Annotated in this window: 30 protein-coding genes and 2 pseudogenes (1 of these 32 running past the window's edge); 13 read left to right on the forward strand and 19 right to left on the reverse strand. The window is 42.7% G+C overall.

Annotated elements, in window-relative coordinates; translation table 11 throughout:
• Window positions 1-130: 130 nt before the first annotated feature.
• Window positions 131-406, reverse strand: a pseudogene (locus K4039_RS12680) (transposase); the annotation flags it as partial.
• Window positions 407-526: 120 nt separating this feature from the next.
• Between K4039_RS12680 and K4039_RS12685 the strand changes: the two are divergent.
• Window positions 527-1,669, forward strand: a complete 1,143-nt coding sequence (locus K4039_RS12685; RefSeq protein WP_375339801.1) for an IS4 family transposase — start codon at window positions 527-529, stop codon at window positions 1,667-1,669.
• Window positions 1,670-1,778: 109 nt separating this feature from the next.
• On the opposite strand, the gene K4039_RS12690 is transcribed toward K4039_RS12685, so the two are convergent.
• The 17 genes from K4039_RS12690 to K4039_RS12770 all read right to left on the reverse strand — a co-directional run bounded on the left by K4039_RS12690 (window position 1,779) and on the right by K4039_RS12770 (window position 40,662).
• Complete coding sequence (locus K4039_RS12690; RefSeq protein ID WP_265235545.1) at window positions 1,779-2,426, reverse strand: transposase; 648 nt, start codon at window positions 2,424-2,426, stop codon at window positions 1,779-1,781.
• 699 nt (window positions 2,427-3,125) lie between these two features.
• A complete protein-coding gene (locus tag K4039_RS12695) occupies window positions 3,126-7,190 on the reverse strand; it encodes a non-ribosomal peptide synthetase (protein ID WP_265235546.1) in 4,065 nt (1,354 codons plus the stop codon).
• 61 nt (window positions 7,191-7,251) lie between these two features.
• Window positions 7,252-10,527 (reverse strand): type I polyketide synthase, encoded by a 3,276-nt coding sequence (locus K4039_RS12700; RefSeq protein WP_265235547.1) that lies wholly within the window; start codon window positions 10,525-10,527, stop codon window positions 7,252-7,254.
• Window positions 10,528-10,624: 97 nt separating this feature from the next.
• On the reverse strand, window positions 10,625-12,298 hold the full coding sequence (gene panP / locus K4039_RS12705) for a pyridoxal-dependent aspartate 1-decarboxylase PanP (protein WP_265235548.1): 1,674 nt from the start codon (window positions 12,296-12,298) through the stop codon (window positions 10,625-10,627).
• 57 nt (window positions 12,299-12,355) lie between these two features.
• Complete coding sequence (locus K4039_RS12710; protein ID WP_265235549.1) at window positions 12,356-17,623, reverse strand: non-ribosomal peptide synthetase; 5,268 nt, start codon at window positions 17,621-17,623, stop codon at window positions 12,356-12,358.
• An 88-nt stretch (window positions 17,624-17,711) separates the two neighbouring features.
• Complete coding sequence (locus K4039_RS12715; RefSeq protein WP_265235582.1) at window positions 17,712-20,552, reverse strand: type I polyketide synthase; 2,841 nt, start codon at window positions 20,550-20,552, stop codon at window positions 17,712-17,714.
• A gap of 71 nt (window positions 20,553-20,623) precedes the next feature.
• Window positions 20,624-24,010, reverse strand: coding sequence for an amino acid adenylation domain-containing protein (locus tag K4039_RS12720; RefSeq protein WP_265235550.1), 3,387 nt, complete (start codon window positions 24,008-24,010; stop codon window positions 20,624-20,626).
• A gap of 73 nt (window positions 24,011-24,083) precedes the next feature.
• On the reverse strand, window positions 24,084-25,154 hold the full coding sequence (locus K4039_RS12725; protein WP_265235551.1) for an HAD family hydrolase: 1,071 nt from the start codon (window positions 25,152-25,154) through the stop codon (window positions 24,084-24,086).
• Between the two features lie 4 nt (window positions 25,155-25,158).
• The gene (locus K4039_RS12730) at window positions 25,159-26,343 is read right to left on the reverse strand and encodes an acyl-CoA dehydrogenase family protein (RefSeq protein WP_265235552.1); all 1,185 of its coding nucleotides are present in this window, start codon (window positions 26,341-26,343) and stop codon (window positions 25,159-25,161) included.
• Between the two features lie 44 nt (window positions 26,344-26,387).
• Entirely contained in the window at window positions 26,388-26,639 is a 252-nt protein-coding gene (locus K4039_RS12735; RefSeq protein WP_265235553.1) for an acyl carrier protein, read from the reverse strand.
• A 19-nt stretch (window positions 26,640-26,658) separates the two neighbouring features.
• Window positions 26,659-27,516: a 3-hydroxyacyl-CoA dehydrogenase family protein gene (locus K4039_RS12740; RefSeq protein ID WP_265235554.1), complete on the reverse strand. Its 858-nt coding sequence runs from the start codon at window positions 27,514-27,516 to the stop codon at window positions 26,659-26,661.
• Window positions 27,517-27,588: 72 nt separating this feature from the next.
• Window positions 27,589-32,301, reverse strand: coding sequence for a type I polyketide synthase (locus K4039_RS12745; protein ID WP_265235555.1), 4,713 nt, complete (start codon window positions 32,299-32,301; stop codon window positions 27,589-27,591).
• Between the two features lie 49 nt (window positions 32,302-32,350).
• A complete protein-coding gene (locus K4039_RS12750; protein WP_265235556.1) occupies window positions 32,351-35,824 on the reverse strand; it encodes an amino acid adenylation domain-containing protein in 3,474 nt (1,157 codons plus the stop codon).
• A 57-nt stretch (window positions 35,825-35,881) separates the two neighbouring features.
• Window positions 35,882-37,390, reverse strand: a complete 1,509-nt coding sequence (locus K4039_RS12755) for a 3-oxoacyl-[acyl-carrier-protein] synthase III C-terminal domain-containing protein (protein ID WP_265235557.1) — start codon at window positions 37,388-37,390, stop codon at window positions 35,882-35,884.
• Window positions 37,391-37,538: 148 nt separating this feature from the next.
• Window positions 37,539-38,897, reverse strand: a complete 1,359-nt coding sequence (locus K4039_RS12760; protein WP_265235558.1) for a salicylate synthase — start codon at window positions 38,895-38,897, stop codon at window positions 37,539-37,541.
• Entirely contained in the window at window positions 38,897-40,435 is a 1,539-nt protein-coding gene (locus K4039_RS12765; RefSeq protein ID WP_265235559.1) for a benzoate-CoA ligase family protein, read from the reverse strand. The genes K4039_RS12760 and K4039_RS12765 overlap by 1 nt, the downstream gene beginning before the upstream one ends.
• Window positions 40,432-40,662, reverse strand: coding sequence for an acyl carrier protein (locus K4039_RS12770; protein WP_265235560.1), 231 nt, complete (start codon window positions 40,660-40,662; stop codon window positions 40,432-40,434). Before K4039_RS12770 ends, K4039_RS12765 begins: the two co-directional genes overlap by 4 nt.
• A gap of 746 nt (window positions 40,663-41,408) precedes the next feature.
• Between K4039_RS12770 and K4039_RS12775 the strand changes: the two genes are divergently transcribed.
• On the forward strand, window positions 41,409-42,185 hold the full coding sequence (locus K4039_RS12775) for a thioesterase II family protein (RefSeq protein WP_265235561.1): 777 nt from the start codon (window positions 41,409-41,411) through the stop codon (window positions 42,183-42,185).
• Between the two features lie 46 nt (window positions 42,186-42,231).
• Here K4039_RS12775 and K4039_RS12780 read toward each other — a convergent pair whose 3' ends face one another.
• On the reverse strand, window positions 42,232-43,200 hold the full coding sequence (locus K4039_RS12780; protein WP_265235562.1) for a DUF3102 domain-containing protein: 969 nt from the start codon (window positions 43,198-43,200) through the stop codon (window positions 42,232-42,234).
• 569 nt (window positions 43,201-43,769) lie between these two features.
• Here K4039_RS12780 and K4039_RS12785 point away from each other — a divergent pair.
• The 11 genes and pseudogenes from K4039_RS12785 to glgP all read left to right on the forward strand — a co-directional run.
• Window positions 43,770-44,495, forward strand: coding sequence for a VOC family protein (locus K4039_RS12785; RefSeq protein ID WP_265235563.1), 726 nt, complete (start codon window positions 43,770-43,772; stop codon window positions 44,493-44,495).
• A 255-nt stretch (window positions 44,496-44,750) separates the two neighbouring features.
• On the forward strand, window positions 44,751-45,971 hold the full coding sequence (locus K4039_RS12790; protein ID WP_265235564.1) for an MFS transporter: 1,221 nt from the start codon (window positions 44,751-44,753) through the stop codon (window positions 45,969-45,971).
• A 118-nt stretch (window positions 45,972-46,089) separates the two neighbouring features.
• Complete coding sequence (locus tag K4039_RS12795) at window positions 46,090-47,469, forward strand: cytochrome P450 (RefSeq protein ID WP_265235565.1); 1,380 nt, start codon at window positions 46,090-46,092, stop codon at window positions 47,467-47,469.
• A 151-nt stretch (window positions 47,470-47,620) separates the two neighbouring features.
• Complete coding sequence (locus K4039_RS12800; protein ID WP_265235566.1) at window positions 47,621-48,988, forward strand: MATE family efflux transporter; 1,368 nt, start codon at window positions 47,621-47,623, stop codon at window positions 48,986-48,988.
• A gap of 1,113 nt (window positions 48,989-50,101) precedes the next feature.
• Window positions 50,102-52,945 (forward strand): TonB-dependent receptor, encoded by a 2,844-nt coding sequence (locus K4039_RS12805; RefSeq protein ID WP_265235567.1) that lies wholly within the window; start codon window positions 50,102-50,104, stop codon window positions 52,943-52,945.
• 62 nt (window positions 52,946-53,007) lie between these two features.
• Window positions 53,008-53,697, forward strand: coding sequence for a hypothetical protein (locus K4039_RS12810; protein ID WP_265235568.1), 690 nt, complete (start codon window positions 53,008-53,010; stop codon window positions 53,695-53,697).
• A gap of 356 nt (window positions 53,698-54,053) precedes the next feature.
• Window positions 54,054-55,154 (forward strand): PepSY domain-containing protein, encoded by a 1,101-nt coding sequence (locus K4039_RS12815; protein ID WP_265235569.1) that lies wholly within the window; start codon window positions 54,054-54,056, stop codon window positions 55,152-55,154.
• Window positions 55,155-55,238: 84 nt separating this feature from the next.
• Entirely contained in the window at window positions 55,239-55,493 is a 255-nt protein-coding gene (locus K4039_RS12820; protein WP_265235570.1) for a hypothetical protein, read from the forward strand.
• A 183-nt stretch (window positions 55,494-55,676) separates the two neighbouring features.
• A pseudogene (locus K4039_RS12825) lies at window positions 55,677-56,402 on the forward strand (IS1 family transposase).
• Window positions 56,403-56,465: 63 nt separating this feature from the next.
• Window positions 56,466-56,969, forward strand: coding sequence for an EAL domain-containing protein (locus tag K4039_RS12830; protein ID WP_265235583.1), 504 nt, complete (start codon window positions 56,466-56,468; stop codon window positions 56,967-56,969).
• A 184-nt stretch (window positions 56,970-57,153) separates the two neighbouring features.
• Window positions 57,154-57,671, forward strand: partial view of an alpha-glucan family phosphorylase gene (glgP, locus tag K4039_RS12835; protein WP_265235584.1) — the 5' portion only. It continues 2,041 nt past the right edge of the window; 518 of the gene's 2,559 nt are visible here — the first part of the coding sequence; its start codon is at window positions 57,154-57,156; the stop codon falls past the right edge of the window.

Raw genomic sequence — 57,671 nt, forward strand, 5'->3', positions numbered from 1 at the left:
AAATCACAAAACTTGATTGTGTGAGTTATAAAATTATCCTATGTATTCAATTACTGTAATTAAATTTCACTACATATTTATTACTACCGGATTCTGAAAATAGACATACGAATCCTATAAAATGCTGATTTCAGCAATTGAAAACAAGTTCCTTAAACCAGTTAATATAGCTAATTTTCTCACACATAAAAGCCTGTAAATATCGTAATTTCTCTAAAAGTTTATTTCCAATTTCATCAGGAACTTCAACTAACTGAAACAACAAATAACAAATCAAACAGGCATAGATTTGTATCTTGATTCCATTAGTATTTTTAGTAATTATACGAGCCAATTTTAAATGCATTTTTAAGAATTTCCACAGCTATTCAATCTGCCATCGTCTGCGATAAATTCCTCCAATTTCGACCTTAGTGTATGCTCTGACGGGGCGACAAGTCGCCTGAAAAATAGACAGTCCGGCAATCCTAGACAAATCACCTGAAAAAAGATAGGGTAAGAAAGCTTCTTACCCAAAAACAATTAAATGATACCAGAATTATATCATGCCCATTTGTCAGAAAAGCTTACACGTTCTAATTACTTATTGACAATTTTATTGATTCAAGTAGTGCAATCGATTAAAGAAGTCACATTAGAAAGCATAGCGACAAAACTAGCGATGCCCATTAAATTTGAAAGTAGAAGGAAAAAAGTTCAGAGATTTTTATCGGACGATGAATGGGCTCTAGATGATATTTGGCTGTCACTGGTGATTGCTTGGATTAAAGGTAGTGTCAAACAGAATAAGGTTGTATATTTAGCAATAGACAGAACCAAATGGCAAACAAATAATATTTTGATGGTCAGCATGATTTGGCGAAAAAGAGCTATTCCTATTTATTGGAAAGTCCTTGACAAACAAGGGAACAGCACATTGGAAAATCAACAATTCGTATTAACGCCAATATTCGCCGCCTTATCAGATTATAAATTGCTTGTGTTAGGAGATCGTGAATTTTGTAGTGTTACCCTGGCAAATTGGCTGAGGGAGAAGAAAGTAGATTTCTGTTTACGACTAAAAAAGAATGTTTGTATCAAGATGGAATCGGAGTTATGGACTGAAATAAAAATGCTAGGATTAGAGCCAGGAAATAGCTTTTTCAATCAAGAAGTAACAATCCGAAAAACTGCACCAATTACGGGGTTTAATTTGGCAGGTAAGTGGCTGGGTAAATATCGAAATATTACTACAAAAGAACCTTGGTATATTCTGACAAGTTTGGCAAATATACAAGCAGCAGTTGATGCTTATGCAAAAAGATTTGGAATTGAAGAAATGTTTAGAGACTTTAAAGGCGGAGGCTATAACTTAGAGAAGACTAATTTAACGGGCGACCGATTGAGTAAGTTATTAATTTTGCTATCGCTATCATACTTAAAGAGTATCATTCAAGGGATAGACATTAAATCCAAGCAAGTTCAAAAATATCTAGGCAGAAAAACAGAAAGCCACAGAAAATATGCTAGGCATAGCACTTTTTATATTGGACTCTGGGGTGAATCATGGGTTGATTCAATGTCTAGTAATTGGCAGGTTGTTGTTGAATTAATGTCTTTGTCTCCGCACAAACTACCTAATTATCAACAAGGCTTAAGAGCTATGAGACTTATTCTATCAGCCTTATAGGCGACTTGTCGCCCCGACAGGTGTATGCTAATTCTCCGGATTCAGGTAAATTAGTGACAAACCTAAATTCAGTTCGTGTTTCTAAATCTGAAAAAGTCACTAATCTTACTTAAACTTTTCGTTTGTCACTGCACACTTCATAAGTTCCATTCTCCTTCATGTTGATAGTAGAATTATTCTTAATTCGTAGTACAAAATATTGATTTTTTTGTTTCATTAATGCTTGAACGCGTTCAGAGCTAGAAAAACCTCTATCCATTACAGCGACTCCATTTTGAGGTGTGGCTGCTATAGTTTCATTTCCATGCTCACTGTCATGACCTTGGCCAAAATGAATGTGTACTCCATCAATTATTCCCCGTTCATTGTCCGTTCCAGCAAATAATTTTACTTGATGGTATTCCTGTTGCCATAGTAATTTACTTGTCAAAGTAACTATCGTTGAATCTAAAGGGAATAAGCTGAGACAATCTTTATTACTTGTTTGACGTTTTATATCGGCTTGTAATCTTTCAAAGATTTTTATAAAAACATCAATATCTCTATGCTTACTAGCCTTGGAAAAAGTTGATATATCTAGGGAAATATCTCGACTGTTTAAACGGGAAAATAGGGAACGCATAGTATCCAGACTTTGGTCAAAACTAAACCCTAGCCAGCAGGAGACAAATGTGAAGCTATCTAAAACTGGATAATCATCTTTGGGTAAATGGGCGAGATACCGTTTGACAATTTTGGGGAAGTTAGAAAATAGCATTTCAGTTGATTATTAATATTTTATAACTCTGCAATTATACATTTTTTGGCCAATTTTAGCAATCTTTTTCTATCATTCAACACTTCTGCGGTAAAGGTTTAGTTTCAGTGAAACTCCGTCAGGGTTGGCAAATACAATAGTGCGATCGCGTTCGGGAACCAATGAATAAATCGCGAGACTAAAAACCCTGTCAGTAATCGTAACTTTTTGCCGTTATTCTTGGGGAGCGTCTGATTTTCGTATCACTCAATCTTTTGAATCAAGAAAAAACCTCAAAAAATGGAGCCAAAAATAAGCGACTTAGAGCGGGTCAGATGATGACTATTTGACTAATCTCCTCGCTAATTCAGTCAACTAAATTCTCACAAACAACTCATTTCTAACTATTATACAACTTGTAAACAGTAGTTGTAAGCTTTTTATTTTATCAAAAATTGCCATAATTAAAAATTACCATTAATCAGTTCCTCTTTTCTCTTAAAACTCATTACAAAGCGTGTCTATAGCTTCTAAGAATGGTGAATTTATATTAAAATATACTCACCACTGGTGAACAGTGTTCAATAAGATGCGTTCCCCCTGGGCTAATTGCCGCCATTAATTCCGGCACTGTCTTCTCCATGTGCGTCACCTTATCAGATTTTTGGGCTTTTTGCTACCCCCGTGAACTTCTACGGTTAATTTTTCAATCCGTAAGTCCTACATTTGATCGAGATAACATTTCAAATGTTGGGCTAATTTTTGCACATGAGGTTCAGCGAACATCGAGAAATGATTTCCCGGAACTTCAATAACTTCGATCGCTTGCTGGGAACATTTGCCCCAACCTAACAATAAGTCATCGCTATGGAACTCAGAACTATCAAAATCATGCTCAATTTTATCGTGAGCTCGAAACAACGTAATTTTGTCAGGATAAACCTGGGGAACGTAATCTCGCATGGCTTGAACGTGAGATTTAAAAACCTTGTAATCGCGAATATACTGCGACATCTCCGTGTCGCTAACGATGAAATTCGCCTTTCTATTCAATAACTGAAATTGCTCATCCAACGGTAGATCTCGCATTTCATCGTAGGAGACAGAAAAATCGATGCCGAACCAGTTTTTAATTGACTCAGCTAACCGGAGTAAAAATTTAGCATCATCATCCTTTGTTGGTTGAATAACTGTTTCTGACAATATCGCGTCAATTACCACTAGCAAGTCTACTTTTTGACCTTGTTTTTGTAGTTGTTGCGCCATCTCAAAAGCAACCACACCACCAAAACACCAACCTCCTAAAAGATAGGGCCCTTCCGGTTGCACTGTGCGAATTTCTTGGAGGTAATAAGCTGCTGTTTCTTCTACTGACTTAGCTTCAATTTCTACGGTACTGGGAGACTGTTCCAAGGCATAAAATGGTTGTTCTCCACCGATTTTGTTTGCCAAGTTTATGTAAGCGAGAATGTCTCCTCCGGCGGCGTGTACGCAAAACAAAGGAGTCCTTGAACCTGAAGAATTAAGGGCTACCAGCGGGGAACCAGAACTCAAATTTGTTGGCTGGCTGACAATTTTAGCGAGTTTTTCAATGGTCGGGTTTTCAAACAAAATAGATAGGGGAAGGTTGTGTCCGAACAGTTCGTAAATTTGAGCCATTAAGCGTACAGCTAAAAAGGAGTGACCTCCTAACTCGAAGAAGTTATCTGTTACTCCAATTGAGTTAATAGCTAGAAGACTTTCCCAAATTTTTACCAAACCTAATTCGGAAATATTTCTGGGCGCAACGAAGGATGTTGTGGAGTTCGATCGGATCAGATTATCAGTTGGAAGCGATCGCTTATCTACTTTGCCATTTGGTGTTAGCGGTATCGCATCTAACACCACAAAAGCAGACGGTATCATGTAATCCGGTAGTTTATCTTGCAAGTAACCGTGCAGTTGTGAAACTAAGTTTGGTTCATCTGTTACTATGTAAGCGATCGGATGCTTATCGCCTTGTGTATCGTCGCGGATAATGACAACAGATTCTCGAATATCTGGATGTTGCAATATCGCACTTTCAATTTCTGCTAATTCAACTCGGAAACCTCTGATTTTTACTTGTTCGTCACGGCGACCTAAATATTCGAGATTGCCATCGTGCAAGTAACGTGCTAAATCGCCAGTTTTATATAGTTTTGAGTTGGGAGTTAAAATAAACCGTTCCTCGGTTAGTTCAGGACGATTCAAATAACCTTTCGCCAATCCATCGCCACTGATGTACAATTCACCGCAGACTCCGACGGTCGTTGGTTGTAAATGGCGATCGAATATGTAAACTTGAGTGTTATCAATTGGATGACCGATCGGAACGCTAGTTGCTTTTTCTGGTAATAAACTCGTATCGTAGTAAGTAGCGTTGGCAGAAATTTCAGATGAACCGTAAAGGTTAATCAGTTTGGCAGATGGGAGCAATTTTTGGAACGATCGCGCTAAGTCGAGAGGTAGTGCTTCTCCACTGGTTATCCAAAGTTTCAAGTTCGATAATTTCTTAGTTAAATTACCGTAAGTATCTATAATTAACCGCAGCAATGAAGGAACAAGTATGACTCGCGTAACGTGATGGCGATCGAGCGTTTCTAGGAATAGTTTAGTGTCTTTGACAATTGGATCGGGAATGATAACGGTGGGAATTCCTTGGAGTAAGGGAGCAAAAATTTCCCACACTGAATCTACGAAACTAATAGCTGTTTTCTGACAGCAAATGTCTTCACTTTCAAAGGGATAAGTTTTCCACAACCAGTGTAACCCATTAACTGTACCTCGGTGAGTGCCGAGAACGCCTTTGGGAGTTCCAGTCGAACCCGAAGTGTAGATTACATAAGCAAGATTGTCACTTCTCGATGCGGCGGTCGGATTTTCTTGACTTTCTAGATCGATAATTTCCCTGTCATCATCTAGACAGATAACTTGTATTTGTTGAAAGCGATCGCGTAATGATGAATGACTGATGACTAATGAAACTTGAGAATCAGAAACCATGAAAGAAAGACGATCGGTTGGATAATTTGGAGCGAGAGGAATGTAAGCACCGCCAGCTTTCAGAATCGCCAGAATTCCAACTATCATTTCCACCGATCGATCCAGACAAATTCCCACGAAACTTTCGGTTGTTACTCCCAATTTTTGTAAATAATGGGCAAGTTGATTGACCTTGTGGTTGAGTTGTCGATAGGTTATTTTTTCTGACCGATCGATTAACGCTAAACTATCGGGAAAATGCTCTACTTGCCGTTCAAATAATTGATGGAGAGATGCATTTTGCGGATAAGTCGTTTGAGTATTATTCCACTCCAATAACAGTTGTTCTCGCTGTTTTGCAGTTAGGATTGGTAATTCGGAAATTTGGCGATCGGGATTAGCAACAATGCTTTCCAGTAAAGTTTGAAAATTATCGATGAGTCCTGTAATTGTTGCCGCATCAAATAAGTCTGTACTATACTCTAAAAATCCAGTTAATCCTTCTTTGGATTCGCCGATAGACAGAAAAATGTCGAACTGAGATGTGCCACTATCGAACTCCAAACTACGCAAAGTTAACCCAGCAATCTCTCGCTCTGACTTCGGCGTATTTTGCAGCACAAACATGACCTGAAACAAAGGATTTCGGCTTAAATCTCGATCGGGTTGCAATTCCTCTACTAGCTTCTCGAAAGGCAAATCCTGATGTGCGTAAGCGTCGAGAGTCACCTCGCGTACCCGACTCAAAAGCGTCCGAAAACTTGGGTCGCCGCTGAGGTCATTTCGCATCACCAATGTATTGACAAATAAGCCAAGTATTCCTTCTAATTCGGCTTGATTTCGATTAGCAATTGAAGAACCTATGAGGATGTCTTCTTGCTCTGTATAGCGGTAAAGTAAAGTATTAAAAGCCGCCAGTAAAGTCATAAATAAAGTGACTTCTTCTTGCTGACCTAATTTACTTAGTGCCTCTGTTAGAGTTTTGGAAAAAGTAAAGTGTTGCTTTGCGCCATTAAATGTGGTAATAGTCGGTCTGGAACGATCGACAGGCAATTGCAATACAGGTAAATCACCACCTAGTTGTTGCTTCCAGTAATTGAGTTGGGTAGCGAGTAATTCACCTTGCAAGCGATCGCGCTGCCAAATTGCAAAATCTGCATACTGGATGGGAAGTTCGGGTAATGACGGAGATTGACCTGTTGAGAACGCCGTGTACAGCGCTGCAAATTCCCCTGCGAACACTGAGATAGACCATCCATCGGAGACGATGTGGTGCATAGTCAAAAGGAAAATATGTTCTGTTTCGCCTAGACGCAGCAAAGTTGCCCGTACCAGAGGCGCTTGGGATAAATCAAAGGGTTTTTTAGCTTCCTCGCTCGCTATTTTTTGAACTTCAAGATCCCAATTTTTTCCCGATAAACGTTCGAGGTTAATGATAGGTAAATCCCAGCTTGATTCCGATGCGATCGCCTGGAATGGTTGCCGATCTATTATTACAAAACTGGTCCGCCAAGCCTCGTGACGACTGATAATTTCGTTGAGACTTTGCTTGAGCGCCGTCACATCAAGGATTCCCTTTAAATGAAGGGCTGTCGGAATATTATAGAAAGAACTTCCTTGATAAAGTCGATCGATAAACCAGAGTCTTTGCTGGGAAAAAGATAAAGGAATAGGATTAGAGTCTGGCCGCTTAGGAATAGCAGAACTTCTAAGTTTTCCTGTCTTCCATTTTTCCAGAAGCGCTTTTTTGGTCGGGGATAGATTAGAGATTTGGTTGTCCATAACAGATGTTGTTGGTGATGAGTAATTAGGTCAGATGGGATCGGTTGTGTAAAATAAACTTTTATCGATTAGCCAATAAAGCTTCAACTTCTTCATCAGATAATTCGGCAATTTTTTCTAGAAGAAGTTGGTCGATCGTTTCGGCTTGTTTGGCGACAGTGGATGCTTGAAGCAAAAGGTCGCGCAGTGGTAGTTCGACTGGGAAGTTCGATCGCAATCGCGAAACTAATTGGGTGGCGATGAGTGAATCTCCTCCTAACTCGAAGAAATTATCGTGAATACCGACTTGTTTAATACCGAGAACTTCTTGCCACATTTCGACAATTTGTTGTTCTAACTCATTAGTAGGAGGAACATACGAATTATCGAGGCTGGGTCTTAAATAGCGTGGGGAGGGGTCTGTTTGCTGGGATGGTTTTGTATCCGGTATTAGTTCTGCAAGTAAAGCATCAAGATCGTCTTGGTTTTGGGGATTAATGGTATAAATTCCACCGCTGAGTTTAGCAAATTTTTCTCCTAACTTTATCCTAATTACATTTTGCTCTTTTTGTTCCAATTGATTAACCAATTGGGAACCTGCACCCGATTCATCAACAAACACTAGCCATCGATCTTTTTGGTCTGATGTTATTGAGTTGTTAGTCGCAGATAAGGATGGAACTTTGGCATCTATCCAGTAACGTTGGCGCTCAAAAGGATACGTCGGTAGGGGGAGACGATGACGCAATTCGTGGGTGGAAAAGCCCGACCATTCTATCTTTACACCTGCCATCCAAAGCCTACCTAATGCGTTTAATAATAAGTCAACATCGGATTGTTGTTCTTGAGGATGGCGTAAGGAATTTAGCACGAGATGTTTGGCATCCGGTTCTAAATGCCGCTTAGTTAACGTGCTTAATGTCCGTCCAGGCCCAACTTCCAAAAATATTGCTTCCGGCTGTTTCAATAACTCGGAAATTCCGGCAGAAAATCTCACTGTTTGGCGCAGATGTTTGCTCCAATAGCTGGGATTTGTGGCTTCATTTTCTGTAATCCAGGTACCAGTGACGTTGGAAATAAACGGAATTTGGGGCGGATTCAGCTTCACTTTTTTAATAGCAAGTGCAAACTGTTCCAAAATCGGTTGCATCATCTCAGAATGAAAGGCATGAGATGTATGTAAGGGGCGACAGTCTATAGCTTCGGAATTTAACTGATTTTGCAATATTTCGATCGCTGCTGTCGAGCCTGAAACGACGCATGAGGATGGCGCGTTAATTGCTGCTAAAGAAAGTTCTTCACCCAAAAATGGCTGAATCTTTTGTTCTGAAAGTGGCACGGCGAGCATACTTCCAGAAGGCAATTGCTGCATCAGTTTACCTCGGCTTGCTACTAAAAACAAGGCATCTTCTAGGGAGAAAATACCTGCTAAAGTAGCAGCTACATATTCACCAATACTGTGTCCAATTAGCGCTACGGGATGCAGTCCCCATTCTATCCATAACTTCGCGATCGCATATTCAACAACAAATATAGCTGGTTGGGTAATTGCAGTTTGTTGCAATTGCTGAGAAGCTTCTGCGGTTTCTGCTTCGCTGGGATAGAGAATTGAACGCAGATCGATACCTAAATGAGGTTTGAGAATTTCCGAACAGATATCTATTTGTTCTCTAAATGTTGGCTCAACTTCGTAGAGTTCTCGCCCCATATTTACATATTGTGCGCCTTGTCCAGAAAACATGAATACGATCGGACGGTGAGAAGGCTTTTGGTAGTGCGTGAAAACTCGTTGCGTATCTAGATTAGTTAGCGCATTCATGGCATCTTCAATATCATGACAAACTACCATTTGGCGATGTTCAAAAGCCCTACGACCGACTTGCAATGTGTAAGCAACATCAGCGATATTTAAATCGGGATGCTGTTGTAAATGTTTGGCTAAATTCGCAGTTGCAGTCTCTAATGCTGTATCGGTTTTTGCTGAGAGTAGCAATAACTGCCAAGGACGTGAAGAACTAGAGACTTCAAGATCGGGAGTTTCTTCTAGAATTACATGAGCATTCGTTCCACCAATTCCGAAAGAACTGACTCCAGCACGACGCGGATTGCCGTTAGTTTTCCATTCCGACAACGTACTATTAACGTAGAATGGACTATTGGCAAAATCTATTTGGGTATTGGGTTTGTGGAAATGCAAACTGGGAGGTATTTGTTTGTGTTTAAGTGCTTGGATAGTTTTGATTAAACCTGTTATCCCAGCGGCTGTATTCAAATGTCCGACATTAGTTTTAACTGAAGCGATCGCACAAAAACCATTCCGATTAGTTGTGGTACGAAAAGCTTGGGTGAGAGCTGCAATTTCGATCGGATCTCCCAATGAAGTTCCCGTTCCATGCGCCTCAATATAACTAATAGTTTTGGACTCCACTCCTGCTAACGCAAGTGCTTCTAAAATCACCTCCCTTTGACCTTCTACGCTGGGGGCTGTATAACCAACTTTTAAAGAACCGTCATTATTAATTGCGGAACCTTTAATGACCGCATGAATACAATCCCCGTCGGCTACAGCATCTTCTAAGCGTTTCAATACGACAATACCCAAACCGCTACCAAAAATAGTTCCTTGAGCATTTACATCGAAAGCTCGGCAATGTCCGTCAGGAGAATTTATTCCTCCTTCTTGATAGCGATAACCGGTTTTTTGTGGCACTTGAATTGAAACACCACCAGCCAACGCGATATCGCTTTCGCCATTCAGCAAACTTTGGCAAGCTAAGTGAACTGCAACTAATGAGGTGGAACAGGTGGTTTGAACGTTAATGCTTGGCCCTTTGAGGTTTAATTTGTAAGAAGTTTGCGTACAAAGGTGGTCTTTATCATTGCCAATTAAAACTTGGAATGGATCGACTGATTCTATTAAATGGCGATTAGGATACAGGTTATAAAATAAATAACTGCTCAGAGTTACACCTGCAAACACACCGATTTGACCGGGGTAAGTGTCTGAATTGTAGCCAGAATTTTCTAGTGCTTCCCAAGCACATTCTAGAAAAAGACGCTGTTGGGGATCTGCGATTTCAGCTTCTCTGGGTGTAAAGCCGAAAAATGCTGCGTCAAATAGTTCTATGTCTTCCAGTACGGTGCCTGCTTTGACATATTTGGGGTCATTGAATACGGCTGGGTCTATACCTGTAGATATGAGTTCTTCATCTGTGAAAAAAGATATTGATTCTACGCCATCTCGCAAGTTTTGCCAAAAATCATCAACATTTTTAGCACCAGGGAAACGCCCCGCCATGCCGACGATAGCGATTTCATCTTTGCCATCAAAACGATTTAATTCACTTAAATTATTCATCAGAATACTCAACCATTTACTTTTAACTTTATTCTCGTTCCCAGGTAGAACCTGGAAACGAGGTGGGGGAGGTTCAACCTCCAAGGCGTGCTGCGAGTTATGCTACATTCTCAGCAACTTCTAAAGAATTAGAGTTCAAAATCTCTAAAGCAATCTCCATCTGGTCGTTTAAAACTGCATCGATATCATCTTCAGTGGTAAGTGGATTAGCAATCACCGCCCTCAATGCGATCATCGGGATTTCTTTTCCAGAACAAATTGTGCTTTTAGTTGTCCGCGAAATAAAAGTACGACCTGCTTGGCGCTGGGCTTTTTGAAGTCGTTCGTTAAATCGATCGATCAGTTGATTTTCACTTTCAGTTAACTGATTTTTAGCCACACTCTCTCTCAATGACTCCGGTATATAACGGTAAATTAACAGGTTAATATCCGGTTCTGCTAACAACTCAAATTCAGCTAGACTGCGGATGCGATCGGCCATATATTGAGTTTTCCGAATTCCTTCATCAATCAAAAATTCATATCCTTTCACTCCAATTAAGTTGAGCCCAGCATGAAGGAATAATGCCATTCCCGGTCGAGAACCTTCCAAAGCGCGTTTACCTAAATCGAAAGAACCTTTACGCATGGTATAACTGGCATTTTTTTCGATCGCTTGTGCCATGATCGGATCGCGCAAAAACACCATCCCAATACCCATTGGCAAGTACATTTGTTTATGTCCATCAATCGTCACCGAATCAGCACGTTCGATCCCAACAATTTTAGGTCGATGCTGTTGGGAAAAGATCAGTGGCCCACCCCAAGCGGCATCGACATGCAAGTGAACGTTCGCTTCTCGCGCAATGTCCGCCATATCGGAAAGAGAATCGACTCCACCTGAGTCTGTAGTACCAGCAATGCCCACGATCGCGATAATATGTTTGTTTTGGTTGCGACAATCTGCGACGGCTTGACGAAGCGCACAAATGTCAATCCGATTGTTGCGATCGCTCTTAATTTTAATCAAACCTCGCGTACCGATACCCAACAAATCGGCGGCTTTTTCAAACGAGTAGTGCATTAAGTCCGAACCGATTACTACCGCACCTTTGTAGCCATAATAATCTAAGGCGGCTGTTAAACCTTCCTTTTCTATACCGAGAAAGTCGTCTTTTGGCCCTAAAGAAGTATTTCTGGCGCACCAAAGTGCGGTGATATTCGCTGTAGTACCTCCAGAAACCAAAATTCCTAATGTACTCTCGCTGTTTTGAATATGCTGGGCGTAAAAGCGATCGCTAAAGTTGTAAATCAGTCGATGAATCATTGCCAAAGCTTGACGTTCATAAGGACTAAAAGCTTTAGCAGTTTCTATTTTTACGGCGTTTTGATTCATCGCCGTCATCAGTTTAGCTAGAGGCTGCACGAAATGGGGAAGTGCGGCGGTCATGTGACCGATAAATCGCGGCGATGATGTGTGGATTGAATGGTTAATTACGTTGCTGGATAAATATTCCAGGTAGCTTTCAAAATTAGCGGGTTCAATGGGAATTTGAGGATCGCAAAAGTTTTGCGTTAACGCTTGAAAATCAATGTCGCTGTTGGTTTTGATGTTGGCTAAAAACTCGCGAGTTACAGCGTTAATTTGCATCTCGATCGTTTTTTCTAGAGAGGCAGTGTGAGTGGATGGAGCAAAAAGTTCGATTGTTTTTTGTTCAATAGTATATTGGCTCGTATTGTCGGGGTTAAAGGAGGTTTTGATTTTCAGCATTTCTTGTTGGTTTAACATCATTTTTTCCTACTTAATTGGGTTGAAAGATATTGGAAATCCGCCATCTAAAATTAGCTGTTAAGGCTGCTCTCTTCTTTGTCTTGCCGCTCGATGTTCTTGTCTGACTTGTCGGCGGCGGTTGATGGAATCTGTCGGGGTTATTGATGGTTGAGAATGATTTGCATACGATCGCTGCTTGTTTTCCTCCTGAATTAAATATTCAGCTAAGTAGCCGATGGTTGGATATTGAAACATTCCAACTAAAGAAAACTCTCGCTGAAATATTTTTTGCAGTTGGCTGTGAACGCGAACTAAGAGCAATGAATCACCACCCAAATCGAAGAAGTTATCGTGAATACCTACTCCCTCTAAATGGAGATATTCTTGCCAAATACCAGCAATGCTTTGTTCTATTTCCGTTCGGGGTGATTGATAGGCTGCTTCCAATTTGGGACGCGCTTGTTCTGGTGCTGGTAGCGATTGACGATCTACTTTACCATTGGGTAGCAATGGCAGAGTTTCTAACATCACAAAGGCGGATGGTATCATATAGTTAGGCAGCTTTTCTTGCAGCAGGCGATGAAGTTCGCTGGCTGCGATCGGCTGTTCTGAATCGGATACGATATAAGCCACCAATTGCTGATTATCGGGTTCATTTTCCCTAGCTAAAACTATTACTTGTCGTACAGATGGATGTTGAGCTAGTACCGCTTCAATTTCTCCTAATTCGATTCGGAAACCGCGAATTTTCACTTGGTTATCGATCCGTCCGAGAAATTCCAAATTGCCATCTGGTAAATAGCGAACCAAATCGCCAGTTTTGTATAGTTTGGTCGATAGTTCAGTATGAATGCTTGCTAATGGATTAGGAATGAATTTCTCAGATGTTAATTCGGGACGATTGAGATAACCTCGCGCCAATCCTGCGCCACCGACGTACAGTTCACCAGGTACGCCAATGGGAACAGGTTGTAAGTTGCGATCGAGGACGTAGATTTGGGTGTTAGCGATCGCACGACCGATCAAAACTTGCGAATTAGCTCGATCTTGCGGACTGCTACTGTAGCAAGTGACATCAGCAGAAACTTCGGAGGAACCGTAAAGATTTAACAGCATACTCTCAGGTAAAATCTGCCGAAACTGTTGCAATAAATCTACCGAAAGTGTTTCTCCACTCGTTACCCAAAAATTCAAGTTTGGTAGCCGTTTTTGCAAGTCAGCAAACGTATCTAAAAGTAATCGCAGCAAAGAAGGAACCAAGACAAGTCGCGTCACTTTATTGTTAGCAAGAGTTTCTACGAACTGGTGAGGGTCTTTGAGAATGCGATCGCTGATAATAATCGTCCGTATTCCTTGCAGTAAGGGCCCGAAAATCTCCCACACAGAATCTACAAAGTTTAACGATGTTTTCTGACAGCAAACATCTTCTCCTTTAAAAGGATAAGTTTGCCACATCCAATGAAAACGATTGATAGCGCCTCTATGCAAACCTAAAACTCCTTTAGGTTTCCCCGTCGAACCAGAGGTATAAATGACATAAGCCACATTATCAATTGTAGAATGACTGACAGGATTTTCTCGGTTTTCTTGCTGAATAATTTCCCAATCAGTATCCAAGCAGATGACAGTCATTTTGGCAAAGTTTTTAACTAATGACGAATGAGTAATCACCACCGACAAGTGAGTATCCGACAACATGAAATCCAGTCGTTCTTGGGGATAATTTGGATCGAGGGGAAGATAAGCACCGCCTGCTTTGAGGATACCCAAAATTGCGACGATCGGATCGAGCGATCGCTCTAAACAAATCCCCACCATTACTTCTGACTTTACCCCCAACTTTTGCAGGTGATGCGCTAGTTGATTAGCCTTAGTATTGAGTTCCCGATAAGTTAAATTATGGTCTCCAAACATCACCGCTACAGCATCCGGCGTGCGTTCCACTTGTGCTTCAAAAAGTTCGTGAATGCAGTGATGCTGATAGTCAGTTTGAGTATCATTCCATTCCACCAACAACTGTTTTAGTTCGCCTGATTTCAGTAAAGGTAAATCCCAAACTCGCTGTTCTGGATTAGCAATAATGCTTTCTAGCAAAGTTTGCCAATGTTTCATCCACCGTTCAATAGTTTGCGAGTCAAATAAGTCGGTGTTGTATTCACAATCGACTACAAATTCGTCATTTTGTTGGTGAATATCCAGAAAAATATCCGAGATGGAAGAATTGGTGGGATTTCTGACAAACTCGAATTTCCGGCTAAAAGACTCTGAGGTAGCCAGAGGTCTGTCCAAATTAAACAGTATTGTTACTAAAGGTGGACGACTGGTATCTCTTGGCAGGTTTAATTTCTTAACCAACCTAATAAACGGATAAATTTGATGATCATAAGCATCGGATAACACCTGTTTTATTGAACTTAAATATTCTGTGAATGTTGGGTTTTCTACAAGTTGGCTGCGGATTGGCAATAAGTTCACATAGTGACCGACAAGAGATTCACCTTCAACAGATAATTGTCCGGCTGAAGGGATACCAATAACGATATCGTCCTGACCTGTTAATCGGTGAAGTAACGCAAAAAAACCAGCCAAAACTGTTGTAAATAAGGTGCTTTTAAACTTGATGCTTTCGTGTTTCAAAGCGCCATAAACAGTTTTATCCAGCGTGAAAGTTTGTCGAGTACCGACGTAGCGATTAACTGATGGTCGAGGACGATCGCTTGGCAATTCTAACACCGGAACGGAACTGGAAAATTGCTGCAACCAATAAGCCTCAGCTTTTGCCATTTCTGGACTTTCCTGCTGGCTTGCTTCCCACTGAACGTATTCGCTTAACTGCATTGGTTGTGGGAGTTGATGCGCGATCGCTTGACATTCGGCTGTGTAAATTGCCGTTAGTTCTTGTTGCAAAACTCCCAAAGACCAACCATCAGCAATAATGTGATGAACTGTAAGAACTAAAAGATGATGTTGTTCTTCTAATTTGACGATTTTGGTTCGGAATAAATTCCCAGTTTCAAGATTGAAAGTTTGTCGTGCTTCTGTTGCTAAGTATTCCTCTAAATGTGTGGCGCGATCGCTATTATCTAAAGTCGAGAAATCCACTACCGGAATGTTGATAGTCAGAGTCGAATTAATTTGTTGATAATCTCCTGACGGACTAAACGTCGATCGCAATGCTTCGTGGCGATCGACTACTTCTTGAATGGCCTTACGTGCTGCTGTCAAATTGAACAAGCCGCGCAGATGAATTGTCGTTGATTGGTTATAGGCGCGGGAGACGTTTTCTCCCATTTGTGCCATTACCCACAGTTCTTTCTGCGCTTCTGTCAGGGGGATTAAAGACTGGCGATTGGCGATCGGCGATCGGGAAGATTTTTCCCCATTACCCACTCCCGACTCCCCTGGTAAAAATCCACCTTCTTGCATTTCGCTGATACTTTCCTTGACTGCTTGAATCATGCGCTCGATATCTTCATCGGTATGAGCGGTAGATAAGAAAAGTCTGCGATTTTCTAAAGCAAAGATTCCCTTTTCTAGCAGGTGATAGAAAAACAAATCCATCCAATTGAGAGTGGGAGAATAAGCAAATCGGAAGAGAGAACCAAAATGAACTACCTGAATTGGTAACTGTTTTTGCTCGAAGTAAGTATTGAGCGTGTTGGCTAATTTTATGGTTTTGGCAGTTAACTCTTCTTGCAGTTTTGCGCCGCTATTCTTAATGTGGGTGAGTGCAGCCAAAGTAGTAGCCATCACGAGAGGATGCTTGAAAAAAGTACCTGCAAAGTGAGTAATTTCGACTTCAGGATAAGACGCATCTCCATAACTCCAAAATCCACCATCTAATACGTCCATAAAAGCAGCCTTACCAGCAATTACTCCGATCGGCAAACCACCACCAATTGCTTTACCGTAAGTTGTGATATCGGCTCGAATATTCCACAATGCTTGCATCCCGCCGGGGTGCATCCGAAATCCGGTAATCACTTCATCGAAAATTAAAGTAATTCCCGTTTCTTGAGTTAATTTTCTCAATTCTTGCAAGAATTCTTTAGGTTGCAAATCTGGTTTGGCGCTTTGGATTGGCTCCACTAAAACAGCCGCTAATTCACTGGCGTGAGCTCTGATAATATCTAGCGATTTGGGATTTCCGTAATCGAGAACTATAACTTGTTCTACTTTATGCTGCGGAATACCAGCAGCGATCGCGATCGAACGTAACTTTCCCTCTTCACTCGGTACTCCGGCTACCAAAACTTCATCCAAAGTTCCGTGATAGGAACCTGCAAAAAAAGCAATCTTTTCGCGCCCTGTAATGGCGCGAGCGATGCGAATTGCTCCCATTACCGCTTCGCTGCCATCATTACAAAAAGAAGCCCTTTCTTGACCTGTCAATTCGCAAACTAACTGAGCAGCTTTACCTGCCAAAGCTGATTGTGGGCCATGTTGTATTCCTTGGTGAACCTGGTCTTGAATTGCATCAATAATAAAAGATGGAGAATGACCGAATAAAAGTGCGCCAAATCCCATTGACATATCTATATATTCATTACCATCAATATCCCAAATTCTCGCACCAGAACTTCTTTGGGGATAGATGGGATATACCATTTCTTTGATTGAAGGACGAAATCCCATTACCGATCTGGGATTAGCATGATGAACGCGATCGTTTTGCGTCAAGTTTTTCGATGCTTGAGTGCGTTCGATCACCCGTGCGATTAATGCGTCTAAATGTTCTTGTTGGCGTGGAGTTAAATTGGCGGAACTGGGGAATTTTTGGATTTTGGATTTTGGATTTTGGATGGGAATTTCTCCCTGGCGTTCCTGTGCGATCGTTGCGGTAGGTATGCGTGTAGATTGTTTCTGCTTTGGTGAAATATTTTCGCGCAGAAATTCCAGTTGTTTGGACATCACCTCAAGCTGCTGCGCCATCAAACGTTTGATCGCTGTATTATCGGTTTGTCGATCGAGATGATTTTCTAACAATAGCGATGCTTTTTTCTTTGGTTTTGAGTTATTTGTTTCGGACCGATCGGGCGTTAATGTTGGCTCGATCGGCGGGATTTGCTGAGATATGTAAACGGCTAATTCGTTAATTGTAGAGCTATTTTCAATTAATAATTTTAAAGAAATATTGAGACCAAATGCTTTTTTAATTGCGCCATTTATTTGGAGTAATTGCACGGACTCAAAACCGAGTTCAAGAAAATTAGTCTTATCGTCTATTTCAGAGGAGCTTACTCCCATTGCTTTACCGACAATTTCTTTTAATACTGACAGGATTTTGTCAGTCTGCGAGGGATGTATTGATGAATTCAGTTTTTGGTTTAGTTGGGAGTCAGACATTGTAATTTCCTTAATTATTAGTCATTAGTCAGCCGTCATTAGTCATTAGTTATTGGTCATTAGTCATTGGTCAGATGAACGATAAAAGCTAGCCAGACATTCTTAGCAGGTCTAGTTGTTGAGACATAATCTCCATTTGTTGAGCCATGAGCTCTTCAATCTCGCGATCGCCTACATTTTCCTCCTCGATTGTATTGTCTACTTGTGTAATTTTTTTGTCAGGCACTGCTGGATGAGAAGGTTCAATCCAATATCTTTTTCGCTCAAAAGGATAAGTGGGTAAAGGAATACGATCGCGTCGCTCGTGGCGATAAAATTCCGACCAATTGACCAACACACCAGCTAGCCAAAGTCTTCCCAATGCGTTCAGAAAGAATGCGATATCTGACTGAGAATCTTTCGGATGGCGCAATGAAGAAAGTACAAATGTTTGAGTATTCCCCTCTAAATGCTCTCTGGCAAAGCTACTCAAAGTACGTCCCGGGCCAACTTCTAGGAGGATTCGCTTTGGTTCTTTTAGCAACTCAGCAATCCCGTCAGCAAAACGCACCGTTTGGCGTAGATGTTTCCCCCAATAATTCGGATCTGTTGCTTCCATTTCAGTAATCCAAGTGCCAGTTACATTAGATATCAAAGGAATTTGAGGAGCCTTGAGTTTGACTTTTCTAACTTCAGCGATGAACGGCTCGATAATGGGTTCCATCATCTCAGAATGAAAAGCATGAGAAGTATGCAATCGACGACAATCTAAACCTCGATCAGTCAAACGATTTTGCAGCTTATCAACAGCTTTTATAGAACCAGAAACTACACACAAAGATGGTGCATTAATTACAGCCATAGACAGTTCTTCACTTAGTTCGATTTCCTGTTCCGATAGAGGTACAGCCAGCATTGCACCAGCCGGAAGTTGCTGCATTAATTTCCCGCGAGTAGCAACTAATATCAACGCATCTTGTAGGGAAAAAACACCAGCAAGAGTTGCTGCAACGTACTCGCCAATACTGTGACCGATCGCAGCTTCAGGAAGCACGCCCCACGACATCCACAACTGAGCTAAAGCGTACTCAATTATAAACAATACTGGCTGAGTAATATAAGTTTGTTTCAGTTGTTGCGCGGCTTCTTCTTCCCCTCCTTCACTGGGATACAAAACGGTACGCAAGTCTATTCCCAAGTGCGGTATTAAAAGTTCGCAACAATCATCAATAGCACGAGTAAAAGTAGATTCAGTCTGGTAAAGTTCCCGCGCCATGTTCGCGTACTGCACCCCTTGACCGGAAAACATAAACACAACAGAACGATTACCAGACTCCTCGTAGTGGGAGTGCAAAATATCGGGAATTAATATTTTTTTATTGCCTTTTTGCTCAGTTTTTAGACTCAGCGCTTGTACAGCATTGTCAATATTTTTACACACCAACATTCGCCGATAATCGAATACTTTACGACCTACTTGCAGGGTGTAAGCCACATCAGCTAAATTGAGGTCGGGATGCTGTTTTAAATGTGTCGCTAAATTGGCAGTTGCTGTTTCTAAAGCCGAACTTGTTTTAGCAGAAAGAACTAACAATTGATACTTTCTCTCTTTCTCTCCTGCTACCTTTAGATTTGGAAATTCTTCCAAAACGACATGAGCATTAGTACCGCCAATGCCGAAAGAACTGACTCCCGCACGACGAGGAATCCCCTCTGTTTTCCATTCACGGAGGGTGGTATTGACATAAAACGGGCTATTGGCAAAATCGATTTCGGGATTGGGTTTTTCAAAGTGCAAGCTGGCTGGTATTTTCTGATGTTTTAACGCCAAAATTGTTTTAATTAATCCGGTTATTCCGGCGGCTGTATTCAAATGACTGACATTAGTTTTTACAGACCCGATCGCACAAAAACCCTTCTTCTTAGTTTGCGCTCCAAACACTTCTTGCAGCGCTCTAATTTCGATGGGATCTCCCAAAGAAGTGCCAGTTCCATGAGTTTCGATATAAGTGATAGTTTCAGGAGCAAAACGAGCGATCGCTTGCGCCTGAGCAATTACCTTAGCTTGACCCGAAACACTGGGTGCTGTATAACTAACTTTCGCGGAACCATCATTATTAATAGCTGAACCTTTAATAAGCGCATAAATGCGATCGCCATCCGCCAAAGCATCTTCTAATCTCTTAAGTACAACAATACCCACCCCATTGCCAAAAGTAGTTCCTTCTGCTTTGGCATCAAAAGCGCGAGTGCGAGCGTCGGTAGAAAATATCCCACTTTTTTGATAAAAATAACCTTCTTTTTGAGGAACTTGAATTGACACGCCACCAGCTAGAGCCATATCGCATTCGTAACTCAATAATCCCCGACAAGCCGAATGAACGGCAACTAATGATGTAGAACAAGCGGTATTAACATTAATACTCGGCCCTTTCAAATTCAACTTATAAGAAATTCGAGTCGCTAAAAAGTCTTGATTGTTGCCAATTCCCAGCGGCAAATAACCCATCGATCGCAATAAATCGCGATTTGAAAGAATATTATTCAGCAGGTATGTACTCAGATTAGCACCCGCATAAACACCAGCCAAACCTGCGTATTGTTCCGGGTCATACCCCGCATTTTCCAAAGCTTCCCAAGCACACTCTAAAAAAAGACGGTGTTGCGGATCTGTAATTTCAGCTTCTTTTGCCAGCATACCAAAAAACGAAGCATCAAACATTTCGATATCATCCAACACGAACCCAGCTTTCACATAATTCGAGTCATTCAGCCAACTATCTTCTACCCCCGTATCCCTCAATTCTTCATCACTAAACGATGAAATAGACTCCACTCCATCACACAAGTTTAGCCAAAACTCATCAACATTTTTAGCCCCAGGAAAACGACCAGCCATCCCAATAATAGCAATTGGTTCCAGCACACTTTGTTCTTCCCAGTTATCCATTTTGACCTCTCCCACAACTCCATCTATATCTGTGTTCATCTCTGTTCCTCTGTGGTAAAAAATAATTGATATTAACGATTCCTAGCTTGTTTAAACAGTTCTTTTTGTCTGGCTACCGCTTCTGCCTGCTTTCTGACCTGGCTATTAACTTCTCTAAAGATCGGTTGCTCCCCATCCTGTTTTCGACTCAAATATTCCGCCAACATCTTTATACTAGGATACTTAAATAAGTCGATCGCAGAAATATTTCGCTCTAAAACCTTATGCAATTTTGCTTGCACCTTCACCAAAAGTAAAGAATGCCCGCCAATTTCAAAAAAATTATCATTAATCCCCACTTTTTCCAATTGCAATATCTCTTGCCAAACCTCAGCAATCAGTCGCTCTGCTTCAGTTTTAGGCATCGCGTAATCCCGTTTCAAATCACGGCGATTTTCGGGTACTGGTAGGGCGCGATAGTCTACTTTACCGTTAGGTATTAAAGGTAATGCCTCCAACTGTACGACAACTGATGGCACCATGTAATCCGGTAACTTTTCTGCTACAAAGCTGCGTAGTTCTAGGTTAATATTATCTGAGACAATATAAGCAACTAAGCGCTTGTTATCTACTTCATCTTCTCTGAGTAAAACCACAGCTTGTTTTACTGCTGGATGTTGGTTAAGTACATTTTCAATCTCTCCTAATTCAATGCGAAAACCGCGAAGTTTGATTTGGCTATCGCTACGTCCCAAATACTCAATTTCCCCATTAAATCGATAACGACCGATGTCTCCACTCCGATAAAGATAAGCGCCATTTTCACTGATAAACGGATTGGGAATAAACTTTTCTGCTGTTAGTTCTGGGCGATTGAGATAGCCTCGCGCTAAACCATCGCCACCAATACAAAGTTCGCCAGGAACGCCGATTGGAACGGGTTGCAGGTGCGCGTCCAGCACGTATACTTGCATATTGGAAATGGGACGACCGATCGCAATTGAAGAAAGAGATTGGTTTTTGCTCGTGTCGTACCAAGTCACATCTGCGGATACTTCGGAGGAGCCATAAAGGTTAATTAAAACACTTTGAGGCATCCTTTCTTGGAAGCGCTGACATAGTTCCACGGATAAAGTTTCTCCACTGCTAACCCAATACTTGAGTTTGGGAAGTCGGCTTTGTAAATCGGGAAAAGTCTCTAATAAGACGCGCAACAATGATGGTACTAAAACAAGGCGCGTAACCTGTTGCTGAGATAAAGTTTTAACCAGTTGATAAGGGTCTTTTACTATTTCATCGGCAATGATGACAGTTCGCAGTCCGTGCAGCAAGGGAGCAAAAATTTCCCAAACTGAATCTATAAAATTTAACGATGTTTTCTGACAGCAAATCTCCCCTTGTTCAAAAGGATAAGGATTCCAATTCAAGCGATTAACTGCACTGCGATGGCGACCGAGTACGCCTTTGGGAGTCCCCGTAGAACCTGAAGTGTAGAGGACGTAGGCGAGGCTATCGGACAATTTTGGATTTTGGATTTTAGATTTTGGATTGGAGATTGTGTCCCATTCGCGATCGAAATAAACAACTACTGGAGTTACGTTTGCACTCAAAGTTGGTAGTTCTTTAATTAAAGTTTTGCGAGTTAATAATACTGACACTTGAGCGTCAGATAATATAAAATTCAGACGCTCTTGGGGATAGGCGGGATCTAATGGTACGTAAGCTCCACCAGCCTTGAGAATGCCTAAAAGACCGACTACCATTTCGATCGATCGCTCTACACAAATCCCTACCAAAACTTCCGATCGCACTCCTAATTCTCTCAGATAATCCGCCAAGCGATCGGCTTGTTGATTTAATTCTTGATACGTTAGCTGTCGATCTTCAAATACGATCGCAACTGCATCTGGCGTTTTTTCTACTTGCGCTTCAAATAGCTGGTGAATGCAAGCATCCTTGGGGTAATCTGTTTGAGTGCAATTCCAATCCAACAACTGCTGTTTTTCAGATGATGTTAATAGTGGTAATTCATTCACTCGGCGATCGGGATTAGCGACAATTCCTGCGAGTAAGTGCTGGAAATGCTCGCTCATTCTGGCGATCGTAGCTGCCTCGAATAAGTCGGTATTGTATTCTATAGTTGCGATCGATTCCTCTCCTCTTTCTTCGATATACAAACTCAAATCGAATTTCGCAGTACCGTTGTTGCTTTCCAGACTACTCACCGTCAACCCCGATAGCTCTAACACTGATGTCGGAGTATTTAGAAGTGTAAACATCACCTGAAATAAAGGCGTGTAACTCAAAGAGCGTTGCGGTTGCAGTGTCTCTACCAACTTTTCAAATGGCACATCGCAATGAGCGTATGCTCCTACGCATACTTGACGTACTCGACTTAACAATTCCCGAAAAGTAGGATTGCCAGACAAGTCAGTTCGCAGCACTAAAGTATTGACAAAACAGCCAATCAATTGTTCTATTTCGCTCATGTTGCGGTTAGCAATGGGGGAACCGATCGCGACATCTTCAATTCCCGTGTAGCGATACAGCAAGATTTTGAAAGCGGCTAACAAGGTCATGAAAAAAGTCGCATCTTCGTTCTGACTTAGCGCCTTGAGTGCTTTAGTTAATTCCGCCGTCAGAGAGAAGGTTTTCCTCGCACCTCGGAAGGTTTGTACGGCTGGTCGAGGATAATCTGCGGGTAATTGTAGCACGGGAGGAGTGTTACCTAACTGCTGCTTCCAATAGACAATCTGTTTTTCCAGCACCGTTTCCAGCACCTCTCCTTTTAGGGAATGTTGCTGCCATAAAGCAAAGTCGGCATACTGGATGGGTAGTTCGCTAAGAGGGGATGCTTTGCTGTTGGAAAATGCTTCGTAAAGTGCAGCCAATTCGCGCATCATTACACCATAAGACCAGCCATCACAAATAATGTGGTGCATGGTGACTAGCAGCACGTAATCTTGTTGGCCGATTTGTAACAGCGTCCAACGCAATAATGGCCCTTGAGATAAGTCAAAGGGTGATTGGCTTTGTTCAAGTGTAAGTTGCTGGATTTGGTTATTTTGTTCTGATAAAGGCAAGTCGGATAAATTGACTGTTGGTAACTTTATAGTTAGCGATGGAGAAATAATTTGGACTGGTTGTCCTTCCCTCATTTTGAAAGTAGTTCGTAGGGATTCGTGGCGTTGCACGATCTCGTTGAGGCTGCGCTCTAGTGCTGGTACATTAAGCAAACCTTTGAGTTGTATTGCTCCGTGTTCATTGTAAGAAGGATTGGTGCGATCGATTTGTTGGAGTAACCACAGTCTTTGTTGAGGAAAGGATAGCGGTGCAGAGTCGGTAATGTCGCGTCTGGGAATAAGGTTTATGGGGGAATCAGACTGAATTTCACCCCGCAAGCGTTTGGCGAGAAGTGCTTGTTTGCTGGGGGAAAGTTGATAGCGTCTTGCTAGTATTTGTCGTTTGTTTATGTCCATTTTTTTATAATCTCCTGGTATACTTGTTTGACCGCCGATGATTGCATATGAACGCAGATGAATATTGATTTTTCTAATTGGTGATTTCGATGTTCATATACTTGGGGTAAGGTTGAATTGTTTTTAGATCGTTTTCGAGAATTACCAGAGCGCCGTTGTTATCGATTTCTTTGAATCCAGAAAATTTATAAGCGATGTACATCATCCTATTTCGATTGTTTGAAAGGAATTCTGCACGCAATCGAACCTTATTCTCTTTAGCGAGTTCGAGCAGATAATTTAGCAGAACTGTGCCGACACCTCTAGACATGACGCGACAGGACATCAGGAAGAGTTTTATAGTCCATAAGCTGTCGGAATATTCGAGGAGAGCTAAGCCGATTTTTCCATAATTTCCATACTTATCATTTAAACTGGCGATGAGCAGTTTGTGGTGATCCGATCGACTAAACATATTCAGTTCGTCATAGGAATATGTGTAACCTGTTGTATTTAGTTGATTGGTGCGTACTGTTAGTTCTTCGGCTCGCTGTAAATCTTCTTCTTTAGCGTCAGAAATCGTCAAGTGCATATTGAGGGTAGCTAAGAAGTCTTCTTGCGAACCGATGAATTCTGATTCAGCTTGATTTCGGTGGATATCGCTGATATACATCTGCCTTCTTTTTTGGGAATCCTCTGTGATAAAACGAGGATTCATTTCTGGCATTTCTAGTAGATATTCTAGGCGATCGACATTAATACAAAGGACTTCAGGAAGTGAAAAATTTACTTCTTCGAGTTCAAAAACTTGGTCATCGACAAAAGCTATCGCATCCGTACCGATATTAATTAATTTAGCAATTTCTTTAATCGAAGAAACCTTAGAATTCCAATGAATCTGAGGATAGATAAAATACTCGTGCAATCCTACCTCTTCCAGTTTCTCGATCGCACTACTATATTCATTCTTGCTAGCGATCGATTGTAAGATTCCTCGACTATCCAAAATTTTGACAATCTCGATTATATCGTGTCGCAAAAAAACTCGATCGCCTTCTAACAATATGCCGTTCCAGATGGTGTTATCCAAATCCCAAACTACACATTTGATGGAGCGTGTTTTTTCTTGTTTGTTGTCTGTTGGCACAGAATTTAAACTAATCATTTTTTCACGTCCTTGCTACTAATTCTTGAGATATCGACCTGCGATTTTGTGAGAATATATATTCTTGATAACCATATTCAGCGATGGTAATTTCGTGAATTTGGGTACTACCTTCGATGATTTCCATGATTTTTGCATCCCGTAAATACCGTTGAACTGGGTATTCGCTGCTGCAACCATTTCCCCCGTGAATTTGGACGGCATCATTGGCTACTTTGGTTGCGATCGTAGAAGCAAAATATTTGGCGATCGAGGTTTCCATAATTGAGTTGGGGTCGCCAATATCTTTGAGATAACCTGCTTGATAACATAGTAATCGGGCGGCTTTGATATTCGCGAGCGCCTCCGTAATCATTTGTCGAATTAGTTGATGATCTTTGAGATAAACATCAAATTGCTTGCGTTTACTTGTATATTCAATGCAGGCTTCTAAGCAAGCTTGGGCAATACCCACACAACCGCAGGCGACACTGTATCGTCCCAAATCGAGTGCAGAAGATGCTACGTGAGAAAAACCAAAACCTTGTCTGCATACGAGATTTTCTTGGGGAATTTGACAATTATTTAGGTGCAGTTCTGCTAACATCGAACCTCTGACACCTAACATTCCAAAAATTGGTTTAATCGAGAGTCCCGGACTGTTTTTTTCCACTAAAAAAGCAGAGGGTTTACCTTCCCACTTGGCAAAAACTAAGAAAACATCGGCAATTTGTCCGTAAGTAATCCATTTTTTTTGCCCGTTTAAGATATAAGAGTCGCCAGAAAGTGTTGCTGTCGTCTCTACGGCTTTGGCATCGCTACCTACGTTAGGTTCACTCAATGCGAAGGCTGCGATCGCCTCGCCGGATGCTAATTTAGTCAGCCAATGCTCTTTTTGAAATTTACTTCCCCATTTGAGAATACCATGCGCGACCATAGAATGAACTGTTAGCAAACACCTGAGCGAAGAACATCCCCGTCCGATTTCTTCGTTTAGGAGACCGTAGGCGATCGCATCCATGCCAGTACCGCCCCATTCTTCGGGTAATACGGATCCTAAATATCCTTTTTGAGCTAACTTTTGGATGATTTCGGGTGGCGTTCTTTCTTCGCGATCGATGCGATCGGCATGAGGAACTATTTCTTCATTTACGAAAGCTCTAAAAGTCGAGTGCTTGTCTTTTTGGTGAAAAGTTAATTCTATTTTCATTGTATCACTTAATTCCTCCAAAGATCAACATTAAATCACAATTTTTAATCTCTAGCCAGTACGGTAGTTTTCCGTTCTAGTAACGCCGCCATAGAGTTGACACTCCTGAAGTTAGCAAATTCCAGGTCTTCATTTTCGATCGTCACTTCAAACTCTTTTTCTATAAACAACACCAATTGCATGGCAAACATGGAATTGACGAATCCCAAAGCAAAGATGTCTTCATCATCCTGCAAGTCATGGTTGCCGAAAAACTGAGAAAGGAATTTTTTGATTTGGTCTTTAGCTGCTTTCATGTTCTGTAATTTCTAATGACTAATGATGGTAGGTATAGAAACCTTTTCCGCTTTTTCGCCCGTGCAATCCAGCATCTACCATTTTTTTGAGTAAAGGACAGGGGCGATATTTACTGTCATTGAAGCTTTCGTACAAGACTTCGATCGAGAATAGAATTGTATCTAATCCGATTAAATCTGCTGTTTCTAAGGGCCCCATTTTGTGACCGAAACAGGATTTAAAAATTTTATCAACCTGTTCGGCTGAAGCTACTCCCTCTTGCAACAGAAAAATTGCTTCGTTAACGGTTAACATTAGCACCCGATTGGAAACAAAACCAGGCGAATCATTAACTAAGATAGATTCTTTTCCCATCTTTGCTAATAATTTTGTGGCGGTTTCGATCGTCTGCTCAGAAGTATGATATCCGCGAATCATTTCCACCATCGGCTTCATCGGTACCGGGTTCATAAAATGAATGCCAATCACTCGATCGGCCCTCTTGGTAGCGGAAGCGATCCGAGTAATGGAAATTGCCGATGTGTTAGCGGCAAAAATAGTTTCTTCCGGGCAAATTGCGTCTATTTTACTGTATACCTCCTTTTTGAGATCCCATTTTTCGGGAACATTTTCAACTACGAATTCCGCTTTCTCTAGGAACTGATAGTTACTAGAAAAAGTAATTTTATCCAAAATGTCATTTGGACGATCGCTTTTCTCATTTTTGTTGAAAAATCCTTGAAAGCGGATATTATTTTTGATTTCCTGTTTCGCTCGTTCCAGAATATCATCTGAAATATCTAAAAGCACCGCATGATGTCCGGTTTGGGCTAGATTTTGCGCTACCCCAACTCCCATCACACCTGCTCCGATTACACCGACTGTTTGAATGTTCATACTTAATCCTTTGGTCATTAGTCATTGCTCATTTGTTCATGGTTCTAGTTTCTCGCACAACGAACAATAGTATTAACTGCTGCTGGGATTAATTGCTACAAGATCGCGATCTTCATTATTTTCAGTTAAGTGTTCTAATTCCCCGATGATTATTTCTTCAATAATTAAAGCTAATTCAGCTACAGATGGTGACTGAAAAAGGGAAGGAATAGATAGTTCTATCTGGAAGTCTTGGCGAAGCCGAGAAATTAACTGAACCCCGATCAAAGAGTTGCCGCCTAAGTCAAAAAAGCTGTCATTTATGCCTATGCGATCGATTCCCAGCAACTCTTGATAAATGCCAGCAATTCTGTAATCAATTTCATTGCTAGGTGCAACATAGGGAGTACGTAAATTTGAGCGTGGGTAGAGGGTTTTCTCTTGACTCCTTGGCTCTTCTGCACTACTTTTCTGAGGTTTACGCTTAATCCACTTATCGATTTCAGCGTTGACATCACTACGCCAAATCGCAATTTGCGGTACTGAGGGATGAGAAAAAATCCGTTGAAAAGCATCTACAGTTTCTTGCTGAAACACCTCTATTTCATTTTGTTCTTGAGTTTTACCAAGCAGTGAGTTCCGAAACAAGTTAGCGTTTTCAGCATGAAACCAATTGGCACTACACCAGTGATGATTACCGAGTTGATTCTGCTTGTGAGCAAAGGCATCCACGAAAATATTAGCTGCGGTGTAGGCAGCAAAGGCTATTCCTCCTAAAATAGCTCCAATTGAAGATATTAACAGACAATAATCAAGCTCCCGGCCTTGCAAAACTTTCTCTAATGTGTAGAGACCATAAACTTTAGGTTGAAACTGCAATTCACATTCGGTATAACCTGTCTGCTCAATTGTACTGAGTATTTCTTCTCCCAGAAATGCCGCGGCATGAATCACACCATTAATGCGGCCAAATCGTTCCTCAGTTTGCCAAAGTGCTGCTCGCATTTGACCTTCATCAGCAACATCAGCACCAATGACCAAAACCTCTGCACCTAACTCCTCTAATTTTTGCACGCTTTTGATTCTAGAACTGATCAAATCGCGATCGTCATGAGTCGTTAGCCATTCCTCCCACTCTTGCTGAGGGGGTAATCCTGAACGTCCCATTAATACCAGCTTTGCCTGCACGCTTTGAGCCAAGTATTTAGCAAGTGTTAATCCAATTCTTCCTAATCCACCTGTAATCAGATATACCCCATTTGGGCGCAATCGTTTTGGATATTCTGCTTGATTTAGTCTGACTGCCTCAAAGGTTTGCAGCCATCTATAATTGCCACGATAGGCAATGACTAACTCAGACGATTCTGTAGTAATTTCTGAAAAAATCTGGTCGATCAATTTCTCCTCTAAGCCACTTCCTGATTTAGGGAGTGCTACATCAATGCTTTGGCAACTGATATTACTGTATTCCTGGGGGATCACTTTGCATAATCCTAATAAAGTTGCCTTTTCGGGATCGCACAAATCTGTACTTTCTACTTGGTGCATCCCGTTGGACAATACCCATATTTTAAGGGAATTGTTAATCAGCAGTTGGCTAAGAGCCTGAGTGAAGAACAGCAGACTGTAGAAACCTGAATGTTGGATTTCTTCAAAAAATTCAACGCTTGATGGTGTCTGTTCGGTGAGGTTTATGCTCCATAAATGAACGATGGTATTCGGGAGTTGATCTTTAACGCGGAGGTCTTGGAGTAGAGCGTTATAGTCATCTCGCGAACGAGGATTAATAGTATATTTCCCCTCGCTCAGCTGACTAAATTGTTTTCCTACCTTGACACAGATGACCTTTTGACGATCGTTTTCTAAACGTTGAGCGATTTGGGAACCGACTCCACGTTCATCAACAAACAATAACCAGCAAGATTTTTTCTCTTCTGTTTGCGGCAAAGAAAGCGGTGGCATTGATTGTTTCCAAACAGGAATGTAGAACCAATCTGCGGGGTCTGATTTTCTCTGTGAATAATCTAGTCCGAACGCGACTTCGTCGCGCGCTATCGCATTAGCCTCTCCTGGTTTGGGGGGGTCAATCCAGTAACGCTGACGCTCAAAGGGATAGGTGGGTAAGGGAATTCGCTGACGACGTTCTTGACCATAAAATTTTGGCCAGTTGACTTTGACTCCTGATATCCACAACTGTCCTATTGTGTTGAGTAAAAATGCTAAATCTGGTTGTTGATTATAGGCATCGCGTAGGGATGGTAACGCGATTTTATCCGCGATCTCAACATTTTCTAAACACTGTTGTGCCAAGCTGCACAACGTCTGTCCCGGCCCTACTTCTAAGAGAATTGGTTTGTATTTTTTCCACAACTCTTCCATCCCATCAGCAAATAACACGGGTTGACACAAATGCTGAGTCCAATAATTAGGATCTGTAGCAAGTTCTGCGGTAATCCAAGTTCCGGTGACGTTTGATATATAAGGAATTTTTGGTTGCTGAAGATTGATGGTTTTGACTAATTCCGTGAAGGAAGAAGCGATCGCTTCCATCATGGAAGAATGAAACGCATGGGATGTCTGTAAAGGCCGACAGGCTATTCCTTTTTCAGTTAGTTGAGATGCTAAATCATCGATCGCATCTATCGTTCCAGCAATGACACACAGTTTTGATCCATTGATTGCTGATAAGGACAAATTTTCAGTCAGGAAGGGACGCACTTCTGCTTCTGAAAGGGGCACAGCTAGCATTGCGCCATTGGGCAAATCCTGAATCATTTGTGCTCTTTTGGCAACCAGAGTCAGAGCATCTTCTAAAGACAATACCTCGGCTAAACAAGCTGCGACATATTCACCAATGCTGTAGCCAATCATCGCGGTCGGATGAATTCCCCAGGACATCCACAACTGCGCTAAAGCGTACTCAATGACAAAAACAGCGGGTTGGGTGAGACAAGTTTGATTTAGTTTTTTAGTGGTTTCATCGGCGGTTTCTTGCTGACCGCGACCCAGCATTCTACGCAAATCAAAGCTTGATTGAGCGATCGAGTTAGGTTGTTGGGAACTGTTTGCAGTTTGGTTCCGATTGGGATACAGAATATCTCTTAAATCAAGACCGAGCAGAGGTTTGAGGAGTTCGCAGCAGCGATCGACGGTTTTTTGAAATGTTGGCTCAACTTGGTAAAGTTCCCATGCCATATTGACATAATGAGTTCCCAGGCCTGTGAACATAAAAGCGACTGGTTTTGCAGTTGTTTCTTGAATGCTGGTGAACACTCGTTTAGGGTCTTGGAGTGCAGCGATCGCATCTTCAATGTTGTGGCAAACAACAGTCCGTCGATAATCAAATTCTCGACGACCAATTTGCAAGGTGTAAGCAACATCAGCCAACTTAATGTCAGGATGTTTCTTTAGATATTCAGTCAAATTGACTGTTGCTGTCTCTAAAGCTGAATTAGTCTTGGCAGATAACATTAGTAATTGCCAAGGCCGGGAGGTAGTTGATTGCTCAATTTGTGGCGCTTCTTCCAAAATTACGTGAGCATTTGTGCCGCCAAAACCAAAGGAACTGACTCCAGCACGACGAGGTGTATCGTTAGCTTTCCATTCAGAAAGTGTAGTGTTAACGTAAAAGGGGCTATTCTCAAAATCAATCTGAGGATTGGGTGTCTCGAAATTGAGGCTAGGTGGCAGCAATTTGCGATCGAGGGATAGAGCTGTTTTAATTAAGCTTGCTATCCCGGCTGCTGCGTCTAAATGCCCGATATTGGTTTTGACTGAGCCAATAGCACAGTAGGCTTTTTTATTGATAGGAAATGCTTGTTTTAACCCTGCAATTTCAATCGGGTCTCCCAAAGTGGTTCCAGTGCCATGAGTTTCTATATAGGTGATGGTTTCTGGCTCCACTTCCGCCATGATTTGAGCAGCGCGAATGACTTTCGCTTGAGCTTCTTCGCTGGGTGCTGTGTAGCTAACTTTGACGGCACCATCATTATTGATCGCGGAACCTTTAATAACGGCGTAAATGTAATCTCTATCTGCGATCGCATCTTCGAGTCGCTTGAGAACAACAACACCCAAACCATTACCACCAATTGTCCCATTTGCACGAGCATCAAAGGCGAAGCACCGCCCATCAGGAGAAATTTCTTCTGGGCAAAGCGTGGCTTCGTTTTGGGGGGCTTTAACTGAAACACCGGCAGCCAAAGCCATGTCACAATCGCCACTTAATAAACTTTGATAAGCTAAATGAACTGCAACTAATGAACTTGAACAGGCCGTTCCGACACTAAGACTGGGGCCTTTTAGATTTAATTTATAGGAGACGCGGGTGGGTACATAATCTTTATCAGACGCAAGTAAGATAGGAAAATATCCGAGAGTTTTATCCAGATTATTAGGTAAGAGGTTATAAAGTAAGTATGTACTTCTCCCGACTCCCGCGTAAACTCCGATTGGTCTTTCTTCTCTTTCAGAGTCATAACCAGCATCTTCAAGCGCCTCCCAAGCACACTCTAAAAAAAGGCGATGTTGCGGGTCCATAATTTCGGCTTCTCTGGGATTTAAACCGAAAAAGGAGGCATCGAAGAGTTCAATATTTTCTAATAAAGCAGCCGCTTTTATTTTCTTAGTCAAACGATTCGACTCTACATCTGAATCTTGGGCTTCCCCATTTTCTTTGGAAAGAACTGAAGCAAATTCTACTCCCTCGATCAGATTTTTCCAAAAAATATCAATATTTTTGCTTCCAGGGAAGCGCCCTGAGATGCCGATAATTGCTATTTCTAAGCCTGTTTGTTCCGATTTCATTCCCTTAATTCCTGATAAAGATGTAGGTTTAGTGCTGGTTAATGGGTTGTTATATAGCCTTTGATTTTTTTAGCTTTTGTTTGAGGCGATTTTTGCCGGCTGCTATTTGTCGAGACAATTCAGTAAATTGTAACTCTGGCGAAGCTGCTGTATGAACTCGATCTAATTGTTGAGCCAGAGAACGAATTGTTGGATACTTAAACAAATCCAGCAATGAAATACATTCTACCTCATTGGGTAAAACATTTCTGAGTTTATTGTAAATTTTGGCGATCGATAATGAGTTGCCACCAATTTCAAAAAAGTTACTATTGACGCCAACTTTTTCTAAGTCGAGGACTGCTCGCCATACTGTAGCGATCGCCTGCTCTATATCGTTCTGGGGTGCTACAAATTTACTGTCTAATTCTTGACTAAAAATTCCTGAAGTTGGCAGGGCGTTACGGTCTACTTTTCCATTCGCTGACAGCGGTAAACGTTCCAGAAATATGAAAGCGGATGGTATCATATACTCTGACAATTTATGACTGATAAAGTTCCGTAGCTCCTCAACAGTTGGTGGTATTTTTGTTGAGTTGGGAATGACATAAGCGAGCAAATGTTCTTTGCTTTGCTGTTTAGCGATCGCACTCACTACTGCTGCTTTGACGGCTGGATGCTGTGTCAAAGCAGCCTCAATTTCTCCAACTTCAATCCGGTGTCCACGAATCTTGATCTGGAAATCAACTCGTCCTAAAAATTCAATGTTGCCATCAGGATGATAACAACCTAAATCTCCTGTCCCATACAGACGTTCTCCCGTACGCGGATGAGAAATAAAACTGTCGCGAGTCTTTTCTTCATTGCGCCAGTAGCCTTTTGCCAACTGCACTCCAGCACAGTACATTTGTCCCGCAACCCACATCGGACAGTCTTCTAAAGCGTCGTTCAAAATATAATATTTCGAGTTCGCCATCGGTTGACCGTAGGGAATGCTCTTGCAATTTGGATCGACTTTTTTAATGAGATAGCATATATTCCAAATTGTAGTTTCAGTCGGTCCGCCTACGCTGAGAATTTGGGTATTTGGTGCTAGGTTTTTTATGCTATCTGGCAAAGAAATCGGCAGCCAATCACCTCCTAACATTGTCAATCGCAAACTTTCTAGTATCCCTCCAGATTCACCCTCCATGTAATCTACCAACATCTCCATCATCGCCGGGACTGAGTTCCATAATGTCACCCGTTCTCTTACCATTAAATCTACCCAATGACGGGGATCTTTCACAGCAGCAGCATCCGGCACAACGATCGCGCCGCCAGCACTCAAAAGACCGAAGATATCATAAACTGACATATCATGATTGAGAGCGGTCAAAGCTAACATTCGGTCTTGCGAAGTAACATTAAAACGCATATTAGTATGGACTACCACATTCGCCACCTTGCGATGAGTAATCATCACTCCTTTCGGCAATCCCGTAGACCCCGAAGTATAGATTACAAAAGCTAAATCGTCGGGTGTTTGAACTGGATTTAATGCTTGCTTGCTTTCTCCGGCTAAGTCTTCATTATCTACGCATAGTAGTTGAATTCCCGATCGCCAAGTAAGTTTTTCTTTCAACCGAGATTGAGTTAAAACGATCTGAACTTCACTATTTTCTAACAGATAAGATAAGCGTTCTTCAGGTAATCCGGGATCGATGGGAACGTAAGCAGCACCGGCAGCTAAAATACCCATGACTGCAACAATTTGTTCCCATCCTTTCTCCATTACTATGGCGACTAGCTGATTGGGAATAACTCCTAATTGGCGCAGTCGATGACCGACTTGATTCGAGCGATCGAATAATTCCTGATAAGTTAATGTTCGTGCAGATGAAATCACTGCATTTTCATTTCCTCTATCCCGGACTTGCGCGGCAAACAAACTATGCAGTAAATCATCAGGAATCGGCGCATCTGTAGAATTAATAGCATTTCTTTGCGCTAATTGCTCCGGAGGTAAGAGTTGTCGTGTCGTTTCCATCCAGGCCGATTCAGAAGTAGCAAGTTGCTCGATCAAACGGCAATATGCCTCAAACATATCTGCGATCGCACCCTCCGGGAAAAGTTCTTCAACTACATCCCAATTAAATGTCAATGTTTCTTTTTCTTCCCAAACTTGAATGTCCATCCAAGCTTGGGATGCTTGACTAATTCCATATACCAATTCGCCAAAATGACTGAACGTTAAAGTTTCTTGTCCCAGGGAACGGAAGCCGATAGTGCTGGTAAAAACAATTGGCATCGCGCTAGGAGTTGTACCTCTCCGACGAGCTAATTCCCGCGTCACGCTGACTCCACTAAAATAGCGATGTTCTAAATCTTGCCACAGTTGTTTCTGAAGGCGAATGGCGCGATCGCCAAACGATTCGCGAGCGGAATTGTCTACTGATAAAAGGGTGACAGAGGTAAAGTCTCCTAAGATGTCATTGACTTGGGGATGCAGCGGTAGACGATTAAATAAAGCCAGATTAATTGTAAATTTTTGGTTTTTACTCCAAAGCGCGATGATTTCAGCAAAAGCCGCCAGTAATAGCCCAGAAGGAGTTACACCCGCTTTAGCCGATCGCAACTTTAACTGTTGCCAATCAGTTCGCTCCAAGCTGCTTTCGTAGCGCCTGTTGCGATGCTCTTTGAGTTCTTTAGGATTTTTGGCGAGGGGTAAGTCGGGTGCTGGAGATAGAGCATCCAGACGACTCAACCAATATTCGTGCGATCGCTTATATAATTCCGTATTTTGCAATGCTTGTTCTGCCAAAACATAATCCCGAAATGTTATTTCTAATGGTGGCAATATCACATCGGGATTTTGATACAGTTGAAACCACTCATCAAATAAACGAAACAAACTCCAAGCATCAAATACTTGCAAATCGTAGCTGATATGCAGCCGAATTAGATCCCCATCTAACCGCGTGGCTCTAAACTCAAACAAAGGCCATTGGTCAGCAGGTAAAACTTGATGGGATAGGCGATCGCGAATTGCTTCAATTTCAGATATTACAACTTCTTTCTCCTGTCCACTCAGATCCAAAACCTCCATTTGATATGCAGGAACTTGTTTGAGAACTTGTTGCTGGCCATCGGGTAATACTATTGCCCTCAGCATATCGTGGCGATCGATTAATTTGGGTAAGGCGCTGTTCAATGTTTCCAAGTCTAAGCCTTGACATTCAATCTCGTAGTAACCATGATTGGCAACATTTCCTAAGTCGAATACCCCACTACGACCCACCCAAAATGCGTGCTGCATATCAGTCAAGGGAAAAGGTTCGTAGCGCAAATCAGGTGCTGGCTTAATTACAGGCAAAGAAGTAGAACTAGCACTCAGGCTGTTCTGGCGCAATAACAAAATAAGTTCTGCTTTATGTTCAATTAATGAGTTACGCAATTCTGGAGTAATTGCTCCTTTCGGCGCATCAATTTCTAGCGAACTTCCATTGGTAGAAAGTTTTATACCTTGGTTAGATAAACTGTTTAACAGTAAATGCAGATTCATATTATTAGCTTTAAGTTCGGATTGCACCAATTGACGAGCGTTTTTTCGAGGTTAAAATCAAATACTTAATATTTCCCTTTCTTCCTCTGCTTTGAATTCGGTAAGAAAAACCGATTCTGATGCCGTTAAGTTCGCCAAAGCTAATTGATTAAGTACGAGTTCGGCTAATTGAGTTATGTTGTTGTCGCCAAAGAATCTTTCTATTGGCACTCGCACTTGTAGATCCGTTTCGATTCGACTTCTGAGTTCAAAAGCCATTAAGGAATCAAGCAGTAAAGCCAGAGAATGCTGCGGACTTAGGCTATCGACAGGCAATTGTAAAGAATTGGTTAGCCATTCTATTAGATAGGTTTCCAATATTTGCTGCTGTTCTGTTGGTGCAGCGGCGAATAGTTTTTCCTTGGATAGAAAAGCTTTTTTGGCTCTGAAAAGATTGACTGCGCTTCGATCTTCTTCTCGATTAAGATTAATTGGGGGAGCAGGAGCAGTTCCTAGCGCCACATCACCCCAGCGCATCACCGTTGCAGCGGCAGTTGCAGCCGCGCCGTTGGTGTAAACGAGAACTAAGTCGTTTTCGCGAATTTTACCTGCAAGAGCGGCATGGTATAAATTGGCGATCGCAAATACAGAACCGATATTGGCATACCAAGGATAAAGATCGATCGCACGTTTGGGATCGATGCCCAGCGCCCTCGCACAAAGCCTCGCATACCACGCCGTCGGAGTATTGAAGGCAAAAAAGTCAATTTCTTCGAGAGTCACGCCAGCCGCCGCCACAGCCCCCTCACAACAAGTACGAACGAACTCCACACTTGTTTCGGCGAAGCTGCTGGCGTTCTCACCCGTCCGAGTACGCATTCGAGGTTTTCCCTGCGCGTCTGCGATCAATTCGTGTAAATAAGCATCACAAGTAGCCGCAGTGTTAATTATTTTACTGCCCAAAACTCCGCGATCGGGTTTGAGCGAATCCACCACAAAAGCCCCAGCAGCGTCTCCCATAGACCATGACAGCGTATCTTCCTCATCTACAGAGTTAGATTCGATGTGAGAGACAACCACCAAAACGTTGCGATATTCTCCCGTTTGCACCAACGCACGCGCATTTTGCAGCGCAATTAACGCACTCGAACAAGTCGATTCCAGATTCCACGCTGGACATTGCAATTGCAGTTCGCGTGCGAGGTAGGAGGCATTACCAGGAACAAGTTGTTCGGGAAAAATAGAAGCAACGATCGCTAATTCCACTTCATCGGAAGAAAGTTTTGCGGCATCCAGCGCCTCCCTAGCAGCGCGACATTCCAACATCAGCGACGACTCGCCTGCACCCAAAACTCTTCGCTCAACATTACCCCGAAAAGGGTCTGACAAATAGGGTGCTACTTCTTGCGACCAAATAGCAAATCCATCCTCATCAGAAGTAGATTCAACAGATTGAGATAACCTCGTTCTTCTTGGCGGAGTTACAGCAAACAAATGAGGGAACTTTTCCAGCCAATAATCATTAGTCCGAATTTGGCTGGGAAAACAGAGTGAAAGCGATCGAATACCGACTGAACAATTCATCATAACTATAGCTAGAGGCTAGGGGAAGAAGGAATTAGAAACAAGGGTTTCAAGAATAAAGTTAGTCCTAACCGATTAAGTTTTGTAGGGGCGGGTTCGCCGAGATATTTGATTAATATCTACAAATTCTATAAACCCGCCCCGCCCATACTCATGGAGATTTCAACACTAAATTGGTTAACATAGTGTTCATTTTGTTAACAGACTCCATGTATTCGTTTTCGGGAATAGATTCTGCCACAATTCCTGCGCCAGCATTTAAGTAAACCCAATCACCATATTGGTAAGCCGAGCGAATGGCGATCGCAATATCTGCCATACCATTGCTATTCACCCAACCAATCCCACCCGCATAAATTCCCCTCGGTTCTTGTTCTAGTTCTTCGATCCATTTGAGAGCTTTGTGTTTGTCAATCCCGGATACGGTGACACCAGGAAATAACACTTTCAAAGCATCCCATAAAGTTTTTTCTCCTTTTAGTTGACCGCCAATTCGCGATGAGAGATGCTGGACACATCTGTATTGTTTCACCTGCATGAAGTCAAAAATCCTAAGAGTTTCTGGTAGACAAACAGAAGCCATTTCACTTTGTGCCAGCCAGATTGAAAGTGCGTGTTCCTTTACCTCTTTAGCATCAGTAAATAACTCACTTTCCAATTTTACATCTTCTTCCAAATTTTCCGATCTCGGTCTAGTGCCCGCCAATGGATTAGTAACTACAAAGCCATCCGCACTAACTTCCATTAAAATTTCAGGACTGAAGCCTACCGCACTTACTTCGCCAACACGCAAACAATACGATCGCGCACAATTGTTGTTTTTCGCTCCTAAAACATAAGTTCCGAACAGATCCATATCCCCTTTCACTTTCACGGAACGGGAAATAATCGCTTTATGTAAATCGCCACTTTGGATGGCTTGAATCAGATCGCCCACTTGGTTTTGATACTCTTCTTTGTCAGCGAAATCAACAACTGGTGGTGTCGCTACATAATCTTTCAATTTATTATCAAGTGATAACGCTTCCAAAATTTTTGTGGGCGACTTGATGTTTCTGATATGAACTCCTCTAGGAGTGATAAAAAGTTCTGTTTCTGGAACCAAAAAATAGAGGAGCGGTTGTTCAATTGCCTTGGTGTAGGAGGAGTAGAAGCGAGCCACGTCAAAGCCTATGTAACCATAAGCAGTCCAATTCTCGATCGGCAAAGCTGCTAATATTGATTCTACTTGTTTGAGCGGATCGACAATTGGTTCTGACTTAATCTCACCCATAAAGGCGAGCGAAACATCGTGAGAACTTACTGATATTTCCGCTAAAGCATTACCAGCAATACGTACTTCATTCTCACTTCGGTACATCACATAGTTAGAAAAAATCCCAGCATCTAATAGATTCTGCAACAGAATGATAGGATCTCTCTGACCTGGTAGAAAGAGTTCGTGATAAGTTAATAAGTTGCTTGCTACCTGATACATGGGGTAAAAACTTTGGTTAAGGACGTTAAACATTAATGGGTTTTCAGCAATGATTTGCGATGAATTTTTCCGGTTGGCGTGCGCGGTAATGTTTCCAAAAAATTAATTTTTTTAGGAACTTTAAAATGAGGTAATCGAGTCCTAGCTAATTGTCGAATCTTGTCTTCTAAATCGGGAGATTTATCAAAACCTGATTTAAGGCTGACGTAAGCGATAATTTCAGTTAATTGTTCGCCGCGATCGCATTCTGGCACTACCGCCGCATCAAGAACACCTTCATGCTGGAGTAAAACATCTTCCACTTCAAATGGTGATACCCACATCCCATTTACTTTGAAGAAATCATCCTTACGTCCCATAAACCAGAAATAACCATCCGCATCGCGCAGATACTTATCCCCCGTTCGCATCGCATTCCCGTAAAGAGCTTGTCGCGTTTCCCGCAGGCGATTCCAATACCCCAGCATCAGACTTTCTCCACTCACCTCTAGGTCGCCAATTTCCCCTGCTGGAACAGGAAAACCCTTTTCATCAACCACTCGCACATCATAACCGGAAAGGGGACGACCAGAACTGCCGGGACGACATTCTCCCTCTGCATTCGATAGAAAGATATGCAGCAATTCTGTCGTACCAATACCCTCATAAATCTCTATTCCGTAAGTGTCTCGCCACTTATACCAAATAGTTTTGGGTAGTTGTTCGGCTGCTGATAAGCACAGGCGTAGGGAGGAAGTATTTAGAGGTGCAATTTCATGCACTGAGAGAATGCTGGCATATATGCTGGGTATGCCAAATAAAATTGTCGGTCGGTAGCGATCGATGTCCGCGATAATATCAAAAGCATTGTTAGCATCTGATAATACGGTGGCTGCACCAACTGCCATCGGCATATATAAGGTATTCCCTAAACCGTAGGCAAAAGGCATTTTAGCTACTGAATAGGTGATGTCATCTTGATGCAAACCGACTTTAGCTTTACCGTAATTCTCTGCACAAACTACCATACTTTGGTGGTTGTGAATTACGCCTTTGGGTTTACCCGTACTACCGGAAGTGTAAAGCCAAAAAGCAGGTTCATCGCCAGATGTTTCGGCGTAAGGTAGCTGTTCGTCTGTCTGCTGAGTAAGCAGAGACAAAAATGGTTTTTCTCCGTCTTTAAGGAGAATTTTTTGCAAGAAATGAGAGTGGATGGGAGTCAGTTTTTCTTGCCACTCTTGGTTAGTCACCAAGACTTTGGCGCGTGAATCTTGCAGGATATAGTGGATGTCATCAATCGTACAAGCCGTATTGATCGGAACTGGTACTGCGCCTAACCAAATAGCTCCCCAGAAAGCAAATACTGACTCTGGAGTGTCTGACAAAAGAATGGCGATCCGGTTTTCTCGCTCCAAACCTAACTCGGAGAATAATCTCGCTGTACGTCGAACAAAGCTGTTTAATTCGGCATAAGTATAAGTCCAATCCTGATAGTAAAACGCTACTTTCTCGCTTCGTCCTTGTGCCAGGTTGCTTTCCAAGAAGTAAGCTGCAACGTTGAAGATGCTAGGTAATTTTTCAGAAATACTCATTTATGTTCGGCTGGCATCGCCGTTTCGATCTCATTACAGATTTGAGCTAAGGTCATATCTTGGCGGGTTCCAAGTTTCAGGTTAACCCCCAACCTCCGTTTCAATTCCAGCGCAATTTGTACTGTTTCAACAGAGTCAAGTTGTAAATTCCCGTGTAGTAAAGTGTCTTGATGAAGGGACTCTTCAGGAATACCTAAATTAACCAGTATTGCCTTCAGTGTATCCATCGCCTTTTGACTTCTCATGCAATAAACGATCCTTTTGACTTCTCATGAAATCAATGGTAGTGATGTTTTGACTTAATTTTTCTGGCTTTGACTTGAAAATATTGATTTGTTCAGCGAACCGATCGTTAACCACAAGGACAAGCTGTATCAGTTGTGCTGACTTTGTTTACTAGATTATTGAGAAGACGTTTCAATAAGCTACACGAATTGTATTACCTATGCTTGGTTCTTGGCAAGGCCAAATCGGAAAAATTTTATAAAGTTTTGTTAAGAGCGACCAACGGTTAGGTATTCAGGACTTACGCCAGTACCCTTAAATCAACTTGTAGGGGTAGTGCCCCCGTGCCTACCCCGCTCTATCAAGGCGATGCCTACGGCTGGCTACGCCTACGCGGAGGCATTGGTGTCAACAATCGCTGAAACCCGCCAGGGACTTAAGTCTCTGTCTAATAGCGGAAGTCCTCTGAAGAGGACTAAAGAACTTACTTATTAGTCCTCTGAAGAGGACTTAAGCTTTGAGGCAGGGACTTAAGTCCCTGACGGAATAATGGTTTGAGCGATTGTTGACACCAATGCACGGCAGATTGCCCCTACAAAGTGTTTGGATCTCATTTAGGATTGCTATAGCAATCTTCTTGGCAGTTAGGACATTCTTAATTCCTGCCACCACCGACCCTAAACCATTCCTCCCTTCTTCCCTTCTTCCCTTCTTCCCTAGCCCCTAGCCCCTTCTTCCCTAGCTATTTATGAACGCTACCAGAACTGCAAACTCCTGGATTACCTATCCGAAACCCAATCCTGAAGCCAAATTACGACTATTCTGCTTCCACTATGCCGGGGGTGGGGCTTTGAGCTTTCGTGCTTTTCCAGGGAACCTACCGCCCGATGTAGAGGTTTGTCCGATCGAACTTCCGGGCCGTGGATTTCGACTGCTGGAAACTCCCTTCACCGAGATCGAGCCAGTAATTGAGGCTCTTTGCCTTAAAATCCTGAGCAGCCTTACCAAACCTTTCGCTTTCTTCGGTCACAGTATGGGCGCATTGGTGAGCTTTGAACTGGCGCGACTACTCCGCCAAGAGTACAACCAAAGTCCACTGCACCTATTTGTATCCGCTCACCGGGCTCCTCAAGTTCCCGATCGCGACCCGCCCATTCATGCTCTACCAGAAGCAGAATTTCTACGACAATTGTGCCGTTATAACGGCACTCCCAAAGCCGTGCTAGAAAACGCCGAACTGATGGAACTCCTCCTTCCTACTCTGCGAGCCGATTTTGCTGTGGTTGAAAATTACGCCTACTCGCAGGAACCGCCGTTAGATTGTCCGATCGCTGCTTTTGGTGGATTACAAGATTGGAAAGTCGGTGCCGAAGAGCTAGAAGCATGGCGAAAGCAGACAAACTCTGCTTTTTCGCTGGAGATGTTTCCTGGGGATCATTTCTTCCTGCACTCAGACCAAACACTTCTGCTACAACGCCTTTCACAATTACTCAATCAGATTGTTGGTCAATTGAGTCCTGACTGAGACAGGCTCGGCGTTGCTGAATTCATACCTGTATTCAGCAACGCCTTTAAAGGTTCATCCGTTCAACCAAGAGTTGGGAATGGGCGATCGCTTTTCTGCATTTCTCAGGGTTCGGATCTCCGGCAAAAATTTTCCTTTCTAGTTTATGAGCGATCGCCAACATTGCTGAATCCGGCAACCAAGGGAAAATCACGGCTTCTCCCGGTGCCGAAAACATGGACAGTAGGTTAGAGAGCATTTGCTCCTTGAGGCTGGATTCAGGAAAGATAATGACGGTTTTTGCCCGTTCGATTAGCCAATCGTGATCCCAATCATCACCAGTAATCGCGATCGCCAGCACCGCCTGCGGTATGCGTTCTACAAATTTCGGTGAAGCCGTATCACCACAAAACAGTAGATGTTGCTTCTCTAACATATACCAACCGGGCTGAACCTTAATAGGAGTATCAACAGCAGGAGAGGGTATCTCTAGCGTAGTAACTTCTAAAACTGAGTTATTCGCTTCCACCAAAGCCTTCGGTTCGATCGCCACAATTTCCTGCTTTGGCGGCTGGGGCTTTTCCACAGCAGGAGAGGATTGTGACTTCTCTTCTTTGATGACTTGGCGGATCTCCTTATAGGTTACGGGTTCGCCCTCTTTTGCTCGTTGCAGAACTTCATCGCGGAGTCCTTGTGAAGTTGATGGTGCTGCTAAAAGGTAGAGGGCTGATGTCGCAATATTAATCTGTGCAAAGTTTGCACGTTCGGGAAAGGCTTCGTAAACGTTGATGAAATTGTAAGCAGTACGCCGACTCCAGCCAAACTCAGCTTTTAACCACGTATCGAACTGACCGTGCTTGAGGCGCGATCGCACATCAGCCAGCTTGTTGCCGATTTCCCAAATATCTTGGGCCGATCGCTGTAAACGTTCTCTAATTTCCCCAGTTCGTTGCTGCACAAGAATCCGTTCTTGGGATTCTAAAATTTCATAGTCAAAACCAATAACCAAGTTAAGCCGTTTTTGTGAGTTACCCATATCTTATTTTTGCCTACTTTACTTAATTCAAAATTTGATAGTCTCACGACTTATATCGTGGGCTTGCACCCAGATTTGTGCCAACCCTAATTTTTATTAAATCTTCACAATTATCTAGGATAACCGAAACAAGCGGGGGATGTCCATTAGCGCAAACCGCTGCGGATACTTTTCTATAGAAATTTGCCCGAGCCTAGTTGACAAATCAGTCTATTTGTTGCCTAATTGTTAAGAACTTATTGCAAATAATTTTTATTAATTTCATGAAAAACTCCTTGTCGAGAGCCTTACTTTCTGCTAGATCGGTCAAACCTCTCTCCGAACCTCTCTGATAGGTCTCTCCAGCTCTTGAGAGGCTTTAAATTCCCAACCCGCTAGCTAATGACGCTGGGAAGTTAGGTCTAGCGTTGATTGTCTAGAGCTGTTATCTCAATCTCTGTATGTGTAAGAAACTACCTGCATTAAAGATATAAGTTCTCAGTTATTTCCAGGGAATGACACGGATGAGTACGGATGCACAGAGAGAAGAATCTGTGGGTTTAAGCAAACACAAGTGAGAAATAATATTCATGTCAACTCAATTACTACAGGTGCCTACCGATAATTTTTTACTGGAAATCGATCATCTTTTTATCTTTGTTACAGAAGGTCGAGCGGGAGTTTCCTTTCTGCAAAATTTGGGTCTTCACTGCTCCGAACAAGTAGTGCGGCGTCCAGAGCAAGGAACAATCTCGACGATTTTCTTCTTCGAGAATACATACCTCGAACTAATCTGGATCGAAGACGAAAATGCAGCCCAACAGCATACAGCACGAACGGGGATCGACTTTTTAGCACGGGCGCGTTGGCTGCAAACGGGAGCATCTCCCTTTGGCATTGGTTTACGCTCTTTACCTGAGATGACAAATCTGATTCCGGGATCTAGAAAACACTGGGCACAGTGGATGCACCCAGATTCGTTTATTAGGTTTTCACCACAGAATATCGCGAATGCGGCAGAGCCTATATGCTTGGCTGTGAGTAGCGATATTGCTCTGACAAGTTGGCTCGATCGCTCTTGTGAAAGGCATCAGCAGTTAATTACTCATCCGCTGGGAGTAAAAAAGCTAACCAGTGTCAAAATCGCAGTCGATCGCGACAAAGAACTGAGTGAAGCTGTTTCTCTGCTCGATCGCAATGGTGTTGTCGCGATCGAACGCGACACCTCTCCACTGCTGGAATTAACCTTTGACGGCGGTGTGAAAGGGGAAATAGTCGATGCGCGGCCAACACTACCTATGCGACTCCTGTATTGATGAGCTAGTATCCCGAGGCTAACAAAGGCACTCAGATTTAAGGCACAGCTACTTGACAAAGACATTTATCTAGCCTATATCTATTGAGAGTATTTCTCAACTTTTCCTAGAACATCCTAGTACCATCAATCGAGATAAACTTCCGTACTGTCAACACAGAGTTTTTTGATCGAGATCGGTGGGCAGCAGCAATTTTTATGAACAGCACAGGAATCAAGCCCGGTGATTAACCCAAAAAGCCTAAAGAAATTCGGATTGCTTGGCAGCTTATACGTATCGCAGTTCATCCCGATCGCGTGTTTGTATGAAGCTTTGCCAGTCATTATGCGCCAGCGTGGGGCATCCTTAGAAGCGATCGGTTTCTTGCCCCTATTAGCCTTACCTTGGATGTTAAAATTCCTCTGGTCGCCCTTGATCGATCGCTACGGATTCACCCGTTGGGGACACTATATGTTTTGGATTATCTGCTTTCAACTGATCGCAGCTTGCACTGTAGCCACCTTCGTCTTGATTGATATCCAAAGTCAGCTTTCAGTTACATTGATCTGTCTGGTGATCATCTGTTTCGTTTGCGCCAGCCAAGATATTGCCACCGATGCCCTAGCGGTAGGATTGTTAGAACCCCAAGAGCGGGGCATTGGCAATGGAATACAGAGTGCGGGGCACTACCTGGGTGGAATTATCGGCGGCGGTGGGATGCTGCTACTAGCGATCGATAGTTGGGGATGGAAAGCCAGTATGCTGACTTTGGCGCTATTTGTAGTTGTTGCACTTCTTCCTATTTTGCTGTACAAAGAACCCAGCAGCAAGCATCAGAAATCTGCAAGCGCTCAGTCGAACTCCCAAAAGCCGGCAAATCCTTTCACGGAGATTATTAAGTTCTTTCGTAGTCCCGGAATATGGCATTGGCTGCTGATTCTGAGCTTGTATACACCTGGCCCTTATATGGCATCCCGGATGTTTCGTCCGCTGTTGGTAGATCTCGGGTTGTCTTTGGCAGACATTGGCTTAATGTTGGGAGTCGTCAGTTACGGTGTCGGGATATTAGGCGCGATCGTCGGAGGTTTGCTGATTGCGCCCTTGGGACGGAAGCGATCGCTAATTATCTTTGGCTTACTTCAAGTTTTGGTGATGTTCACCTACTTATTGCCAGCATTTGGTATTGCCCATTTAGCTATTCTTTATGCGATCGCGATCGGTACTCAATTTGTGAGTAGTATGGCGGTGACAGTCTTATACACGATAATGATGGACAAAAGCCGATTAGAGGCGGCTGGCACGGACTACACGCTACAATCTTCAACTACTTTCTTTTTTGGGATTATTTCTGCCGCGATCGGCGGTGTAATTGCACAATCCTTAGGCTATCGGGGAGTATTTGTCGTCGCTATTACCATTTCTCTCATCGGCATTATCCTAGTTGTCAAGACTTTTAATCCCGATCCACTACCAATGCGCGATCGTGTTTCATCCTAGTTACCAAAGCAAAAACCTGATGAAAATTTAATTTTATCTGCGTTTATCTGTGGTAAAAAATCGAAAATCAATAATTCCCTTGCAAACATCTTTGATATGAATTTTTGAGAAAAATAAAATGAACCTACCTTCAGGCCCAAAAGCTCCCATCTGGTTGCAATATCTTAAACTCGCCACAAATCCTATTGGCTACATGGACGATCTCGCCAAACGCTACGGTGACATTTTCACCATCACGTTTGGGTCTACTCCCGTATTGTTTGTCAGCAATCCCCAAGGAATCGAGCAAATTTTTACCAATACAAAACAGATTCCAGCTTTAGGAGAGTTGAATGAAGATATGGCCCTAATTACGGGGAACCAAGGAATACTCCAACTCGATGGTTTGCGCCACAAACATCGCCGTCAATTGATGATGCCAGCCTTTCACGGTGCGAGGTTGCGCTCTTACGGAGAGCGAATCTGCGAACTGACAGAGGAAATTATCGGTCAACATTCGATCGGCAAAGTCTTTGTAGCTTACTCATCGATAGAAGACATTACCTTACAAGTAAGTCTTCAGCTTGTGTTGGGTTTAAGCAAGGGAGAACGCTACGAAAGACTCAGGAAACTGCTTCCTTCAATCATAAATTTGATGCGGACTCCTTTAGTTCAAGCTGCCAACATTCTCCCTTTCCTGCAACGAGATTTAGGTCGCTGGAGTCCTTGGGGGAAACTGCTTCACCTCCGGCAAGAACTTTATCAACTGCTGGAAGAGGAAGTAAAAGAACGCCGCCAGCAAGCAGATATTTCTCGCGGCGATATCCTCTCCGATTTGATGTCAGCTCGCGATGAAGCGGGTGAGATGATGACAGATGAAGAGTTGCGGGATCTGGTAATTTCGCCCTTATTTGCGGCTCAGGATGCTTCCGCAACTGCGATCGCTTGGGCATTATACTGGATTCACCATTTGCCGAACGTGCGCGATCGACTGCTCAATGAACTCGATCGCCTTGGCAATTCACCAGATCCAATGAGTATTGTCGGACTACCCTACCTCAGCGCTGTTTGTAACGAAACCTTGCGAATTTATCCCACTCAGTTATTCACATTTGCAAGATTGGTAGAAGCACCGATCGAGTTAATGGGTTATCAATTAAGTCCCGGTACGCTGCTCAGAGTTAATATTTGTCTGACTCATCGGCGTGAGGACTTATACCCAGAACCTCACAAATTTAAGCCAGAGCGCTTTCTAGAAAGAAAATTTTCACCGTATGAATTTCTACCATTTGGCGGCGGCAATCGTACTTGTATCGGTGCAGCTTTAGCTTTATTTGAGATGAAGCTAATACTGGCAACTATGCTTTCACGCTATCAATTAGAATTAGCCGATCGACGACCGGAGCAACCTAAGTTTGAAGGACTACTTTGTTACCCTGCTAATGGCGTGAAAATGGCGATCGAAAGTCAGCGCCAGCAGCAGGAGCAATATTCGTCCGCAACGCTAGCCCGATTGTAGCACCTTGTTACTCAATTCACCACTCGATCAAACCCCAGATTACATTTATAACAACCGCCAAGGTGGTTAGGACATTCTCAATTCCTGAAACGTTGGCGGATTCTAGACCCTTCTGACTCTAGCCCCTAGCAAAACAGCCCCTAGCTATATAATGACTTCACAACAGCAAACCAAAGTAACAGATGAAATCCAGCAAGGCAATCTGATTCAACTAATGTTAAAATTATCGGTTCCCGGTATTCTGGGAATGTTGTTGATTGGCTTAAACACTTTTCTCGATGCTTTATTTGCAGGACGACTGATTGGCGAAAGTGCTTTGGCAGCTATATCCCTCGCACTGCCCCTGACGACGATTGTAATTGGATGTGCCTTATCAGTTGGGGTAGGTTCTGCTTCGGTTCTCAGTCGCGCTATTGGTGCGGGAGATATCAAAACTCAGTCTCAAATATTTGGCACTTTTACAGTGATGAGTTTAATTATATCCTTTTTTATCACTATTCTAGGTTACGGTTTTGGCGATCGATTAATCTCTTTCATGGGGGGAGAAGGGGAAGTTGCCTCATTAGGAGCAGAATATTTTAAGACTTATATGCTGGGATCGGTATTTTTGGTTCTAGCGATAGGTTCTAGCCAGCTAATTAAATCTGAAGGTAGAATCGGTTTGGCCACCGGCTTTTCTGCTATTTACGTTCTGACTAATACAGTTTTAAATCCGATATTTGTTGCTGTTTTTCACTGGGGTATTCGAGGAATAGCTTTAGCAACAGTTGTTGCTTCAATCGTTTATGCTATCGTAAATTTAACCTATTTTATTTCGGGTAAAAGTTCTACTCCGATTAACCCTAAAAAGTTGACTTTTGCCAAAGATTTAGCGATACCAATTTTATCAGTCGGTGTATCGGTGCTAATTATGGAATTAATGGGAATCGTTCAGCAAGTCGTGATTTTTAAGTCGATCGCCTACTATGGAACCGATACTGATATTGCCTTTGCCGGAGCAACCTTGAACTTGTATTCTTTAGCAGTAATTCCTGTATATGGCTTCATATTTGCTTTACAGCCCGTAATCGGTATAAATTATGGAGCAGGAAATCATAACAGAATGAAGAAAGCCTACTTAATTTTTGGGCTTGGCGGTACTATTCTGTTAAGCATAATCTGGTTGCCCTTACAATTATTTCCGGCAACTTTTCTTGGCTTGTTGCTACCGAATGTTGCCTTCACTGCTAACGATCTGTTAAACTTTCGCATTGTCACTATATTGCTACCCATACTGTCTTTTGTATTTTGTAGCATTACTTTGTTTCAGTCCATAGGGAACGGTAAAATTGCGGGGATTATAGTTGTGATAAGACAAGTATTTTTGTTTATACCAGTAGTGTTAATATTGCCACTATTCATAGGAATAAATGGTATTTATTATAGCTTAACTGCTGTGGACATTTTAGTTGCCATAATTGTCGCTTTATTTACTTGGATGGAATTGGATAAATTCCAACTTAAAATATCAGCAAAATAAGGAACTTACAAAAAAATATCCACAACAAAACAGAGATGTTAAAAATTGATAATTGTACTAGGGTAAGCGCATCTCAAATGCTATTGACAAGCGGGTTTAAAGGTATCATCATGTGGGAATAAACAAGCAGCGAGAATAGTCAGCATATAGTTATTATCCATAGCGGCGCGATTGAATTTTTGGCATTAGATAGGTTTTTTCCCGCCTACCTACTTAAATCGCGATCAAAAACCTAAGAATTGGTCAGTTACTTGTATTATTTGCTCCTAATGCTCCCACTCAAAAGTCAGAAAGGTTTAATCGGCCTAATTCTGATTGCAGTGCGGCTTTACCTGCTACTTATGTCAGTGGAGTTGATGTCGCTAGCTTAAGGGAAGCCATCGCTTCAACAAAAAGTGCTGGAAGTGCTAGCTACGAAACAATTGGTTCTTGCACCGGCAACTTCGACGATCGCAATTGTAGCAGAGCACTGAGCCGATACCAGTTTGCGAGCGATCGCACGGCCGGTAACTGCGATCGTTTCTTCAAAACGTTTTTAGGTGTGACTAGACCTGATTCAGACTAATTATTAATTAACCTAAATTCTCAAAAGCTAAATAATCGCTTTTGGCAAGCACTTATACATAATTATTTTTAATCTAAAACTAGAAAATCATAAGTTTTATTGTGTAAAGCAACGGACTCATCCAATCTAGAAGCCAATTTTCAACGGATTTGCAGCTTAAAGCGCGGGGGATTCCAACAACGCCCCTAACTTGTCGGCAGTACGCCAGTGAAGTTTTGCCAAAAACAAAACAAACTTGATCAAAAATTAAATCACTATTTACTTGACATTTGCAAAGAGTTTATTTATTTTAATAAGGCTACTGCAAATAATATGCAATAATTACTGGGTTGTTGACTGCGACCCGAGAGCATCGTCCCTCATGTCAGGAAACTAGATTGAAACTACGATCGCAGCATAGCTACGCCTGTTACTCACAGACTTGGTTTCCGTGTTTGTGTAGGTAGGTTTTCAGCACAGTCAAGTGACCAGAGTGCAGCTCAATCGGTGCATTCACCCCGCGACAGATGGTGTAGCGTCTCAAGTTTTTTTAAGTGTGTGGTGTGGAAATGAAACTGTGTTTGCCGTTTTTTTGTGTGGCGCTGCTCGGCGTTGGTATCATGCCAGTAGCAGCAGTTGGGCCAAGGAGTTTCTCTGACGGCGCTAACCCAGACTCTGGTGAAACTGCGCCTGAGAGTGCCCCCGATCTGAGTTCAATAAATCCCTCAAAAGAGGACGATCGCACTCAATCTCAATGGTGGGCGATGGCTTCTGCGATCGAGCCCCAAAAAACCATCGAAGAAAGGCCCTCATCTGAAAGCGAGGAGTTAGAAGTCAAGCACAATACAGAAAACAACGACCAAAAATCCAATTCTGACTTGACATTTGCTCCCAAGCCGGATGGCGATCGCCCGAATCCTCTTCCTAATATTGAACCGACAGCACCGGCAAAAGAACCCACAGCAGCAATACCCAAACTCGACGAAATAGCTCGTCCGAATACCAGTGTAGAAAGCTTATTACATCCGTCAAGACCGAGTTTGAGCAACTTTTCAGATGTTGTGCAAATCTCTCAATCAGTCGTACAAGTAACAGGCGTGCGATTGAACCCAACACAGGCAGGTTTAGAAGTCATTTTAGTTTCAGCAGAGGGGCAAGTCCTGCAAGCGAAAACCAGGACTGAGGGCAAAACTTTGATAGCTGAGATTTCCAATGCTCAATTAGTTCTACCTGATGGTCAAGAATTTCGGGCCCAAAATCCATTTGAGGGAATTAATTTAGTCACGGTGACTCAGGTTGATGCTAGTAGTATCCGCATCAGCATCACGGGTCAAGAAAATTTGCCAACAGCAGGCGTACTCAGAAGCGCCAGCGGTTTAGTTCTGAGTGTCAGCACAGAAAAAATTAATATCATTGTCACGGGCAATCAGCAAACTCCTTATCTACAGCCCAACGCTTCTTCCGCCACCCGCACAGACACCCCAATTCGAGATATTCCTCAATCGATCCAAGTAGTTCCTCAAGAAGTGATACAAGATCAACAAGTTACCCGCTTAGATGAAGCACTCCGCAACGTTAGCGGTGTCACATACGGCGGAACTGTTACAGGTCGGGGTAGCGAATTCGGCCTTCGAGGTTTTAACGATGCCCCTATCTTGCGAGATGGGTTCAGGCGATATAGTAGTTTTGGGTCTTTTCCAGAAGTCGCCAACCTCGATCGTGTTGAAGTTCTCAAAGGGCCAGCTTCAATTTTGTACGGTGAGATTCAACCAGGGGGTTTAATTAACTTAGTATCAAAACAACCGCTGTCAGAACCTTTCTACGAAGCAGAACTGCAACTGGGAAACCAGACTTTTGTCCGGCCCCGGTTTGACATCTCCGGCCCCTTAACCTCAGATCGCAGCCTGCTGTACCGCGTCAACGGATTGTACCAAACAAGTGATAGTTATCGGGGCTTTACCCAAGACAATCAGCGGTTATCTATTGCACCGACACTGACCTGGAAAATAAGCGATCGCGCTGACTTGACAGTTTCTCTAGAATACATCGATGATAAGCGGGCTGCTGATAATGGACTGGTTGTTCTTGGTCGTCGGGTTGTTGATGTTCCGCGCGATCGCGTTGCTAGCGATCCCGATGATGCGATCGAAACCCAAGATTTGAATGTTGGCTACAATTTCGAGTACCGTTTCAGTGACAACTGGAAGCTAAGAAATGCGTTTCGCTACGCATCCTACAACTTCGATTTCAATGTAATCGGTCTTCAAGAACTTGGCTTTGATGAAAAAACTGCCACCACCGATCTCTTTTGGGCTTCTCAAGACTCCCAAAATAAAAACTACACCCTCCAAACAAACATCGTCGGCGATTTTGCTACAGGTTCAATCCAACACACCCTCATATTTGGTGCAGACATCAGCTACAGCGATCAAAGACTTTCCACAGTCGGTGATTTTGAAACACCGATCCCCGTCAATATTTTCAATCCGGTTTACAGATCAGTTCCCAAACCAGATGAAGATACACTAGCTTCTTTTGGATCGAATAAGATAGAAACAAGCCGATATGGTTTCTACGTGCAAGATCAAATTTCAATCTTCGATAATTTAAAGCTACTAGCAGGTCTTCGCTATGACACCGCAGAGCAAAGAAACGACTCAGGTGAAGGAAGCGAAACAACTCAAAATTACAATGATTTTACCCCCCGCCTCGGTATTGTTTATCAACCCATTCCCGAAATTTCTCTTTATGCGAGTTATTCGCGCTCTTTTAATCCAGGTTCGGCAACAACAGCCGGGGGCGGTCTGATCGAACCCGAAACCGGATCGGGTTACGAAGTCGGTGTCAAAGCTGAGTTGTTCGACAGAAGACTTGCCGCTACTTTGGCATACTTTGACATTACAAAACAAAACGTTGCTGTCACCGATCCGAATAATTCTTTATTCTCAATTGCCTCTGGGGAACAGCAAAGTCGTGGTGTTGAACTCGATATTTCGGGACAAATTTTGCCAGGGTGGAATATTATTGCTGCTTACGCCTATACGGACGCTGAAGTTACAGCAGATACAGACCGATCTCTGGTTGGCAACAGATTGTTTAATGTTCCCAAACATAGCGGTAGTCTGTGGACAACTTATGAAATTCAAAGCGGCGACTTGCAGGGTTTAGGCTTGGGAGTTGGGTTCAGCTATGTGGGCGAGAGACAAGGGGATTTACCTAACAGCTTTCAAGTGGATAGTTATTTCCTCCCCAATGCTGCTGTTTTTTATCAGCGCGATAATTGGCGAGCTGCCATCAATATCAAAAATCTGTTCAATGTCAACTACATTGAATCTGTTACGGGTAGCAGAGCTTCTGGCAATCAGCCTGGTGAACCATTGACAGTAATTGGTTCATTTTCCGTGAAATTTTGATGTTTTTTGACAATTGGGAAACAACTCAATCAAGTTTTGATTTTTTAGAGCAGGAGACATCCATGAAACGATTTCAACTTAATGCAATTCTCGTTGTAAGTGGGTTAGTAGCGATCGCGTGTCAAGCCGAATCAAATCAACCACAAGCAAATCAACCTGATGTTCAAAAAGCTACAACAAACGCTTCAAGCACCCCTGAAAAGGCTGTTGATCAAGCGCCCCCAAAAATTGCGCCATCACCTATAGCCACTCAGGTGATTTCTATGAATGCCTACAAATTCCCTTATTTAGGATTTAATGGCGTGTTTAATCTCAACACAGAACACCAGAACTCTGTCAAAGATCCGCGCAATCCCAAACGCATTGATATCGAAAAAATGGAGAAATTTAGCTTCTACAAAGATGCAGCCGGGAAAAAACCAATCGCACGGAATTGTCAGTATGTCTACATGGGTGCAACTGGCGATTCCAAGTATTACGCCGAAGACAAAATGACTTGGGATTTATTTGAGTTGGTGAAACAGGAAAAGCAAGATCCAAACTGCAATAAGTTCCAGTATCTCAGTTTCGTCCCGCCGCATGGTGAAGCAAATGGTGAACCAATACATATGCACTTTCGTTATGCCAGTAAGCCATCTAGTTTTGCAACGCTGGTGAATATGACCAAAGATCCAGAGGATGCGACTAAATTTAGTCCTTGGTTTGCCACTTATTGTGGTGGTGGCAAAACTAAGTGCGGCACAGGAGAGTGACAGGTTAATTTACCATAATTTCGCTCCGGGGCGGGTTTACTAATATCTGTAATCAAGCGCTATAGGAGCCTGTAAACCCGCCCCCGATCGTAGTTAAAAACCCCAAAAAACATAACTCACATCAACTTTAGAAAAAAAATAAGAAATCAATAGAGCTTACCGTAAAACCAGAAACATTATGGAATAGTCGCGCTCCAATCCCGCTAATAAATCTCACTCTTTTTATTGGCAATGCTAGGCATTAGATACGGTTAATCTGTAGTAGCAGGAGACAAACCCTAAATGCCATCTCAAAAAGTCATAAAGTTTGTTTTGTTTGATACTTAATCATTTTTTTCACCATGAAAATTCGCAAATTGATACTAACAATACATGGTTCGATTGCGATTGCGATCGGGCTATTACTAACTGTGATTAGTTTGACTGGTAGCGCCCTTGTATTTCACCAGGAACTAGATCGCGCGATTCACCCATCTTTCATGCGAGTTGTTCCCCAAGCAAAGCTAGTCTCGCTGGATCAAATGATCGCACCAGTGCAAGCTGCTTATCCTAATTTCCCTTTAGAGTCAATTCGCTTTCCTCAAACGCCGGATGGCAGCTATCAGATCACAATAAAAGCCCAAGACGGAGAAAGCTTAGATACATTTGTTAATCCTTACACGGCTAAGATTTTGGGAGCGAGAAAGTGGGATAATTCTCCAATTGGATTTCTCTACAACTTCCACTACAAATTAGCGATAGGTCAAGTGGGAATGGTGGCTGTCGGTATAACTGGCTTGCTATTTTTACTAATCGTAATTACAGGGATAATATTGTGGAGTGGTTGGCGAAAGTTGAAAACAGGCTTGACAGTTCGCACGACTGCACCACTACCATTATTAAGTTACGATATCCATCAAGTTGGAGGCATTTTATCAAGTACATTTTTACTAATTATGGCTGTTACAGGTGCGAGCTTGTCATTTTTAGTTCTGCAATCTTCATTCAATCAATCTCCGCAATTGGCAAAAGTCTTGCCCCCTGCGAAACAACCCATAGCTTTAAGTGAACTGTTACGCAAAGCTGATGCAGCCATGCCGGATGGAAAAACGACTTATGTAGTTTTTGACGAACATGAACCAGAAAAAATTACGGTTAGCAAGCAACTTCCTCACGAGTTAATTCGATTTGCTATGAGTAATGTAGAACTGAACCGATATAGTGGGGAAGTGTTGACAGTCAATCGCGTTGTAGAACCGCCACCGATGTTCAAGTTTATGATTGCGATCGGCACTCTTCATTTTGGTCTTTTTGGCGGAATTTACAGTCGCATTCTCTATGTATTCATCGGCTTAATACCCAGTATTTTATTAATCACTGGTTCGGTGAATTGGGAACGGAGACGGTGGCTGAATGCCAGACGGGAATCAACATCCCAATTACTGGCAAATCAAACTGAGTCAAATCGGCTTTCTTAAGCAGGATTTACTCACAAGAAAGAAACCTGGTTATTATGAAAAGTTGACTATTTTTAACTAGAAATTTACGATTTAACTAGGTTTATGGTTGATGACTATGAAGCCTGTAAATCCTCGTCGGTTGATAGCGAACAATCTGAATTCATATTCAAGTTTAGCAACGCCCTCCAAAAAATAATTCGGACTTGGTATTTGATACTGCACGCGCTAGCGATCGCAAAACTCTTATACCAATTTCATAAAATAGTGCTACAGTTAGCTGACAGCAGAGGGCGATCGCACTTATTGACGCGAAAACGGTGGAAGCAGCGAATTTGTGCCGCGCGAGTTACGATTTGACAGATTTGGATCGTCCGCAAGTGGAGGCGCGCGGCGACTGCTCAATATTAACCCGCTGCTGGATGTAACATTGCAGGCAAAGAAGTTAAAAAAGTCAATCCCACCAGTAAGAAATAACGGTAGTGCCCTGAAGGAAAGGATGGAGTAAGCGACTATTAGAGAGAAGTGTTTGCCATTGGTGATATGAAAGTAGAAATTCATCCTTGCCCCAATTGTGGCTCAGGAGAAGTTAGTCGTAATGGTCAAACTCGGCATCGTAAACAAAACTACAAATATCGAGAATGTGGTCGTCAATTTGTTCTGAATCCGATGTGGAAAGCGATTACCAAACAACAACAGGAATTAATGTCACGGATGCTACTTGAACGTATTTCTTAGGCGGGGATTGATCGGGTGCTAAAAGTGTCAGAAGATAAAGTTCAGCGCTACGTAAATGCCCAAGCTCTTGTTGTTAAGAAGCAAGTGTCGCGGAGTCCCAAGCCAAGGCGAGCGCCTGAATGTTCAGATGGAGGAGTTATGGTAGTTTGTGGACAATAAAGGAAATCAGCAGTGGGTCTGGCTGGCATTGGATGCCCAGACTAGGGAAATTGTTGGTGTACACATTGTCGATCGTAGCGCAGTATCAGCTCAGGCCTTATGGAATTCAATGCCACCAGTTTACCGTCAATGTGCAGTAATTTATACTGACCATTGGAGTGCCTATGATTCTGTATTGTAAGCGTAAACGTCATCGCAGTGTAGACAAAAATAGTGGTTGTACCAGCTATATCGAGCGATTCAACTGCACCCTTCGACAACGAGTATTTCGCTTGGTGAGAAAGAGCTTATCCTTCTCTAACAAATTGGAAAATCATATTGCTTCCCGGAGAGCGTTTTGTGCATCATTATAATGCTAATTTACAACTCTAGATGCCTACTTTTCTTTGAATTCGGTTTTATCATCTTGATCCTTTCCTTCATGGGACTACCGCTATTGGCGAATGGGTGCTGCAAACGGCCTGCACTCAGAATAAAGCTTGGCAGGATGCTTTGCAACCTGATTTGCGGGTAGCAGTCAAATTTTCGGTCAGGCAGTTCCAGCAATTTAATTTAGTGCAAATGGTGACGGATTGCTTGAAAAAAACGGGTTTATCACAAAAATATTTAGAGTTAGAAATTACCGAGACTACAGCAATGCAAGATGTGGATTATACCACAAAAATTCTAAGGGATTTGCAGAATATGGGAGTGCAGATTGTGCTGGACGATTTTGGCACAGGTTATTGTTCTCTAAGTTATCTCACAAAGTTTCCGTTGAATATCTTGAAAATTGATAAATCTTTTGTTAGCGGGCTGACGACAGATCCGTGCGAACGGGCGATCGCGAATGCTGTAGCGACGCTGGGACGAGATTTGAATTTGAGCGTGGTGGCCGAAGGCGTGGAAACTAACGATGTCCGCCTCCGCGGACAAAGATCAGAGAAAGACGGCGGTTGAGACCGCCGTGTCTTCTTCAACCCACGCACCATCTGGGTTTTGTTTGTATCGACGCGGTTTCAACCGCCGTGTCTTGTGCGATCGATCGCCCGCGCCACTTAAAAATTAAAATAATGTTCAGAATAACGGATTTGTGCCAAAAGACAGAGGAAAATATCGCTACCCCAACATAAAGGCTTTGTCTATGCAGCCAATTCGCACATTTAACGTTTCCCCGTCGCTACCGGCAATTCTCGAACCCCTACGCAAGCTTGCCTATAACCTGCACTGGGATTGGAACGTTGACACCAAAGACTTATTCCGCCGCCTCGATCGAGACCTGTGGGACTCCAGCAACCAAAACCCGGTGCTGATGCTCGGAACCATCTCTCAAGAGCGACTGCAAGAAATGGCAGAAGACGACGGCTTCATTGCCCAAATGAAACGAGCCGCCCAGCAGTTAGAGGATTATCTCAAAAACCGCGCCTGGTATCGCAAACAGCGCGGTACAGACAAGCAAGAATGTTACGCTTACTTTTCGATGGAATTCGGCTTAGTGAAAGCCCTACCCATCTATTCCGGCGGTTTGGGCGTGCTCGCGGGAGACCACCTCAAATCTGCTAGCGACTTAGGCTTGCCCTTGGCTGGTGTGGGCTTGCTCTACCAAGAAGGCTATTTTTCGCAGTATCTCAACGCCGACGGCTGGCAGCAAGAACGCTATCC

Origin of the sequence: Lyngbya sp. CCAP 1446/10, from assembly GCF_026130175.1 — a bacterium.
Lineage (GTDB): Bacteria > Cyanobacteriota > Cyanobacteriia > Cyanobacteriales > Microcoleaceae > Microcoleus.

Excerpts from the sequence above, each read along its gene's own strand:
- K4039_RS12685 (WP_375339801.1), top strand. The coding sequence starts at position 527 with ATGATACCAGAATTATATCATGCCCATTTGTCAGAAAAGCTTACACGT.
- K4039_RS12690 (WP_265235545.1), bottom strand. The coding sequence starts at position 2,426 with ATGCTATTTTCTAACTTCCCCAAAATTGTCAAACGGTATCTCGCCCAT.
- K4039_RS12695 (WP_265235546.1), bottom strand. The coding sequence starts at position 7,190 with ATGGACAACCAAATCTCTAATCTATCCCCGACCAAAAAAGCGCTTCTG.
- K4039_RS12700 (WP_265235547.1), bottom strand. The coding sequence starts at position 10,527 with ATGAATAATTTAAGTGAATTAAATCGTTTTGATGGCAAAGATGAAATC.
- panP (WP_265235548.1), bottom strand. The coding sequence starts at position 12,298 with ATGATGTTAAACCAACAAGAAATGCTGAAAATCAAAACCTCCTTTAAC.
- K4039_RS12710 (WP_265235549.1), bottom strand. The coding sequence starts at position 17,623 with ATGTCTGACTCCCAACTAAACCAAAAACTGAATTCATCAATACATCCC.
- K4039_RS12715 (WP_265235582.1), bottom strand. The coding sequence starts at position 20,552 with ATGGATAACTGGGAAGAACAAAGTGTGCTGGAACCAATTGCTATTATT.
- K4039_RS12720 (WP_265235550.1), bottom strand. The coding sequence starts at position 24,010 with ATGGACATAAACAAACGACAAATACTAGCAAGACGCTATCAACTTTCC.
- K4039_RS12725 (WP_265235551.1), bottom strand. The coding sequence starts at position 25,154 with ATGATTAGTTTAAATTCTGTGCCAACAGACAACAAACAAGAAAAAACA.
- K4039_RS12730 (WP_265235552.1), bottom strand. The coding sequence starts at position 26,343 with ATGAAAATAGAATTAACTTTTCACCAAAAAGACAAGCACTCGACTTTT.
- K4039_RS12735 (WP_265235553.1), bottom strand. The coding sequence starts at position 26,639 with ATGAAAGCAGCTAAAGACCAAATCAAAAAATTCCTTTCTCAGTTTTTC.
- K4039_RS12740 (WP_265235554.1), bottom strand. The coding sequence starts at position 27,516 with ATGAACATTCAAACAGTCGGTGTAATCGGAGCAGGTGTGATGGGAGTT.
- K4039_RS12745 (WP_265235555.1), bottom strand. The coding sequence starts at position 32,301 with ATGAAATCGGAACAAACAGGCTTAGAAATAGCAATTATCGGCATCTCA.
- K4039_RS12750 (WP_265235556.1), bottom strand. The coding sequence starts at position 35,824 with ATGAATCTGCATTTACTGTTAAACAGTTTATCTAACCAAGGTATAAAA.
- K4039_RS12755 (WP_265235557.1), bottom strand. The coding sequence starts at position 37,390 with ATGATGAATTGTTCAGTCGGTATTCGATCGCTTTCACTCTGTTTTCCC.
- K4039_RS12760 (WP_265235558.1), bottom strand. The coding sequence starts at position 38,897 with ATGTTTAACGTCCTTAACCAAAGTTTTTACCCCATGTATCAGGTAGCA.
- K4039_RS12765 (WP_265235559.1), bottom strand. The coding sequence starts at position 40,435 with ATGAGTATTTCTGAAAAATTACCTAGCATCTTCAACGTTGCAGCTTAC.
- K4039_RS12770 (WP_265235560.1), bottom strand. The coding sequence starts at position 40,662 with ATGGATACACTGAAGGCAATACTGGTTAATTTAGGTATTCCTGAAGAG.
- K4039_RS12775 (WP_265235561.1), top strand. The coding sequence starts at position 41,409 with ATGAACGCTACCAGAACTGCAAACTCCTGGATTACCTATCCGAAACCC.
- K4039_RS12780 (WP_265235562.1), bottom strand. The coding sequence starts at position 43,200 with ATGGGTAACTCACAAAAACGGCTTAACTTGGTTATTGGTTTTGACTAT.
- K4039_RS12785 (WP_265235563.1), top strand. The coding sequence starts at position 43,770 with ATGTCAACTCAATTACTACAGGTGCCTACCGATAATTTTTTACTGGAA.
- K4039_RS12795 (WP_265235565.1), top strand. The coding sequence starts at position 46,090 with ATGAACCTACCTTCAGGCCCAAAAGCTCCCATCTGGTTGCAATATCTT.
- K4039_RS12800 (WP_265235566.1), top strand. The coding sequence starts at position 47,621 with ATGACTTCACAACAGCAAACCAAAGTAACAGATGAAATCCAGCAAGGC.
- K4039_RS12805 (WP_265235567.1), top strand. The coding sequence starts at position 50,102 with ATGAAACTGTGTTTGCCGTTTTTTTGTGTGGCGCTGCTCGGCGTTGGT.
- K4039_RS12810 (WP_265235568.1), top strand. The coding sequence starts at position 53,008 with ATGAAACGATTTCAACTTAATGCAATTCTCGTTGTAAGTGGGTTAGTA.
- K4039_RS12820 (WP_265235570.1), top strand. The coding sequence starts at position 55,239 with ATGGTTGATGACTATGAAGCCTGTAAATCCTCGTCGGTTGATAGCGAA.